The organism is Streptomyces marinisediminis, from assembly GCF_026262575.1.
Classification (GTDB): domain Bacteria; phylum Actinomycetota; class Actinomycetes; order Streptomycetales; family Streptomycetaceae; genus Streptomyces; species Streptomyces marinisediminis.
This window is the reverse complement of record NZ_JAPKFL010000002.1, coordinates 1-56,574: the sequence shown is the minus strand read 5'-3', so window position 1 is coordinate 56,574 and position 56,574 is coordinate 1. Positions and strand designations below refer to the sequence as shown.

Sequence of the window (56,574 nt, the reverse complement as noted above, 5' to 3'; positions counted from 1 at the left end):
GCCGCGCGCCCGTGCGGCCGGCCCGCCGCGTCATCCGGTGTAGTTCCCGGCGTACTCGGCCGTGGGCTCGACCGGGGCGATGACGTCGACGAGCACCCCGCCGGGGTCGGCCACGATGAAGTGCCGCTGCCCGAAGTCCTCGGTGCGCAGCTCCAGTTCCGGCTTCAGGCCGCCGCGCACGACGAGCCGCTCCCACTCGGCGTCGACGTCGGTCACCTCGAAGTTCAGCAGCAGGCCGCGCACCGGCTCCCGGTAGGCGGCGGGCAGCGTCGGGTGGGTGCGGTCCAGCAGCGCCAGCTCGTGGGGGCGTGCCGGGTCCGCCCGGCGCAGGCTGACGTACCAGTCGGCCTCGAACGTCACCTCGAACCCCAGCAGCCGGGTGTAGAAGTCGCGCGACTGCGCCACGCGGTCGGTGCACAGCACCGGGTACATGCTGGTCAGCTTCGTCATCGTCATCGTGGGAACCCCTTTCACATACCGTCGGTATGTGAAGTTACGCTAGGGGCATACCGCTGGTAGGTCAATCGGAGGGACGGGCGCGGCATGGCGGGCAGGACGCGGGCGGAGCAGCGGGCGGAGAGCCGGCGCGCGCTGCTGGCCGAGAGCAGGCGGCTGTTCGCCGACGCGGGCTACGGACAGGTCGCGCTCGCGGAGATCGTGCAGCGCGCCGGGCTGACCAAGGGCGCGCTCTACCACCACTTCACCGGCAAGGCCGACCTCTTCCGCGCCGTGCTCGAAGAGGTGCAGCTCGACGTCGCCCGCGAGGTCGCCCGGGCGGCGGACGCCCACGACGATCCGTGGGACCAGCTCGTCGCGGGGTGCACGGCGTTCCTGCGCGCGAGCACGGCGCCGGGCGTGCAGCGCGTCATGCTGGTCGACGGGCCGGCCGTCCTGGGCTGGGCCCAGTGGCGCGCGCTGGACGAGGCCGCGTCCGTGCGCCACCTGAGCGAAGCGCTGACCGCGCTCGTCGACGCGGGCGAGCTGCCCGCGCAGCCCGTCGCCCCGCTCACCCACCTCCTCTCCGGGGCCATGAACGAGGCCGCCCTGTGGCTGGCGGCCACGGACGACCCGGACGCGCTCCCGGCGACCGTCCGCGCCCTGACCCGCATGCTGGAGGCCCTCCGCACGCGGTGAGCGGGCCGCGCCGCGTCGCCCTCGTGCCGCGCGTCGCGCCCGTGCGGTGTCGCCCTCGTGCCGTGCGTCGCGCCCGCGTCGCGCGTCGTTCCCCGCGCCGCTCCGCGCTCCGTCTCGTCGACGGAGCGTCAGCCCTGCGGCCCGGCGTCCGTGGTCCCCGAGGCGGCGGTCCGTCGCGCGGGCCCGGCCGGCGGCGCTCGTGTGGGCCGCCCGACGCCCGGGCGGGGTGGTCCTCTTGACCCGCCCTCACCTTCGACGGGCCCGCGGCGACGGGCCGGGCGCCGCGTTCCAGCATCGGCAACAAGAGTTGTGCGTACGGCATTCGGCGGACCACTCTGCGGGCCGAAGGCGACCACCGCGACCCCGGCGCTGGCCGCCGAGCCGTCCGCGCCGAACGTCCACGCCGAAACCGTCCGTGCCGAGCGCGGGGGGCGACGGGGGCCGTCCGCCGGTGCGTGACGCGTCCCCTCCCGTCCCACTGTTCAGGAGCCCGAAGATGCGTTCACCCGTCCAGCGCGCGGCGCCGGTGGAGCCGCCGGCCGCCCCGGTGCCCGGCCACGCCCCCACGCGCCCGCTCGTGCGTCACTCCCAGGTCGGTGGGGGCGTCCGATGACCGCCCCCACCGCGCAGGAGACGGTTCCGGTCCGCAGGGGGCTGCCACGGGCCGTCTACCTGCTCGCGTTCAACCTGTTCGCCATGGGCAGCGCGGAGTTCCTGCTCGCCGGGGTCCTGCCGGCCATCGCCGACGACCTGCAGATCTCCCTGTCCGCCGCCGGTGCGCTGATCTCGGCCTTCGCCATCGGCGTGGTCGTCGGCGGGCCGCCCCTGGCCGTGCTGACGCTGCGCTGGCCCCGGCGGACGACCCTGGTGGTGACGCAGGCCGTCTTCGCCGCCTCGGTGGTGCTCGGCCTGGTCACCGACGACTACGGCGTGCTCCTGGCCACCCGGTTCCTCTGCGGCCTGGCCTACGCGGGCTACTGGGCGGTCGCCGCCGTGACCGCGATCAGCCTGGTGCCGCCGGACCGGACCGCCCGCGCCTCGGGCGTGGTCGTCAGCGGGCTCAGCCTCGCGATGATCGGTGGCGGTCCGGCCAGCGCGCTGCTCAGCCACTTCACCGGCTGGCGCGGCGGCTTCTGGGCCGTCGCGGTCCTCACCGTCCTCGGCGCGGTGCTCACCCTGGCCGCCGTCCCCGAGACCAGGTCGGACCAGGAGCCCAGCGTGCGGCGCGAACTGAGCACGATGCGCCGGCCCGGGCTGTGGGTGGTCTACGCGGCCACCCTGCTGAGCACCGCCGCGTACATGCTCACGTACAACTACCTGGCGGCGTTCCTGACGGACGTGACGCGGCTGCCGGAGGTGTGGGTGCCCGCGGTCCTCACCCTGTTCGGCGTCGGCGCGTTCGCCGGCCTCTCCGTCGGCGGCCGGATATCCGACAAGCGGCCCCTGTCCGCGTTCGTGGCCGGGGCGCTCGGCATCGCGGCCTCCTCCGTGCTGCTCGCCGCGCTCGCCGGGCACGCGCTGTTCGTCATCCCCCTCGTGCTGGTACTCGGCGTCATGGCGTTCCTGCTCAACCCGGCCATCTACGGGCGGGTGTTCACCATCGCCGCGCAGGCGCCCACGCTCGCCGGGGCCACCACCGTCTCGGCGTTCCAGCTCGGCATCAGCATCGTGCCCGCGCTCGCCGGTGTCGCCCTGCACGCCGACGCCGGTCTGCGCTCGCTGCCGTGGATCGGTGCCGGACTGGCCCTGCTCGCGATCCCGGCCATGCTCGTGGACCGCCGGCTCGGCCGCCGGGGGTGACCTCCTGCGCACGGGTGCGCTCACCAGGGTGCTCGGGGCTCTGTTGCCGTTTCCGGGACAACGTTTGACCATGAACTCCGGCCCCTGCGAATATTCTGCACGACCGAACTTGTGCCGTTTTGGGTGTTTTCGTTCGCGTTGAGGTGTGATGTGCCGTGCGGAACCCTCCGTGCGGCCGGAACGGCGTTCGGTCGCGCTGGGTGGTGGTGTGCGGCCTGGTGGTCGCGGTGGTGAGCGGGTCTGGAACAGCGGCGAGCGGCCGCTGGTGGATGCCGGCTGACGTGGCCGGCGTCCCCCGGTGCCGGCGTGACGGTGTCCCAGGCGGACGGATACGCAGGTTGCCGTGACGGGAGGGCGTATGGACAACGAGCTCGGCTACGCACTGGGGTGTTGGGCCCTGTCGCGGGTCGACGGCCCGGGCGTCGTGCCCCGGACGACGTTCTCGCTGCTGGACCGGGAGTGGGACCTCCTTCCGGGGGTGTGGCCCCCGTACCACGATCAGGGCACGGCCCTGTTCTCCTCCTGGCTGCCCTACGCGGAGGGCTGCCGCTTCCTGGAGATGGGCTGCGGCGCGGGCGTCACCTCGGTGATCGCGGCGCAGCGCGGCTGCGGGCCGGTGGTGGCCGTGGACGTCGTTCCCTCGGCCGTGGAGAACGCCCGGCGCAACGCCGCCCGTCACGGGGTCGCGGACCGGGTGACCGCCCTGGCCGGCGACCTCTTCGCTCCCCTGGAGGCGGCCGACACGTTCGACCTCGTCTTCTGGAACGCCCCCTTCATCGAGGCGCCCGAAGACCGGTCGTGCGAGCGGGAGCTGGAGCGGGCGATCTTCGATCCCGGCTATGCGCTGCAGCGCCGGTTCTTCCGGGAGGTCCAGCGCCACCTGGCGCCGGGCGGGCGCGTCTACCTCGGCACCAGCGAGGCGATGGGCAACCCGCGCAAGACGCTCGCCTCGGCGCTGGCGGCGGGGTTCGAAGGCCGCAGGTACCGCACGGAGTCGGTCGTCTTACCCGCGGGGGAGGACATCGGCGCCGCGCCGCGGGCCGGAGCCTCCCCCACCGCCGCTCCCGCGTCCACCGCCACGGCCGCCCCCGCCGGGGACGGCGTGGTGGAGATGGACTTCACGCTGTACGAGTTCCGGCGGTGCTGAGGATGCGGCCCCGTCCGGAACGTCAGCCCCCCGCCTCCCTCGCGTGACCGTGCGATCGGTCTTTCCGTTTCAGTAGTGATCTGAGGAGTTGTTCGATGACGACCGAAGCCGTCCCCAAGGCAGGTGTGCGCGAGTGGATCGGGCTGGCCACGCTCACCGCGCCGGCCCTCCTGATCGGGCTGGACTTCACCGTCTTGCACCTGGTGCTGCCGCACCTCGCCACGGAGCTGCGGCCGAGCAGCGTCGAGACGCTGTGGATCGTGGACATCTACGGGTTCGTGATCGCCGGCATGCTGGTCCCGATGGGCGCACTCGGTGACCGGATCGGCCGCCGGAAACTGCTGCTCGTCGGCAGCGTCCTGTTCGCCCTGGCCTCCGCGCTGACGGCCTACTCCACCAGTCCGGAGATGGTGATCGCGACCCGGGCGCTGCTGGGGCTCACGGGCGCCACCCTGTTGCCCTCCACACTCTCCCTCGTCACGAACATGTTCCTCGACGAGAACCAGCGGCGGCTTGCGATCGCCGTGTGGAGCACCGCCTTCAGCGTCGGCAACGCCGCCGGGCCAGTGGTCGGCGGGGCGATGCTGGAGCACTTCTGGTGGGGTTCGGTGTTCCTGCTCGCGCTGCCGGTGATGGCGCTGCTGCTGGTGCTGGGTCCGATCGTGGTGCCGGAGTACCGGGACACCGAGGCCACCGGCAAGATCGACATGACCAGCGTCGGGCTGCTCATGGCCTCGCTGATCACGATCGTCTACGGCATCAAGGAGATCGCCAGCGGCGGCTCCGTCCTGGTGGCCGTGGCCATGGTGGTGGTGGGCCTGGCCGTCGGCTTCCTCTTCCTGCGCCGTCAGCGGTGGCTGCCGGACCCGCTGCTGGACCTGGCGCTCTTCGCCCGCCGCCGGTTCAGCGTCTCCCTCGGCGCCCTGGTGATGCCGCTGTTCACCCTGGCGGCCTTCCAGTTCTTCCTGATGCAGTACCTGCAGCTCGTGCTCGGCCTGTCCCCGCTGCGGGCCGGGCTGTGGACGCTGCCGGGCATGCTCGCCGGCGTCGTCGGCGCGCTGCTGGGTCCGGCCTTCACCAAGGTCTTCACCCCGCCCCAGGTCATCACCGCCGGCCTCAGCCTGGCGGCGGGCAGCCTCGCGGTCGCGGTGTGGGCGGTGCAGAGCCTGGTGCCGACCGTGCTCACCTTCGTCGTGATGAACCTGGCGATCAACATCGTGTGGGCGCTCAGCTACGACCAGATCCTCGGCGCCGCACCCCCGGAACGGGCGGGCACCGCGTCCGGTGTCGCCGAGACCGGCAACGAGCTGGGCATCGCCCTGGGTGTGGCGCTGGCGGGCAGCCTCGGCGCCGCCGTCTACAGCGCCGCGGTCGCCGACTCCCTGCCGTCGGAGGTGTCCGAGCAGGACGCCCAGACGGCCGACACCCTCGCCGGCGCCGTCTCGCTGGCGGAGCAACTGCCCGCGGACCTGGCCGCCAAGGTGCTCGACGTCTCCCGGGACGCCTTCACCTACGGCATGCAGCTCACCTCCGGCGTGCTGGCGCTGATGCTGGCCGGGATGGCCCTCCTCGTCGGCCTGATGCTGCGCGAGCGGCCCGGGGACGAGGACGTGGCCGAGAAGAGCGACGCCGCGGCGGACGAGCCCGCTCACTGAGCGCGTCCGCGCGGGGGCCGGGCGGCGGTGACGCGGCCGCCCGGCCCTCCGGCGTGCCCGGAGGCACCCCGCGGCGCGCCCGGGTCCGGCGCCCGGTGCGCGCCCGCCGAGGTGCCCGCGCACCGGACGCCGCGCACCGGGTCGCACGGCGGCCGGTGCGCGGCGCGGCCCGGGCGCGGCCGGGGAGGAGGCGGGCCGGGGCCCCAGGCACGCGCTGCCGCACGGCGCCGCGCCCCGGGTGCGGACGGACGGGCCGCCCGGGGCCCGAAGGCGTGCGGCGGAACCCGGGGGCGCGTGTCGGCCGGGCCCCGCGCGGCCGCCCGCGGGACGCCGGGGCGGCACCGGCGGCGCGCCGCGCGGGGCCGTGCGGGCGGCGCTCGCGCCGGGACCGGGACGCGGCTTCGACGCGGACCGGTGCGCGAGATATCTTGATGTCGAGCAATGTTGCAGATGCGGAGCGGAGAGCACCCGGTGACAGACTCGACCATCATCTACACGCACACCGACGAGGCCCCGGCCCTGGCGACGTACTCGCTGCTGCCGGTGGTCCAGGCGTACGCCGCGACGGCCGGGGTCCGGGTGGAGACCCGCGACATCTCGCTCGCGGGCCGGATCATCGCGAGTTTCCCCGAGCGCCTGAAGGAAGAGCAGCGCATCGAGGACGCGCTCGCCGCCCTCGGCGAGCTGGCGCAGACCCCGCGGGCGAACATCATCAAGCTGCCGAACATCTCGGCGTCCATCCCGCAGCTCAAGGCCGCCATCGCGGAGCTGCAGGAGCAGGGCTACGCGCTGCCCGACTACCCGGACGACCCGAAGACCGACGAGGAGCGCGACGTCCGCGCCCGCTACGACAAGGTCAAGGGCAGCGCCGTCAACCCGGTGCTGCGCGAGGGCAACAGCGACCGCCGCGCGCCGGCGTCGGTGAAGAACTACGCCAAGGCCCACCCGCACCGCATGGGCGCCTGGTCGGCCGACTCCCGGACCAACGTCGCGCACATGAGCGGCGACGACTTCCGCTCCACGGAGAAGTCCGCGGTCATCGGCGAGGCCGGGTCCCTGCGCATCGAGCTGCACGGCGACGACGGCACGACGACGGTGCTGCGCGAGTCGGTGCCCGTCCAGGCGGGCGAGATCGTCGACGCCGCCGTGATGCGCGTCGCCGTCCTGCGGGAGTTCCTGAAGGAGCAGGTCGCGCGCGCCAAGGCCGAGGGCGTGCTGTTCTCGGTGCACCTGAAGGCCACGATGATGAAGGTCTCCGACCCGATCATCTTCGGCCACGTGGTGCGCGCCTTCTTCCCCAAGACGTTCGCCGCGTACGGCCAGGCGCTGGCCGCCGCCGGGCTCACCCCCAACGACGGCCTCGGCGGCATCCTCAAGGGCCTGGACGCCCTGCCCGAAGGCCAGAAGATCAAGGAGTCCTTCGAGGCCGAGCTGGCCGAGGGCCCGGAGCTGGCGATGGTGGACTCCGACCGGGGCATCACCAACCTGCACGTGCCCAGCGACGTGATCGTGGACGCCTCCATGCCCGCGATGATCCGCACCTCCGGCCACATGTGGGGTCCGGACGGCGAGGAGCACGACGCGCTCGCGGTGATCCCCGACAGCAGCTACGCGGGGATCTACCAGGTCGTCATCGACGACTGCCGCGCCAACGGCGCCTACGACCCCGCCACCATGGGCTCGGTGCCCAACGTCGGCCTCATGGCGCAGAAGGCCGAGGAGTACGGCAGCCACGACAAGACCTTCGAGATCCCGGCCACCGGCACCGTCCGCGTCACCGACGAGACGGGCGCCTGCGTGCTGGAGCACGCGGTCGGCGAGGGCGACATCTGGCGCATGTGCCAGACCAAGGACGTCCCCGTCCAGGACTGGGTCAAGCTCGCCGTCACCCGCGCCCGCGCCACGGGGGACCCGGCCGTCTTCTGGCTGGACGAGGACCGCGCGCACGACGCCAACCTGATCGAGAAGGTCCGGCGGTACCTGCCGCAGCACGACACCGAGGGGCTGCGCATCGAGATCATGAAGCCGGTCGACGCGATCGCCTTCTCCCTGGAGCGCATCCGCCGCGGCGAGAACACCATCTCCGTCACCGGCAACGTGCTGCGCGACTACCTCACCGACCTGTTCCCGATCCTGGAGCTGGGCACCAGCGCCAAGATGCTCTCGGTGGTGCCGCTCATCAACGGCGGCGGCCTGTTCGAGACGGGTGCGGGCGGCTCGGCGCCCAAGCACGTGCAGCAGCTCGTCAAGGAGAACTACCTGCGCTGGGACAGCCTGGGTGAGTTCCTGGCCCTGGCCGTCAGCTTCGAGCACCTGGCCCAGAGCACGGACAACGCCCGCGCGCAGATCCTCGCCGACACCCTCGACCGCGCGACGGCGACGTTCCTCCACGAGAACAAGTCGCCCAGCCGCAGGCTCGGCGGCATCGACAACCGCGGCAGCCACTTCTACCTCGCCCTGTACTGGGCGCAGGAGCTGGCCCGCCAGCAGGAGGACGCCCAGCTCGCCGAGGCGTTCGCCTCGCTCGCCCGGACGCTGGCCGAGCAGGAGCAGACCATCGTCGACGAGCTCGTCGCGGTGCAGGGCGCCCCGGCCGACATCGGCGGCTACTACCAGCCGGACGACGCCAAGGCCTCGGCGGTCATGCGCCCGTCCGCCACGCTGAACCAGGCCCTGGCCACGCTCGGCTGACCCCGGGTGCCGGTCCGGGGCGAGACCCGGACCGGCCACCGCGCCGGCGCGTCCCGCCGCCCCGGCAGGCCCACCGGCCTGCCGGGGCGGAGGCGCGCTCGGCCCGGCGCCCGCGACCGCCTCCGGGAGCGTGGGGAGCGTGAGGCGGGCGCGTCTCACTAACCGGGCACGGGGCGGGGCGCCACCCGGCACGCCGTAGTCTGGTGCCGTGACCGTGAACGCTGAGAGCAGCACCCCCGCCGCCACCTGGCGAGCCCTTCCCGCGGCGCAGCAGCCTGACTACCCGGACCAGAAGGCTCTGCGCGACGTGATCGCCGAGCTGGAGTCGTATCCCCCGCTGGTCTTCGCCGGCGAGTGCGACCAGCTCAGGGAGCGGATGGGTGCCGTCGCGCGCGGCGAGGCGTTCCTGCTCCAAGGGGGCGACTGCGCCGAGGCGTTCGACGCGGTCTCCGCCGAGCACATCCGCAACAAGCTCAAGACGCTGCTGCAGATGGGCGCGGTGCTGACCTACGCGGGTTCGGTGCCGGTGGTCAAGGTCGGCCGCATCGCCGGCCAGTACAGCAAGCCGCGCTCCAAGCCGACGGAGACGCGCGACGGCGTGACGCTGCCCACCTACCGGGGCGACTCGGTCAACGGGTTCGAGTTCACCGCCGAGGCGCGCACCCCGGACCCGCAGCGGCTCAAGCGCATGTACCAGGCGTCGGCCTCCACGCTGAACCTGGTGCGCGCCTTCACCACCGGCGGTTACGCGGATCTGCGGCAGGTGCACGCCTGGAACCAGGACTTCGTGAAGAACTCGCCCTCGGGGCAGCGCTACGAGTCGGTGGCCCGCGAGATCGACCGCGCGATGAACTTCATGCACGCCTGCGGGGTGGACCCGGAGGAGTTCCGCACCGTGGAGTTCTTCTCCTCGCACGAGGCGCTGCTGCTCGACTACGAGAGCGCCCTCACCCGCGTCGACTCCCGGACGGGGAAGCTGTACGACGTCTCCGCGCACATGGTCTGGATCGGTGAGCGCACCCGCCAGCTCGACGGCGCGCACATCGAGTTCGCCTCGCGCATCCACAACCCCATCGGCGTCAAGCTCGGGCCGACGACGACGCCCGAGGAGGCGCTCACCCTCGTCGAGCGGCTGGACCCGGAGCGCGAGCCGGGCCGGCTGACGTTCATCACCCGCATGGGCGCGGACCGCATCCGCGACAAGCTGCCGACGCTGGTGGAGAAGGTGGCCGCCTCCGGCGCCCAGGTGGCGTGGGTCTCGGACCCGATGCACGGCAACACCTTCGAGGCCGCCTCCGGCCACAAGACCCGCCGCTTCGACGACGTCCTGGACGAGGTCAAGGGCTTCTTCGAGGTGCACAAGGCCCTGGGCACCCACCCCGGCGGCATCCACATGGAGCTGACCGGCGACGACGTCACCGAGTGCGTGGGCGGCGGCGACGAGATCTTCGTCGACGACCTGCACCAGCGCTACGAGACGGCCTGCGACCCCCGGCTTAACCGCAGCCAGTCGCTGGACCTGGCGTTCCTCGTCGCGGAGATGTACCGGCACCAGTGACCGGTCGGTCCCGCGCCCCGGGGCACGGGGCGCGGGATTACTGGGCACGGCACGGTGGGGCGTGGGTCACAGCGATCCGCGCCCCCCGGACTTTCGCGGGCTCCGCAGGGACGGTAAGGTTAGGTTTACCTTATTGATCTAGGCCGCTGTGCGGAGGTGAACGCGTGTACGTCTGCTCGTGCTTCGGAGTCACGGAGCAGCAAGTGCGCGACCACGCGGACGCCGGGGCGTGCACGCCCCGGCAGATCGCCTCCGCCTGCAAGGCGGGCACCGACTGCGGGTCCTGCGTCCGCCGCATCCAGGGCATCCTGGGCCGCGGCGCGTGCCCGCGCCGGGAGCGCGTGGAGCGGGGCGTCCCGGCGCTCGCCGCGGACACCCCGCCGGCCGCCGCGCTGGCGTCCGCCGCCGCGCCGCGGCCCGTCACCGAGGCGGCCTGACCGCCGCCGTGCCGCGCGGCGGGCTCAGCCCTCGTGCGGGGAGGACTGTTCGATCTGCTGGGCGATGTAGAGCGCCTCGCCGATCTTCTCGATCAGCTCGAGCTGGGTGTCCAGGTAGTCGATGTGGTGCTCCTCGTCCGCGAGGATGTCCTCGAAGATGTTGGCCGAGGTGACGTCGCCCTTGGCGCGCATCACGTCGATGCCGCGGCGCAGCCGGTCGATGGCCTCCACCTCGATCTGGCGGTCGGCCTGGAACATCTCGGTGACCGACTGGCCCACGCGGACGTGGAAGAGCCGCTGGTAGTTGGGCAGCGCCTCCAGGAACAGGATGCGGTCGGTCAGCCGCTCCGCGTGCTTCATCTCGTCGAACGACTCCGCCCGCGTGTAGGCGGCCAGCTTCGTCCAGCCCTTGTGCTCCTGCATCTTGGCGTGCAGGAAGTACTGGTTGATCGCCGTCAGCTCGGCGGTGAGCTGCTCGTTGAGGAACTCGATGACCTCGGGGTCGCCCTGCATGGCAGCGGGCTCCTTCCAGCGCGATGATCGGCAGGTGGTGCGCCGCATCCTCGCACCGCGCGGGGGTTGCGTCCAGTAAGTGAAGGCTTACCGAATTGCCCCGTTCCGGGGGTGTGTCGGGGGTGTGGTCAGGGGGACGGGGCGGGTCTGTCACCATGGAGACATGGGTCAGCCCGAGAGCCGCGCAGCGGAGAACGCAGAGCTCCCACCGGGCCAGCGGCTCCAGCGCGGCTGGCCGGTCACCCACTACGGCCCGGTGCCGAAGTTCCGCTCCGAGCGCTGGGAGTTCCGCGTCTTCGGCGCCACCGCCGACGGGGACAAGCGCTGCTGGACGCACGAGGAGTTCTCCGCGCTGCCGTACGAGACCGTCACGGCCGACCTGCACTGCGTCACGAAGTTCAGCATGCTCGGCGTCGAGTGGGGCGGGGTCCGGGCGAGCACGCTCACGGACCTGGCGCCGCCCGCGCCGGAGGTCACCCACGTGATGGTGTGGGCCGAGTACGGCTACAGCGCCAACCTGCGCCTGGCCGACTTCACCGCCGAGCAGACCCTCTTCGCCACCCACCGCGCCGGTGAGCTGCTCACCGCCGAGCACGGCTTCCCCGTCCGGCTGGTCGTGCCGCACCTGTACGCCTGGAAGGGGCCGAAGTGGGTGCGCGGGGTGGAGTACATGACCGCCGACCGGCGCGGCTTCTGGGAGGAGCGCGGCTACCACAACCTCGGCGACCCCTGGCACGAGCAGCGCTACTCCTATCAGGAGGAGCCCGGCGACGGCCCGGAGCTGTGACCCCGGCGGTGGCCCCGGCCCCGGCGGCGCGGGAGCCCGGTGGCGGGCGCTGAGCCTGGCGTGACCGGGCCGCGTCAGTTCGGTGGCGGGCCGGGGGCCGTGCCGGAGCCCGGTGCTCCCGAACGCGTCGCCACCTGAAAAGGCGCCGCCGCCCCGACCCGGGGCCGAAGGCGACCGGCGCGGTCCGCGCCGGCGGGCTGACCGAGCCACACTCCCCGGGCAGCGGGGCCACCGACGCCCGCTCCCGTGCACCGACGCCGTCGGTGGCCGGGCAGGCGGGCCGGTGGCCCCGGGACCGGGTCCCGGGGCGGCGCCACGTCGGTCCCGGCCCGGGGCGGTCCGTCGGCGGAGGGGTCAGGCGGTGTCCCGGAGCCCTTGCAGGCGCGCGACGTCGGCCGCGTGGCCCCCGGTGCCGCCGGGTGTCTCGATCACCAGGGGCACGCCCTCGGTCGCCGGGTGGGCGAACAGCTCCCGGAAGGGCTCGGCGCCGATGTGGCCCGCGCCGATGTTCTCGTGCCGGTCCTTGTGCGCCCCGGCGACGTCCTTGGAGTCGTTGGCGTGGACGAGCCGCAGCCGGCCGGGGCCGACGACCTCGACCAACTCGTCCAGCAGCGCCTTCATGCCGCCCGGTGCGGCCAGGTCGTGCCCGGCGGCGAACGCGTGGCAGGTGTCCAGGCACACGCCCAGCCGCGGGTGCCGGCCGAGGACGTCGACGTAGGGGCCGAGGTCGGCGGCGAGCGAGCACAGCGACGCCCCCTGGCCGGCCGTGGGCTCCAGCAGCAGCCAGGGGTCGTCCTCGTCGGTGAGCTCGGCCAGCAGCGGCCGGAGCCGGTCGCCGACCTGCTCCAAGGCCACCGCGCGGTCCCGGCCGCCGGTCGCGGAGCCGGTGTGTACGACGACGCCGTGCGCGCCGATGGCCCGGCCCCGGCGCAGCGAGTGCCGCAGCGACTCCACCGAGCGCTCCGCGGTCGCCGGGGTGTGCGAGCCGAAGTTGATGAGGTAGGGGGCGTGTACGTAGGCGGGGAGGCCCTCGGCCGCGCAGGCGGCGCGGAACTCCGCGTCCTGGCGCGGGTTGCCCGGGGGCGTCGCCCAGCCGCGCGGGTTGGCGACGAAGACCTGTACGGCCTCGGCGCCGAGCTCGCGGGCGTAGGCCAGCCCCGCGGTGGCCAGGCCCCCGGCCACGGGGACGTGGGCGCCGACGGGGTTGCGCGCGCGGCGCCCGGGGGAACCGGGCGCCGCGCGGTGCTGCTGCTGTCGCTGGGGAGTGCTCACCCGACCCAGGATCTCAGGACGGGTGCGCCGCTTCGCCCAGGGAGTGCTCAGTACGCGCTCCACACGTTGTCGATCGAGCCGTAGCGGTCGGCGGCGTAGTTGCAGGCCGCGACGATGTTGGCGACCGGGTCCCACTGGCTCTTCTCGGTGCCCTCGACGTGGTAGGCGTCGAACGTCGGCTTGATCACCTGGAGCAGCCCGATGGAGGGCACGCCGTTGCGGGCGTTGACGTCCCAGTCGTTGATCGCGTTCGGGTCACCGCTGGACTCCCGCATGATGTTCCACTTGATGCGGTCGTACGTGCCGGGGATGTCGTGCTCGTCCATGATGGCCATGGCCTCACGAATCCAGCCGTCCAGGTTGTTCGGGTACTGCTGGGGTGCCTCGGCGGCCTTGGGTGCCTGCTCGGGCGCCTGCTGGGGGGCGGCCTCGCGCTTGCTGCGGTCGGCGGCCCGCGCCTCGCGCTCGCGCTCGGCCTTGGCCTCGGCGGCCTGCTTGGCGTCGGCGGCCCGCTCGGCGGCCTGCTCCTGCTGCTCCTGGACGTCGCCGAGCTGGCCGTGCAGGCCCTCGGAGAGCACCGCGCTGTTGGCGGGGCCGTCGGCGACGACCCGGTTCTCGTCGGCGGAGCTGGTGGTCGGCACCAGGGTCAGGGCGACCGCGGCGGCGGCCGCGCCGGATATGACGGCGGCGGAGTGGCGCTGGTCGCGGGTGAGGTTGCGCGCGAAGGCGGGAACGTCACGCAGGTGTCGGGGGGTCTCGCGCAGGTGGCCGGGCACCTGGCGGAGCTGGCCGGGAACGGCCTTGAGGTTGGTCTGCAGCTCCCGGAGGTAGCCGGGGAGCTCGTTGCGGAGGTGCTCCGGGGCCATGCGGAGCTCGGTCGAAATCTTGGATTCCGGCTTGATGCTGGGCATGCGGGTCGAACCTCTTCCAGATCGCTGATGGTCGCAGGCCTGAGCGGCGCGGAGCCGTTCACGTCCACGGCGCCATGCGACGTGAAGAATTGTTAGCGATCGGAAATCGCCCTGGCAACGGTGTGACCTACTACGGAGCTTCGTGGAGGCTTCCCCCGTCCGCCGGGGGTCTGGGCCGCCGGAATGGGGGACATGTCCACTAATCCCGGTCGTACGTGACGTGGCTCCTATGCCTGGGATCACAGCCCGAGGGGCCGCGCGCCACGTAGGGACATTGCATTCGCACGCCCTGTGAACGCCGATCGCCGGGTCTGGCGGGGCCGCACCCGGCCCGGCGGGCGCCGCCATCCGGGGCCGGTCGGGGCTGCCCGGGGCCGGAGGGGCCGCCCGGAGCCGCGCCGCACGCCGGGGCGGGGCCGTGCGCGCCCCGCGTGCCGTGCGCCGGGCGGCCTTCCACCCGCGCGGTGGTGCGGGGGAGAAAGGGAGAAGGGGAGAGCGGGAGGGGCCCCGGTGGGGCCGCCCGGGCCCGTGGGGCCCGGGTCAGCGGACCCAGACGGTGACCTCGGAGCCCTTGGGCGCGCGACCGCCGCCGTCCACGGACTGGTTGAAGACCTCGCCCGTGATGAAGATGCGCCGCACGGTCACCTCGAAGCCCGCCGCCCGGAGCGCCTCGACGGCCGACTCCTCGTCCTGCCCGACGACGTCGGGCACGGTCACCATCTCCGGGCCCTTGGAGAGCGTCAGGGTCACCGTGTCCCCGCGCGCCACCGTCTCGCCCGCGGCGGGCGACTGGGACACGACCGTCCCGGGCTCCTGGTCGGAGTGGACGCGCTCGTCGGCGACGCGCACCTCGACCCCGGCCTCCTCCAGCACCGTGCGGGCGTCCCCCCGGTCCGCGCCGGTGACGTCGGGCACGTCGACGGGCCGCCCCTTGGAGACGGTCAGCTCCACCCCGGTGCCGGGGCGGCGCTCGGTGCCGGCCGGCGGGTCGGTGCCGATCACGGCGCCGCGCTCGACGGTGTCGTCGAACGCGCGGGTGACCGCCGTCGGCTCCAGCCCCGCGCCGGTCAGCCGCTCGCGGGCCTCGGCCAGCGGCACGCCCGCCACGTCCGGGACGGCCACCACCTCCGGCCCCCGCGACACCGTGATCGTCACCGTGCCGTTGCCCCGCACCCGGGCGCCGGGCTCCGGGTCGCTGCTGATCACCAGGCCCTCTTCCACGGTGGAGCTGTGCGCGCGCTCCACCCGCACCCGCAGGCCCGCCTCGGCGAGCGTCTGCTCCGCCTGCGCCTGCGGCACCCGCAGCACGGCCGGCGTGCGGGTGAACTGGCCGGAGTTGATGTACCAGACGCCCGCCCCCACGCCGAGGAGCAGTATGAGCACCAGGCCGACGAGGACGGCGGGCGAGCGGCGGCCCCGGCCGCTCCGGCCCCGCCCGCGCCCGTCCCGCCCGTCGCCGGGTGGCGGCGCGGCGTCCGGGGCGGGCACCGGGGGGAGCACGGTGGTGCGGTCCAGGTCGTCCGCGGTGCGCACCGGGTGCGCGGGGTCGCGCGGCAGCACGGCCGTCGCGGCGTGGTCGGGGTCCTCGGGCAGCGCCCGGGGCGGGGTGTGGTCCAGCTCCGCCTCGCTCAGCGCCGCCCGGGCGCTCCGCAGCTCGGCGAGCATCACCGCCGCGTCCGCGGGCCGCGCGGCGCGCTCGCGCGCCGCGCCCCGCGCCACCAGCGCGTCCAGGGCCGGGGACAGGCCCGGTGCGGCGGCCGACGGCGGCGGTACGTCCTCCCGCAGATGCTGGTAGAGGACCTGTGCCGGGGTGGTGCCCGCGTGCGGCTTGGCGCCGGTGAGCATCTCGTAGAGCATCACGCCGCAGGCGTAGACGTCGGCCGCGGTCTCGGTCACGCCGTGCTCGATGTGCTCGGGCGCGAGGTAGGAGACGGTGCCCATGACGGAGGTCGTGGACAGCGACGTCTGCGCGTCCACCGCCCGGACCAGGCCGAAGTCGGCGACCTTCACCCGGCCGTCGTCGCCGATGAGCACGTTCTCCGGCTTCACGTCCCGGTGCACCAGGCCCGCCCGGTGCGCGGCGCCGAGTCCGGCCAGCACGGGTTCGAGGATGTCCAGCGCCGCGCGGGGCTGGAGCGCCCCGCGGCGCGTGAGCACGTCGCGCAGCGTGCACCCGGCGACGTGCTCCATGGCCAGGTAGACGTACGCGCTGTCCTTGCCCTGGTCGTAGACGCTCACCACGTTCGGGTGGTCCAGCCGCGCCACGGCCTTCGCCTCGCGGATGAAGCGCTCCACGAACGAGGCGTCGTGCGCGAGGGAGGGGTGCATCACCTTCAGGGCGAGCACGCGGTCCAGCCGGGTGTCCACGGCCCGGTAGACCGTCGCCATGCCGCCGACCGCGATCCGCGCCTCCACGCGGTACCGGCCGTCCAGCACGTGCCCGATCACCGGGTCCTGAAGGGTCGTGTCCACGGGGCGAGTCTACGAGCCACCGCACCCCGGCCTGCCCGAATGCCGCCGAACCGCAGCACAACGGTGACCGCCGCTCGCACACCGGAGCGGACCGCTCACCCTCCGTGCGAACGCCGCGCGGCGCGCCCGGCCCGCCGTCGGCCCCCGGGGCGGGCGCGCGCCGCCCTCAGTAGGCGAGCCCCAGCTCCCGGCGGGCGACGACCATGCGCCAGTGGCCGAGGAGTTCCGCGCCGTCCGCGGTGTGCCGCTCGAAGGCCGCCGCGTCCGGGGCCTGGGCCGCCTGCCGCCAGTCGGACACGCCCGCCCGCAGCTCGGTGGCGAGGTCGGCGACCGGCCCGGCATGCGGTTCGGGCCAGTCCGCGCGCTCCAGGGCTTCGGCGGCGCCGGTGACCACGCCGGCCACCTCCTCGGCCCAGGCCCGCCGGGCCGGGAGGCCGGCGTCGGCGGTGTCGGCGGGGTCGACGGGGTCGGCGGGGTCGCCGAGCGATCGGACGATCGCAGACGCCGGTCAGAACGCCGGGCGCTCCGGGTCCAGTTCGGCCACGCCCTGCTGCGGGGAGGAGGCCAGGGCGAAGTGGCGGCGGGGGATGCGCCCGGCGCGGTGGGCCAGGCGCCCGGCGTCCGTCGCGTGCCGCATGGCGTGCGCCATGAGCACGGGGTCCTGGGCGCGCGTCACCGCCGAGGCCAGCATGACGGCCGCGCAGCCCAGCTCCATGGCCAGCGCCACGTCCGAGGCCGTGCCCGCCCCCGCGTCCAGGATCACCGGGACGCCCGCCCGCTCGGTGATGAGCTGGAAGTTGTGCGGGTTGCGGATGCCGAGTCCGGAGCCGATGGGCGAGCCCAGCGGCATGATCGCCGCACAGCCGACGTCCTCCAGCCTGCGGGCCAGGACGGGGTCGTCGTTGGTGTAGGGGAGGACGGTGAAACCGTCGTCGACCAGGGTCTCGGCCGCGTCCAGGGTCTCCACCGGGTCGGGCAGCAGGGTGCGCTCGTCGGCGATCACCTCCAGCTTCACCAGCTCCGTGCCCAGCGCCTCGCGGGCCAGCCGCGCGGTGAGGACGGCCTCCCCGGCGGTGAAGCACCCGGCGGTGTTGGGCAGGACGCGGATGCCGAGCCGCTCCAGCACCGAGAGCACCGAGCCGTGCGTGCCCGGATCGACGCGGCGCATCGCGACGGTGGTCAGCTCCGTGCCGGACGCGGTCAGGGCGCGCTCCAGCACGTCCAGGCTGGGGGCGCCGCCGGTGCCCATGATCAGGCGGGAGGAGAGGGTGAGGTCGCCGACGCGCAGCGGGTCGGCGGCGCCGGCCGGCTCGGGGTGCCCGGCGTCGGCGCCGTGTGCGGGGAGCGTCGCGGTGTCCGTCATGGGTCAGCCTCCTTGGACTGCGGTGAGGACCTCCACCCGGTCGCCTTCACCGAGCGGGGTCAGGGCCCAGCGGCCGCGCGGCACCACCGTCTCGTTGACGGCGGCGGCGACGCCCGAGGGCGCGGAGGTCAGGGTGGCGACGAGGCCGTCGAGGGTGAGGCCGTCGGGGGCCTCGCGGCGCTCGCCGTTGACGCGGATGTTCATGCGGACAGCTCCTCTTGGTCGGCGGGGCGCGCCGGGCCCGCGGGATGCGCCGGGGCGGGCCGGGCCGCGACGGTGAAGCGCAGCGGGGTGAACGGGCGGGCCGCCTCCGGGAGCGGGCCGCCCGCCAGGGCGTCGGCCAGCGCGTCCCCGGTCACCGGGGTGAGCAGCACCCCGTTGCGGTGGTGGCCGGTGGCCAGGTACAGCCCCGGCAGCGCGCTCGCGCCCAGCAGCGGGGCGTTGTCCGGCGACCCCGGGCGCAGCCCGGCCCGCGTCTCCACCAGCGGCAGCTCGGTCAGCCCCGGGACCAGCTCGTGCGCGTCGCGCAGCAGCTCGTACACCCCGCCGGCCGTCACCGTGGTGTCCCAGCCGCGCTCCTCGCTCGTCGCGCCGATCACCAGCTCGCCGTCGGCGCGCGGCACCAGGTAGACGGCCGCGCCGCGCACCACCGCCCGCACGGTGCGCGAGAGGAAGGGGCCGTGCGCGCGCGGCATGCGCAGCCGCAGCACCTGCCCCTTGACCGGTCGCACCGGCGGGACGGCGGCTTCGGGCACGCCCGCCAGCCGCCCGCTCTCGCTGCCTCCGGCCAGCACGACGGCGTCGGCCGCCAGCTCCGAGCCGTCCGCCAGCCGCACGCCCCGGGCGCGCTCCCGGCCGCCGGTCAGCAGCAACCGCTCCGCGCGGCCGCGGTGGAAGGCGACGCCCGCCCGCTCGCACGCGGTGAGCAGGGCGGCGGTCAGGCGGCGCGGGTCGACCTGGTGGTCGCCGTCCACGCGCAGGCCCCCGCGCACCCCGGGCGCCAGCATCGGCTCCAGGCGGCGGCACTCGCGGCCGGTCAACCACTGCGCGTCCAGGCCGCAGCGCCGCTGGAGCGCGTGCAGCTCACGCAGGTGGGCGCGGTCGTCGGCGTCCAGCGCGACGGCGAGCGTGCCGCAGGCCCGGTAGCCGACGTCCTGCCCCGTGGCGTCCCGGAGCTCCGCGGCGAAGCCGGCGTAGCCCCGGGCCGAGGCGAGGTTCAGGGCGAGCAGCCCCTCCTCGCCGTAGTGCAGCTCCGTCACCGCCGCCAGCATCCCGGCGGCCACCTGGGCGGCGCCCCCGCCCGGCGCCGGGTCCACGACCGTCACCCGCATCCCGCGCTGCGCCGCGCGCCACGCCGTCACCAGGCCGATCACACCACCGCCGACCGTCACCACACGCATGTCAGTCCAGCCCCTCCCTTCGCCGGCATGACCCGGATCAGGTTCCTACGGTCGGAGGCCGCCCAGCCTCCCTCTCAGCCCGGTGGCGCCGGGCTCCCGCGTCCGCGTACGTCCGTCGCGTACGTCCTCGATGTGTGACGACCACCCTACTGCCGGGGCCTGCGCAGGCCGAAGCGGGCGTCCTACAGTGACCGTGTGACCTCACGCAGCGAGCAGAGCAGCCAGCGCGTCGTCATCGCCGGAGCCGGCATGGCCGGGGTGCAGACGGCGGTGCAGCTACGCGAACAGGGCTGGCCCGGCGCCGTCACGGTGCTCGGCGCCGAGACCCACCCGCCCTACGACCTCCCACCGCTGTCCAAGGCGGTGCTCAGCGGAAAGGCCGAGGGCTCCGCGTTCGACGTGGACTTCGCCGCGCTCGCCATCGACCTGCGGCTCGGCCACGGCGTCACCGCGCTGCGCCCGGACGCCCGCGAGGTGGACACCGCCGCCGGGCCGGTGTCCTACGACCGGCTCGTGCTGGCCACCGGCGCCGTGCCCGTCGCCCTCCCCGGCAGCGCCGAGGTGCCCGGGGTGCACCTGCTGCGCACCCTGGACGACGCCGAGCGCCTGCGCCCGGTGCTCCGCGAGCGGCGCCGCGTGGTCATCGTCGGCGCGGGGTGGATCGGCGCGGAGTTCGCCACCGCCGCGCGCGAGGCCGGCTGCCCGGTGACCGTCGTGGAGGCGGCCGGCGAACCCCTGGCCGGGGCGCTGCCCCCGGAGGCCACCCGGCCGATGCGCGCCTGGTACGCCGAGTGCGGGGCCGAGCTGCGCACCGGCGTCGCCGTCGCGCGGCTGCGCCCGGACCCGGCGGCCAAGGTCGAGCTGGCCGACGGCACCGTGCTCCCCGCCGACGCCGTCGTGGTGGGCATCGGCGCCCGCCCCGCCACCGGCTGGCTGGCCGGCTCCGGGGTCGCCCTCGCCCCGGACGGCTCCGTCCTCGCCGACGAGCGCCTGCGCACCTCGGTGCCCGACGTCTACGCCGTCGGGGACTGCGCCTCCTTCCCCTCCGCGCGCTACGGCCGCCGGCTGCTGGTCCACCACTGGGACAACGCCCTGCACGGGCCCCGGGTGGTCGCCGCGGACCTCGTCGGCGACGCGGGCAAGGCGGTGCAGGCCGGGCCCGAGGTCTACGACCCGGTGCCCTACTTCTGGTCCGAGCAGTTCGGGCGCTTCGTGCAGTACGTCGGCTGGCACGGGGAGGGTGACGAGGTGCTGTGGCGCGGCGACCCCACCAGCGCCTCCTGGTCCGTGTGCTGGCTGCGCGACGGCGCGCTCGGCGCGCTGCTGGCCGTGGGGCGGCCGCGCGACGTGGCCCAGGGCCGCAAGCTGATCGAACAGCGCGCCCCGCTGGACCGGGCGCTGGCCGCGGACCCGGCCGTCCCGCTGAAGAAGGCCGCGCTGACGACGGCGTGAGTCCCCCGGCCTCCGGCTCCCCGGCCTCCGGCTCCCGGCCGCCCGGCCCGCCGACGCGGACGGCGCCCCCGCCGGGGCGCCCCGGGCGCGGTGCCCGCGGCGGGCCCGGGTGGCGCCGGTTGGGCCAGGCGGCGCGGGGGGCCGTGCCGGATGTCGGCGGACAGTGGCAGGCTGGGGGTGTGACCGAGATTGATGCGAAGATCGACGCTCTCGTCCCCGCCTGGCTCACCCTCCCCGACGTCGCGGAGCGGCTCGACGTGGAGGTGACGCGGGTACGGCAGTTCGTCAGGGAAGGACAGCTCCTCGCGGTGCGCCGCGGGGAGAACCGGGTGCTGATGGTCCCGGCGGACTTCGTGGGCGAGGGCCGGATCGTCAAGGGGCTGACCGGAACGCTCACGCTGCTGCGGGATGACGGCTTCAGCGACGAGGAGATGCTGGAGTGGCTGTTCACCCCGGACGACACCCTGCCGGGCACCCCCGCCCAGGCGCTGCGCGAGAATCGCGGCACGGAGGTGAAGCGCCGGGCCCAGGCGCTCGCCGTGTGATCCGGCCCGCTCTCCAGGGCCCCTGACCACCGCGCGCGGCCGTGCGGCACCGCACGCCGCACGGCCGCGCGACACGTCCCACGCTCCCCCGGGGGGAAAGCTCATGCCGCCGACCAGCGCCCACGCCACGCCGGCCACCGTCACGCCCGCCCAGCGGCTGGCCGACGCCCGGCTCTACCTGTGCACCGACGCCCGCACCGCCCAGGGCGACCTCCCCGAGTTCCTGGACGAGGTGCTGGCCGGCGGGGTCGACATCGTCCAGCTCCGGGACAAGGGCATGGAGGCCGGGGCGGAGCTGGAGCACCTCGCGGTGTTCGCCGACGCCTGCCGGCGCCACGGCGCGCTCCTGGCCGTCAACGACCGCGCCGACGTCGCGCACGCCGCGGGCGCCGACGTGCTGCACCTGGGCCAGGGCGACCTGCCGGTGTCCGCCGCGCGCGCCATCCTGGGCGACACGCCCGAGCACGTGCTGATCGGCCGCTCCACGCACGCCGAGGCGGAGGTCGACGCCGCGCTGACGGCCCCCGGGGTCGACTACTTCTGCACCGGGCCGTGCTGGCCGACCCCCACCAAGCCGGGGCGCCCCGCGCCGGGCCTGCCGCTGGTGCGGTACGCCGCGCAGCGCAGCGCCGCGCTGGGCGGCGAGCGCCCCTGGTTCGCGATCGGCGGCATCGACGCGGACACCCTGGACGACGTGCTGGACGCCGGGGCGCGCCGCGTCGTCGTCGTCCGCGCGCTCACCGAGGCGGCCGATCCCCGGGCCGCGGCGGCCGCCCTCGCCGAGCGGCTGCGTTCCCGCTGAGCTGCGCGGACACCGTCCCCGCCGACCCGCGGGAGTGTCCACGATCCGGTCCATCACGTGGACGGGGGCGGTGCGGAGGCCGAGCGGCCGGTTAGCCTGCCGGTATGGCCCTCGGCATCTCCTCCACCCGGACGGACCGCGCCCTGACCGTGCGCGAGTTGCTCGCCTCCGGCGAACGTTCCTACTCCTTCGAGTTCAACGCGCCCAAGACCCCCAAGGGCGAGCGCACGCTGTGGAAGGCGATCCGCCGCATCGAGGCCGTCGCGCCGAGCTTCGTCGCCGTGACCTACGGCGCCGGCGGCTCCTCGCGCGAGGGCACCGTGCGCGCCACCGAGCGCATCGCCACCGACACGACGCTGACCCCCGTCGCCCACCTGACCGCCGTCAACCACTCCGTCGCCGAGCTGCGCAACATCATCGGCCAGTACGCGGGCGCGGGCATCCGCAACATGCTCGCGCTGCGCGGTGACCCGCCGGGCGACCCGATGGGGGAGTGGGTCAAGCACCCCCAGGGCGTCTCCTACGCCTACGAGCTGGTCGAGATGATCAGGGAGGCGGGGGACTTCTGCGTGGGCGTGGCCGCCTACCCCGAGATGCACCCGCGCTCCACCGACTGGGACACCGACATCCGGCACTTCGTCAACAAGTGCCGGGCCGGGGCGGACTACGCCATCACCCAGATGTTCTTCTACCCCGAGGACTACCTGCGCCTGCGCGACCGGGTCGCCGCGGCCGGCTGCGACACCCCCATCATCCCCGAGATCATGCCGGTCACGAACGTGCGGCAGATCGAACGGTTCGCACAGCTCAGCAACGCCGCGTTCCCGCCCGAACTGGCCGAGCGCATCCTGGCGGTCAAAGACGACCCGGCCGCTGTACGCTCAATCGGCATCGAGTACGCCACGGAGCTGGGCGCGACGTTGATGGCCGAGGACATCCCCGGACTGCACTTCATCACGCTCAACCACTCCACGGCGAGCCTGGAAATCTACGAGAATCTGGGGCTGCACAGGCGGCCGTAATCCGGTGAGAGGGGCGTACATGGGCTGGACGGTCCTCTACATCGCGTTCGGCGTGGTGGCGCTGTGGCTGCTGGGGGAGGTGCTCCTGCAGTACAAGGCGCGGCTGCGCTGGCGGCTGACGGCCTTCTTCGGCTTCCTCACCGTCGTCGTGGGCGTGCTGCTGCCCTCGGTGCCGGTCATCGCGCTCGGCACGGTGGCCTTCGCCGTCGGGCAGACCTTCGTCACCCTCTCCTTCCGCAAGGGCTTCGACCACGGCTGGGCGCTGGAGACCTCCCGCCGCCGGGTGCGCGGCGGGGGCGGGACGGGCCGTGCGGACGGCGGGGCGGACGACGCGGCCCCCGGGCCCGCCGCGGCCGCTCCGGCGCTGGAGGTCTCCGCCCTGGAGGAGACCGCCGCCTACGCCGTGGAGCCGCTCCCGGACGACACCGGACCGTACGGCGTCCACGCGCGCGACGCGGACGGGGCGCACGGGCCCGGGCACCGTCCGGAGCAGGCGGACGCCTACGCGCCCCACGCCGCCCACGGGGCGGGGGACGCCACCGGTGACGGGCTCTACCAGGACCCCTACCTCGGCGGCACCGGCACCCCCGACGAGCGCGAGCAGCACCAGTACGCGGAGGGCCCGGCCGGTGCCCCCGGCTACGGGGACGACGCCTACGGCGCCACCTACCCCGGTGACTCCGGCGCGTCCTACGACCTCCTGGACCCGCCCGGGGGCCCGGGCCCGTACACCGCCTACACGGGGTACGACGGCTACGCCGGCTACTCCGGCTACCAGGACCCCGGTCCGGGGGCCCAGGGCGACGGCGGCGGCCAGGGCGGGGACCTGTACGGCCCGGGGCCCGGCCCCGGGCAGGGGAGCGGAACGGCCCCCTACGGTTACGGCTACTCCGGCGGGCACGACGCGTACGGCGCGTACGACGCCTACGGCTACCCGGCCCCGGGGCCGGACGGCTACGGTCCCGGCCAGGGCCAGGGCCAGGGCCAGGAACAGGACCAGCCGCCCGCCGACGGCGTGTGGGTGCCGCAGCAGCGCGAGTCCGACCCGGCGCAGGAGCCGCCGTACTCCTACCAGGACGGTTACCGCTACCCCGCCCCCGACCAGCGGAACCACTGAGCCCCCGTCGGCCCGCTACCGCGAGCCGCGCCAGCCGGGCCCCTCGGTGAGCAGGCCGGCCACCAGCGCGCCCGACATGCCCGCGTGCGCCAGTCCGCCGCCCGGGTGCGCCCAGCCGCCCAGCGCGTAACCGCCCGCGGCCGGGCCCGGATTGGGCACGGGGCGCGGCGCGCCGGGCGCGGCCCCCGCGAGCGCCGGTGCGGGCACGACGCCACCCGGGGCCCCGGTCTCGCGGGCGGCGTCCACGGGCGTGTGCGCGCGCTGCCACAGCAGCCGCTCCCGCAGGTCGGGCACCGCCCGGGCGGCCGCCTCCAGCATGCGGCGGGCGAAGGCGTCGGTGACCGCGGGGTCGGTCCAGTCCGGCGAGGGGTGCGGGGGCACCACGGCGGTCACGGTGACGGCCTCGTGCTCGGCGTCCGGAACCCCGGCCGGGTCGTCCGGACGGAGCACGGTGACCGTGGGCGCGTGCGCCGGGCCGACCCCGTCGAACAGCGCGGCCAGCTCGGCGTCCCGGTCCGGTGCGTGCACCACCGTGCGGTGCGCGGCGTCCGCCGGGCGGGCACCGCGCAGCGCCAGCAGCAGGGTGAGCCGGGCGCGTCCGGGCCCGGGCGCCTCGTGCGGGCAGCCGCCGTCCACCACGGCGTCGGCCGCCACCCGCGTCCCGTCCGCCAGCTCCACGCCGCGCACCCGGCCGTCGTCGACGAGCGTCCGCGCGACATCGGCCCCGAAGACGAACCGCACCCCGCGCTCGGCGCAGCGCCGGTGGACCGCGTCGGCCAGCGCGCGCAGGCCGCCCGCGACGTACCAGGCCCCGAACGTCTGCTCCAGGTAGGCCAGCACCGCGGCCGAGGCGGGCGCGGTGCGCGGGTCGAGACCGTGGCCGAGCGCGTAGCTCTCCAGCAGCGCGGCGAGCCGGGGGTCGCGCAGCTCGTCGGCGGCCGTCTCCGCGAGGGTCGGCGTGCGGCGGCGCAGCAGGCCGCGGCGGCGCACCGCCGGGTAGGGGTCGGCCGGGTGCGCGCCGCCGGTGCCCGGCTCCTCCAGCAGCGGGCGCCGGGTGGCGTCCCAGACCGTGCGGGCCCGCACCAGCACCTCCGCCCAGCGGCGCCCGGCGCCCTCGCCCAGCGCCGCGTCCAGGGCCCGCAGCGTGCCGGCGCGCGAGGAGGCCGGCAGCGTCACCCCGGTGCCGTCGGCGAAGACGTGCCGGGCGCCCGGGTCCACTTGCCGCAGGTCCACGCAGGACTCCAGCGGCCGCTTGCCCGTCTTCACGAACAGGTCGCGCCAGACGGCGGGCAGGTGCAGCAGCCCGGGGCCGGTGTCGAACCCGAACCCCGCGTGCGTGACGCGCCGCACGCCGCCGCCGTAGGTCTCCCGCCGCTCGTACACGGTGACCCGGTGGCCGCTCGTCGCCAGCCGCGCCGCACCCGCCATCGCACCGAGCCCGGCGCCGATCACCACGATCTCTGCCATGACCAGCGACTGTAGTCCGCCGCGCTGCCACCGGGGACGGCGGCCACCGCGCCGCTCCACCGGCGCGGGCGGCACCGGGCGCGCCGCGTCCCCCCGCCGGGTGAGTAGCCCTACTCAGGGCCCGGATTGAGTACCCGCGCGGATGGGCGGTCTGCCGCCCGGGCGGCAGAGTGGTGCGCACCGGGGCGGCACCGCACCGCACCGCCGGCACGGGGCGGCGGAACGGGCGGTGCCCACCGGCACGGGGGGACTCCCGGACCGGGGGAACGAGGGGGGAACCGGGGGGAGCACGGGGGAGGAGCGGGCGGCCTCAGTCTTCGCGCGACGGAGGCCGCCCGCGGCCTGTGCCCGCCACCCGGCCCTGCAACAGCAGGGAGAGCGCGCCGTGCACCTCGTCCAGCGAGCGCTCGGGCTGGAACGCCTGCCAGTCCAGCGCGGCGACGAGCACCATGCCGAACAGCGCCGCGGCCGTGAGCCGGACGTCGATCTCCTCGCTCAGCTCCCCCTCCTCCACGCCGAGCCGGAGCTGCTCCTCCACGACGGCCACGGCCCGCTGCCGCACCACCAGCAGCGTGGCCTGCCAGGCGCGGTTCCTGCGCCACAGCTCGGCGACGTAGAGCTGGCTGAAGGCCGGGTAGCGGTCGATGAAGACGAGTCCGGCGCGCACCATGGCGTCCAGCGCGTCCACCCGGCCGCCACCCGCCGCGCGGACGCGGGCCGCCGCGTCGGACAGGGAGGCGGTCAGCAGTTCCACGCCGTGCCGCAGCAGCTCCTCGAAGAGCTCGTTCTTGCTGGCGAAGTTGTAGTAGACGGTGCCCTTGGCCACTCCGGCCGCCTCGGCGATCTCCTCCACCGAGGTAGCCGAGAAGCCCTGCTCGGCGATGAGGGTGACCGCCGCCTCGTACAGTTTCTGCCGCGTCGCGCTCTGCCGCGTCCCGCCGCGCCGCGCGCGGGCGCCGTGCGTGCCGTGTCCCTCGGGGGCCGTGCTGTTCATGGGCACGATTGTCCCTTCCGCCGGGCCCTCACAGCGTCAGCTCCGGGTGGAGGCGCTTGAGTGTCCACACCGAGGCGCGCCGCGCGGTCCACGCCGTGAGGGCCAGCGCGCCGGCGGTGTAGGCCAGCAGGACGGCGCAGCCCTGCCACACCGGGCCGAGGCCGCCCCCGGTGATCAGGTGACGCAGCCCCTCGACGACGTAGGTCATGGGCAGGAACGGATGGATGGCGTTGAAGAACCCCGGACTGGTCTGCACGGGGTAGGTGCCGCCAGCCGAGGTGAGCTGGAGCATCAGCGCGCACAGCACCAGGATGCGCCCGGCGGGCCCGAACCGGGCGCCCAGCCACTGGACGAACGCGGTGAAGCAGGCGGTGGTCAGCAGCAGGAAGCCGACGGTGCCCAGTGGCCGGAGCGGCTGGAGCCCCATGCCCGGCGCCCAGTGCAGGACGGCCAGCAGGGCGCCCGCCTGGAGGGCGCCGAGTGCGGCGACCGGCAGCCAGCCGGCGAGCGCCGTGCGCCACGCCGGGGCGCCCGCGGCCAGTGCCCGGCGGTTGAGCGGGGGCATCAGCATGTAGGCGACCATGGCCCCCACCCACAGGGCGAGCGGGATGAAGTAGGGGGCGAAGCCGGTGCCGTAGTTGGGCGCGGCGTGCGCCTTGGCCGAGTCCAGGCCGACCGGGTCGGCCATGACCTCGCTGCGGTCGGCCCGCTCCGCCGCGGAGTAGTCGGGAATCCGGCCGACGCCGTCGCGCAGGCCGTCGGCCAGCTCCCCGGAGCCGTCGCTCAGCCGCACCATGCCGCCGTCCAGCAGTTCGGCGCCCGAGCTGAGGTCGGTCAGGCCGCCGTTGAGCGCGGTGGCGCCGTCGGCCGCGGTGCCGATGCCCTCGTGCAGCGCTTTGACGCCCTCGTACACCTGCTGGGCGCCGTCGTTGAGGCGGTCGACCTGTTCGACGGCGCCCGCGAGGTCGTCCCCGAGGCCGGGGGCGCGCTCGCGCACCTCGCGGGCGGCGTCCTCCAGGGCGGCGAGGTCGCTCGCGAGGTCGTCGAGGCGGTCGTAGGAGTCGACGTGGCCCTTGACGTCGGCGGCCACGTCGGCGGCGTCGCGGCTGTACTCGGCGTAGCGGCCGAGGTCCGCGCACAGCTCCTCGGGGCTCTCCGGTGCGCCGTCGGGCGTGGTGGGCGCGGTGGGCGTGGTGGCGTCGGGGGAGGCGCCGTCCCGGCCGGGCCCGTCCGCCGCGGGCGGCCCCGGGAGCTCGGGGAGCCGGGGGAGCGGGCCGTCGGCCGGGCAGAGCGCGGCGTGCAGGCCCTCCGCCCCGTCGGCCGCCGCGCCCGTCAGCTTCGCGGCGCGCGCGGCGTCCTCCGGGAGCGAGTCGACGTGCTCCCGGGCGGTCGCCGCGGCGTCCGCGACGCGTCCGGCGACGGTGGCGATGTCCTCCCCGTCGGCCGCGGTGATCGGGCCGACCGCGTCCGCGAGCTCGTCGACCTTGTCCGCCAGCGTCTGGGTGCCCTCGGCCACCTGGCTCGCGCCGTCCTCCAGCTCGCCCGCGCCGTCCCGGAGCCGGTCCACGCCGTCCAGCAGGTCCGCGCTGCCGTCCTCGGCGCGCCGGGCGCCGTCCGCGAGGTCCTCCGCGCCGTCGTGCGCCTCGCCGATGCCGTCCCGCAGGTCGGCGGCGCCCTGCGCGGCCTGTGCGGTGGAGCCGTGGATGGCGGAGAAGGCCACGAAGATGTTGTCGAAGAAACCCCGCGAGGTCTTGCTCGACGCCGCCGCGCGCACCTCGGAGAAGACGGTGCGGGCGATCTGCCCGACGATGTAGTTGCTGGCGTCGTTGGTGCGCACCCGCAGCGCCCCCCGCCCCGGGTCCTCGCCGGGGCCGGAGGTGACCTGCGCGCTGAAGTCCTCGGGGATGGTGAGGGAGAGGAAGTACCGCCCGCTCTCGACCCCGGCCTCGGCGTCCTGAGCGCTCGTCTCGTGCCAGGCGAAGCTGTCGCTCTCGTGCAGCGCGCGGGTCAGCTCGTCCCCGGCGGTGACCCGCTGGGGCTCGCCGCCCGCCGGAGGCGTCACGGTCGCGCCCGCGTCCTCGTTGACGAGCGCCACGGGGACGCGGTCGAGCCGGGAGTAGGGGTCCCAGAAGGACCACAGGTACAGCGCCCCGTAGAGCAGCGGCAGCAGGACGATGGTGACGAGCCCGGCCCGTGGGAGCCGGCCCCGGGTGAAACGCCGCAGCTCAAGCGCGGCCAGTCGCGGCGAGCGCATCGCCGGCACCCCCTTCCGCGGCGTCGGCGCCGTGCGCGGCACCGGCGTGCCGGTCGGTTCCACCGGCGCCCGGGCCGCGGGCTTCGGCGCCCCGGTCGCCTTCCGCGTCCGGGTCGACGCCTTCCGTGTCCGGGGTGGCGGCCTCCGCGGCGGCCCCGGGCGGCGCCTCGCGCGGTCGGGTGCGGGCGGTGGTGCCGACGAGCACGGCGTCCTCGGGCGGTTCGCCGCCCACCGCGAGCACGGTCGTGCCGTCCTCGGTCAGCCCGCGCAGCAGCGACCACACCCGCTCCCGCCCGGCGTCGGAGAGCTTCAGCCCGACGTCGTCGACCGCCAGCAGCCGGGGGCGGCCCAGCAGGGCGAGTGCGACGCCCAGGCGCACCGCCTCCAGGCGCTCCAGGTCGTGCACCCGGGTGCGCGGCCCTTGGGGCAGCGCGTCCGGGTCGAGCCCGGCGCGCTCCAGCGCCTCCTCGACCCGGGCGCGGCGCCGGGCCGCCCGCTCCGGCCGCCAGCCCCGCCGGTAGCGGCGCAGCAGTGCCCGTTCGCGGAGCTGCTCGGCGACGGTCCAGGCGGGTTCGAGGTCGGTGACGCCGCTGACGGGGCCCAGCGCGGACAGGCGGCGGACGGCGGCCATGTGCCGCGGGAGCCGGTGGCCGCCCACCTCGGCCCGGCCGGAGGTGGGCCGCATGCGGCCGGTGAGGGTGAGCAGCAGGCAGGTCCGTCCCGAGCCGGAGGGCGCGGTGACGGCGACGAGCGAGCCCGGCCCGGCGGCCACGTCCACCCCCTCGAACACGGTGCCCTTCGCGCCGCGCAGCCCCAGGCCCTCGGCGGTGATCGCCGCGCCGTCCATCGCGTCCCCTCTGTTTGAACTGACCGGTCAGTGCAAAAGCGTAACAGCGGGCCGGCGGCGACTGTCAGTGGGGTGGTCCACGATGTGTCGTACGACCGATGAGTGCCCATCAGGGCCGGAAAGCGAAGGAGGCACCAGTGACGAAGCTGAGCGGGCCCCCGAGCGACATCCACCCCGTACTGCGCCGCGCGTCCGCCCCGCCGGCCGCGCTGGACCTGCTGTCCCAGGCCCAGCACGGCCTGGACGACGCGGCGGCGCACGAACTGCCCAACGAGCGGTACGCCACCGCCCACCTGGCCGCGCTGCGCACCGCCGCCGCGGTGCTCGCCGTCCGGGGGCGGCCGGAGAGCAGCGAGCGGGCCAGGCGCCGCATCCGCAGTGCCTGGGACGTGCTGCCCGAGGTGGCGCCGGAGCTGACCGAGTGGTGCGCGCTGTTCGCCTCCGGCGCCGCGCGCCGGGCCCGCGCCGAGGCCGGCATACGCGGCGCGGTGACCGCCCGCGAGGCCGACGACCTGCTCCGGGACACCGCGATGTTCCTGCGGGTCGTCCAGCGGATGCTGGCCGCCCAGCCCGCGCTGCCCCGGGCGCGGGCGGCGGACCCGCGGGCGGCCGCCAGGCCATAGGGTGGGGCCTGCCAGGTCAGCACGCCCGCCGCCGAGGAGCACCGTCATGTCCCGCCCCCGCGCAGCTCTCCGTACCGCCGTGGTCTGGGAGGTGTTGCGCGACGCGCTCGACCGCCGCTCCACGGCCCTGGGCCGGCCGGTGCTGGACGTGCTGGACGCGGGCGGCGGCTCCGGCCACTTCGCCGTGCCCCTGGCCCGCCTGGGCCACCGCGTCACGGTGGTCGACCCGAGCCCGAACGCCCTGTTCGCCCTGGAGCGCCGCGCCGCCGAGGAGGACGTCGCCGACCTGGTGCGCGGGGTGCAGGGCGACGCGCACGGCCTCTTCGACGTGGTCGACCCCGGTGGCCACGACGCGGTGCTGTGCCACGGCGTGCTGGAGTACATGGACGACGCGGCCGAGGGGCTGCGCAACGCGGTGGCCGCGCTGCGCGCCGAGGGCGGCGTGCTCAGCGTGCTCGCGGCCGGTCTCGGCGGTGCCGTGCTCGCCCGCGCGCTGGCGGGGCACTTCGGGGACGCCCACCACGCCCTGACCGACCCGCAGGGGCGCTACGGCGAGTCCGACCCGGTGCCCCGCCGGTTCACCGCCGAGCAGCTCTCCGCCCTGGTGGCGGAGACCGGCCTGCGGGTGTCGGCCGTGCACGGTGTGCGCGTCTTCAGCGACCTGGTGCCCGGCGCCCTGCTGGACGGCGAGTCCGGCGCCCTGGAGGCGCTGGCGCGGCTGGAGGCGGCCGCCGCGGAGCTGCCCGCGTTCCACGCGGTGGCCACGCAGCTCCACGTGCTGGCCGAAGTGCGCTGACCGGCCGGCTCCGCCGAGCGCGTGGCCGTCCGCCGGAGCCCGCCGCCGCCCGGGCGTGCCGGGGGCCGGATCGCGCTCTTCCCGGCGGTTTCCGTGCATCGTCCGCCCCGCCGGGGGTACCAGGACCCGTGTCGGGCCGGGCTCCGCCGAGCGGGGCCGTGCGGTGGCCCACACCGCCGCGCTGACCGCCCGAACAGCGCAACGTCGCCGTATGATCGGAGGACACCATCCGGGCATGGTGGAACGGAAGCAGGGGAATGAACAGGCCACTGCGATGCACCGCCATTCCTGACCTGATGGGAGGAAATGGCGGTTAGGGGCGGGTTTCACGGGGGCGATTCCCTGCCTATCCTTGAAGGGTCGCACCCGGTCGCCCCCGCGACCGACGAGTAGGAGGACTCCGTGCCGCTCTCTGAGCACGAGCAGCGCATGCTCGAGCAGATGGAGCGAGCGCTGTACGCCGAAGATCCCAAGTTCGCGACAGCGCTCGAGGGTAGTGGCCGCGCGCCGACCCGCCGGCGGGTCTACCAGGCGGTCGCCGGGTTTCTGGTGGGTATCGCGCTCCTCATGGGGGGCATGGTCGCGCAGGCCATCTGGGTCAGCGTGATCGGCTTCCTGGTGATGCTCGGTTGCGCCGTGCTGGCCGTCACCGGCTGGCGCAAGGGTCCGCAGACCGGTACGCGCGGGGAGGGACGCGGGCACGGCCGCGGCCCGCAGGAGGGCGGCCGGCCGCAACGGCAGCGCCGCTCCGTGATGAACCGTATCGAAGACCGCTGGCAGCGCCGCCGCGACGAGCAGCAGTAGCCCGGCGGACGGCGCAGCGGCACCGCCTCCACCGTCATCGCGTGGGAAGGGGCCACCCGGGAAACCGGGTGGCCCCTTCCCACGCGACGACGTGCGTTGGTGACCGGTCCGGTCACCGGACCGGTCGGCCACCCGGCCGGTCCGGCCACCCGCCCGACCCGCGGCCGGTCGGCTCCGGGCCTCGCCGGCCCCGGGCGGCCACGTCCTCGACGGTGCCGCGCACCCGGCGCGGCGACGCCCGGGGCGCCGCCCGCCTCCGCGCCGCGTCGGCCCCGCCCCGCCGGGCCGTGCCGACCGCCTGCGCGGGTAACGGACGGCCGGCCGGAGCCGGTCGCCGTGCCCCGCCCCGCGACCGGTGGTGCCGCACCCACCCGGCCGCGCCGGGCGCGGGGCCGCGTCAGCCCCCGGGGGTACCGCGCCCGGCGGGGCGGGGCAGCCGGGCGAGCGCCGCCCGCCGCCGCTCGGCCAGCGCCGCCCAGCCGTCCGCGGCGGCCCACAGCACCCGGACGGCGGAGCGGGGGAGGAACAGCGCGCGCAGCCGGGTGCGGCGGCGCGCCGCCGCGTGGAACCCGGCCCGCACCCGGCGGACGTCCTCCGCCAGCCGGTCGGCGGCCGCGGGCTCCGGCGAGTAGAGCGCGCGCTCGACGACGGTGGTCACCCGGTGCGCGGCCTCGGCCGCCTCGCCGGTCAGCGCCCCGCCCGCCACGAGGGCGGCCACCGCCTGCCGGGGGGTGGCCGACTCCTCGGCAGGCACGCCGTAGTCCCAGGCGGTGTCCCGCAGCTCCCGCCAGGCGGCCAGCGTCCGCGCGCGCTCGTCGAGCGCGGCGGCCCGGGGCCCGACGCGCCGGGCGCGCACCGCCAGCCGCCAGCCCAGGGGCGCCAGCAGCAGGGCCGAGACCGCGAGGGCGAGCCCCGCGCCGAGGGCCAGGGACCACCAGGGCGTGCCGCCGTCGCCGGTGGCCGAGCCCGCCTCTTCCTCCTGGCCGCACTCGCCCAGGCGCCGCAGCTCCGCCGGGCAGTCCTCCGGCGCCGGGGCGGGGAGCACCGGCCCGGCGCTCTCCTCGGGCGTGGGCTCGTCGGGCGCGTCGCTCCCGGCGGGGTCGGGCAGGTCGGGCCGGGTGTAGTCGGGGGCGCTGCCGCGCGAGGGGGTGGGCTCGAACCGGGTCCACCCGACGCCCTCGAAGTACAGCTCCGGCCAGGCGTGGGCGTCGCGCAGGCCCACCTCGCGGGCCTCGCCGGAGACGGCGGCGCCGGGGGTGAAGCCGACCGCCACGCGCGCCGGGATGCCCAGCGTGCGCGACATGGCCGCCATGGAGAACGCGAAGTGGACGCAGAAGCCCTCGCGCTGCTCCAGGAAGCGGGCGATGGCCTCCGTCCCGCTGCCCGCCTCCACCTCCGTGTCGTAGGTGAAGCCGCCCTCGGAGGTGAACCAGTCCTGCAGCGCGAGCGCGCGCTCGTAGTTGTTCCGGGCGGCGGCGGTCACCGACAGCGCGGTGTCGCGCACGACCTCCGGCAGCGAGCCGGGCACGGCGGTGTACTCCCGCAGCAGGCCCTCCGGCGGCCGCGGGGCGTTCGCGAGCTGCTCGGCGGTCGGTTCGAGGAGCAGGCTGCTCACCTCGTACTGGGCGCCGCCGGTGTCCTGGCCGCGGTCGCCGACGAGGGCGCGCCCCTCGGGTTCGAAGCGCCAGCGCCCCTCGATGTCGACGCGCTGCGCCGGGTAGGGCATGGGCAGCCAGTTCTGCTCGTACCAGTCGGCGGCCGTGATCCGCGTGGTGACCTCCTCGCGCCGCACGTCCGGCGCGAGCCCGGCCGGGGTGGGCAGCGGGTCGGGCACTTCGGTGATGCGCCGCTCCGACGGCTGCCACGCCTCGCCGTCGAACTGGTCGAGCGCCACGATGCGCAGGTACAGGTCGCGGGTGCTCTCGGCGTCCGTGTCGTAGACCAGGACGGTGCGGTTCTCCGGCTGGTTGAGGCTGTCCTGGAGCGCCACCAGCGGGTTGACGGCCGAGACGGTGTTGCCGCCCGGTCCGCGTCCGCCCGAGCCCGGGCCGCCCACGTCGAACACCCCGCCGCCCAGGGCGGGCAGCGCGGCCGGCCCCAGCAGCGCCAGCCCGAGCGCGGCCGCGCCGATGCGCCGCCCGGTGCGCACGGGGGACTGGGCCCGTCCGCCGGGCCGCGCCACGGATCCGGCACCGCCGCCCCGGGCGCCCGGGGCGACCCCGGTGAACACCTGCCCCCACTGGGCCAGCCGGTCCCGGCTCTCGGCCAGGAGCAGCAGCAGGTATCCGGCGGCCGCGCACAGGAACCACAGCCAGTGCCCGCTGCCCTGCCCGCTGAGCCCGGCCGCCACCGAGTACAGGGCCAGCAGCGGCAGCCCGGCCGGCGCCGCGGCGCGGTAGGTGACGGCGAGCAGGTCCACCAGCAGGCCGATCAGCAGCACGCCGCCGACCAGCATGAACCGTATGCCCTCCGTGACCGGCGCCGGAGCGGCGAACCGGCTCACGTCGTCCCCGCCCTGCACCAGCAGCGCGCTGAAGTGGGCGAACGTCCCCGGCCCCGGCAGCACCCCGCCGAGCGCGGCCTCGCGAGCGAAGACCACGGTGAGCAGCAGCAGCGACACCAGCGCCTGGACGGCGACGGTCAGCGGCCGCGGCAGCGGCACCCGCCGGGCGGCGGCCCCGGCGGCGCCCTGGGTACCCAGCAGCAGCGCCGCCTGCGGCAGCCAGCCGTGGGAGCTGACCAGCGGCAGCAGGGCGGTGGCCGCGGCCAGCGTCGCCAGCCAGGCGCACAGCGTCAGACGCGTCATCCCGCTCATCGCGCACCCCCACCGGCGGGACCGCCCGCGGAACCGGCCCCGGCACCGCCCGGGGCGTCGGCCGGGTGTGCCTGGTCCGCCCGCTGCCACAGCTCGGCCAGCGCGTCCCGGGGCGTGAACGGCAGCACCGTCCAGCCCGCCTCGCGCAGTGCGCGCACGTGTTCCTCCTCGGCGTCCGCGGCGTTCTCGGCGCCCGGGGGCCGCAGCCCGCGTCCGGTCAGGGCCACGGCCGCTCCGGTCCGCTGCCGGATGCGGGCGGCCAGCGCGGTCTGGCCCTCGTCCAGCGCCCCGAAGAAGGCGACGACCAGCCCCTCACGGCCGTCCCGCAGCACGTCGTGGGCGCGGGCCAGGCCGGGTTCGGCGGAGTGCTCCACGACGGCCAGGGAGTCCAGCAGCAGGCCGGCGGTGTCGGAGGAGTCGCCGTCCAGGGAGCCGCCGTCCGGGCCGGGCACGAGCGCGCCGGTGTCGGTCAGCAGCCGCACCTGGTAGCCGCGCGCCAGCAGGTGGACGGCGACGGACGCGGCCCCGGTGACCGCCCACTCGAACGGCGCGCCGGGGCCCGAGCCGGTCCAGGCGTCGTGCCGGGTGTCCAGCAGCACCGTGCACCGCGCCTGCCGGGGCTGCTCCTCGCGCCGGACCATCAGCTCCCCGCGCCGCGCGGTGGAGCGCCAGTGCACGCGGCGCACGTCGTCACCGTGCCGGTAGGCGCGCGGGATCACGTCGTCGTCCCCGGTGACCGCCAGCGCGCGGACCCGGCCGTCGCCGTAGCCGACCGCCTCGCCGGCCAGCCGGACCGGGGGCAGCGGCTGCACGGCCGGGATGACGGTGAGGACGTCCCGGGCTTGGAAGGAGCGGGTCAGCTCCACCATGCCGAACGGGTCGGCGACCCGCAGTTGCAGCGGCCCCAGCGGGTAGCGTCCGCGCAGGTCGGAGCGGACCCGGTAGGACACCTCGCGCCGCCCGCCCGGCTCCACCCGGTCCAGCACGAACCGCGGCCGGGGCCCGAGCACGTAGGGCACCCGGTCCTGGAGCATCAGCAGCCCGGTGGGCAGCCGGGAGACGTTGTCGACGCGCAACTGCACCCGTGCCTCCGCGCGCACCGCGACGCGGGCGGGCGCCAGCCGCCGCGAGCCGGTGACCTGGTGCCGGGTGCGGTGCAGCACCACCACGCACACCAGCGGCAGCACGGCCAGCAGCGCCCCGACGCGCAGCAGGTCCTGCTGGCCCAGCACGTAGGCGCAGACGGCGGCGGCGAGCCCGGCGGCGAGGAAGGAGCGCCCCCGGGTGGTGAGCCCGCGGAAGGAGGCGCGCAGCGAAGCGCGCGCCTGGAAGTCCTCGCGGGCCCGGGCCATCAGTACCTCCCGGGTCGGGGGCGTGCCTGCGGTCCGCTGCCCGCGGCGGCCGCGTCGGGCACCGGCGTGCGCTGGAGGATCTCGACCACCACCTGTTCGGCCGTGCGGCGGCTGAGCTGGGCCTGCGCGGTGGGCAGCAGCCGGTGGGCGAGCACGGGCACGGCGAGCCGCTGCACGTCGTCGGGCAGCACGAACTCGCGCCCGGCGAGCATCGCGGCGGCGCGGGCGGCGCGCAGGAGTTGCAGGGTGGCCCGCGGCGAGGCGCCCAGCCGCAGCTCGGGGTGGGCGCGGGTGGCCGACACCAGCTCGACGGCGTACCGGCGCACCGCCTCGGAGACGTGGAGGGCGCGCACCGCCTCGATCAGCTTGGCGATGTCATGGGCGTGCGCGACGGGCCGCAGGTCCGCCAGCGGGGAGACGCCGCCGTGCACGTCCAGCATCCGCAGCTCGGCCTCGGGCCCGGGGTAGCCGATGGACACCCGTGCCATGAAGCGGTCGCGCTGCGCCTCGGGCAGCGGGTAGGTCCCCTCCATCTCGACCGGGTTCTGGGTGGCGACCACCATGAACGGGTCGGGCAGCGGGTAGGTCGTCCCGTCGATCGTGACCTGCCGTTCCTCCATGGACTCCAGCAGGGCCGACTGCGTCTTCGGCGAGGCACGGTTGATCTCGTCGCCGATGACGATCTGCGCGAAGATCGCGCCCGGCTTGAACTCGAACTCCCGCCGCTCCTGGTCGTAGACGCTGACGCCGGTGATGTCGGAGGGCAGCAGGTCGGGGGTGAACTGGATGCGGCGCACCGAGCAGTCCACGGAACGGGCCAGGGCCTTGGCCAGCATCGTCTTGCCCACGCCGGGGACGTCCTCGATCAGCAGGTGGCCTTCGGCGAGCAGCACGGTGAGCGACAGCCGCACGGCCTCCGGCTTCCCCTCCAGCACGCTCTCCACCGAGCGGCGCACCCGGTCCGCTGTGGTGGTCAGATCGCTGAGGCTCGCTCGCGCGTCATAGGTCGTCACCCGGCCCTCCTAGGCCCGTTCCCACGGCCGGGCCTCACGGGTCACAAGGCCGGCCCACCGAACTCGCGGCCGCCTCGCCGCCGTGTACCCGATCGGTCCGGCGGCGGAGCGGCCGTCCGCGGCTCATTGTTCATGGCCACCGGGCCCCACGTCACTCTCCCGGGGTGATCCCGGCGTCGATCTCGCGCAGCCGACCGGTCGTCACGTCGAAGACGAACCCGCGGACGTCATCAGTGTGCGGCAGGAACGGCGAAGTGCGGACCCGCCGGAGGGACTGCCGCATCTCCTGGTCGCTGTCGGCGAAGGACTCCACCGCCCACGCCGGGCGCTGCCCGACCTCGCGCTCGAGCTCGCGCCGGAAGTCCTCGGTCAGCGTCAGCAGCCCGCACCCGGTGTGCTGGACGAGCACGACGGAGGTGGTGCCCAGCGCGCGCTGGCTGATCGTCAGCGAGCGGATCACGTCGTCGGTCACGACGCCGCCCGCGTTGCGCAGGGTGTGGCAGTCGCCCAGCCGCAGGCCGAGCGCGGCGGGCAGGTCGATGCGGGCGTCCATGCAGGTCACCACGGCCACCTTCCGCGCCGGCGCGGGAGCCAGCCCCGGGTCCGTGAACCCGGTGGCGTACTCGGCGTTGGCGGCGACGAGCTGATCGGTGACCGTAGGGGGGTTCGAAGTAGCCGACATGAGGACGACGGTAGCCCGCCCACGCCGCTCCGGCGCGCCGGTGAGTCGGGCGTTCGGGCAGGAAACGGATGGGCCGGAACGCGCCTGTGAGGTAACCCACAGGGGTCGCCCGGTGCCGTGCGGTGGCGCACGCCGGACGCGGGTGCGCGCCACCGGGCCCCGGGCGCCCCCCGCACCGGCGACGCCCCCAGGACGCGCCCTCGGGGGTTGATTGACCGAGCCGACCTCTGGACTAGAGTGACGCCGGTAGGGGAGCCGCGGCGGGCACACCCCGGCCCCCGAACCGGCCCGGTACCCCCACCGGCTCCGCCGCGCGGTCCGGACACCGCCTAGCGGCCCCAAGCCCGAGGCCCGGCCCGGGCCCGGCCGGATCTGTGAGAGGGCGCATGACGAGCAGCAGCGACGAGCGGCACGTTCCCGTCATGCTCCAGCGCTGCCTGGAGCTGCTGCGCCCGGCCCTGACCCGCCCCGGCGCGGTCGTCGTGGACTGCACGCTCGGTCTGGGCGGGCACAGCGAGGCCCTGCTGGACGCCTTCCCCGACGCGCACCTCGTCGGGCTCGACCGCGACCGGGCCGCGCTGCGGCTGGCCGGTCAGCGGCTGGCCCGGTTCGGCGAGCGGGCCACGCTGGTGCACGCCGTCTACGACGAACTGCCCGAGGTGCTCGACGACCTGGGCATCCCGCGCGTCCAGGGGGTGCTGTTCGACCTGGGCGTGTCCTCCATGCAGCTCGACGAGGCCGAGCGCGGCTTCGCCTACGCCCAGGACGCCCCGCTGGACATGCGCATGGACCAGACGCGCGGCGTCTCCGCGGCCGAGGTGCTCAACACCTACCCCCCGGGCGAGCTCGTGCGCATCCTGCGGACGTACGGCGAGGAGAAGCAGGCCCGGCGCATCGTCGAGGCCGTGGTGCGCGAGCGCGAGCACACCCCCTTCGACCGCAGCGCACGGCTGGTGGAGCTCATCCGCGACGCGCTGCCGCAGGCCGCCAAGCGCACCGGCGGCAACCCGGCCAAGCGCACCTTCCAGGCGCTGCGCATCGAGGTCAACGGCGAGCTGTCGGTGCTCCAGCGGGCGGTGCCCGCCGCGGTGGACGCCCTCGCCGTGGACGGCCGGATCGCCGTGCTGTCCTACCACTCGCTGGAGGACCGCCTGGTCAAGCAGGTGCTGGCGGCCGGGGCGAGCAGCACGGCGCCGCCCGGACTGCCCGTCGTCCCCGAGCGCTACCAGCCCCGGCTGGAGCTGCTCACCCGCGGCGCCGAACTGCCCACCGAGGAAGAGGTCGCCCGCAACCGGCGTGCCGCACCGGCCCGGCTGCGCGGTGCCCGCCGCGTCCGGGAGGTGGTGCCCGCGTGAGCGCACGGAACACGCGCACCCCGCAGCGCCGCCGGCCGGCCCCGGCCCGTCCGGCGGGCCTGGGCGGGTCCACCGCCGCCCGCGCCCCGTTCGTGCTCCTCGTCGTCGTCCTGCTCGGCTCCGGCCTGCTGGCGCTGCTGCTGCTCAACGCCGCCGTCAACGAGGGCTCCTTCGAGCTGAGCAGGCTCAAGCAGCAGACCAAGGAGCTCAAGGACGAGGAACAGGCGCTCCAGCAGGACGTGGACAGCCACTCCGCGCCCGGCGCGCTGGACCGGCGGGCCCGCGAACTCGGTCTGGTGCCCGGCGGCGCGCCCGTGTTCCTCGGCCCCGATGGCACCGTCCGGGGCGTCCCCTCGCCCGCTCCAGAGGAACCCGGGAGGTGACCGGAGTGCGTGCCGTCCACGACGCGTCCGCCCCGCGCACGGCGGTGGCGGCGTGGTGAGCCCGCGGGACCCGGGCGGGCGGCAGTCCGGCGGGTCGGGCAAGCCGCCCCGCCGCGTCCCGCGCCCGGCCCGCTCCGCGCGCGGCAGCGGCCCGCGCCCCGCCGACCGCGCCGTGCCGCGCGAACGGGCCCCCCGCCGCGAACCGCCCCGCCGCGAACCGCCCCGCCGTGAACGGTCGGCCGACGAGCGGTCGTCGCGCGAGCGCCCCGTCCGCGAGCGGGCCCGGCGTACCGGGGAGCGCGCCCCCGGGCGCCGGCCGCCGCGTCCGGCCGCCGGTCCGCGCCCGCGCGCCCCGCGCACCGTGCGGCTGGCCGCCGCCCGCCCGCGCCTGCGCCTGCTGTCCGTCGCCATCACCCTGGTGCTGCTCGCGTTCACCGTGCGGCTGCTCCAGGTGCAGGCCGTCGAGGCCGGCGGCTTCGCCCAGGCGGCCAACGTCAACCGCTACGTCACCGTCCCGCTGGCCGCCGAGCGCGGCACGGTCACCGACCGGGCGGGGCGCGAGCTGGCCACCACGGTCGACGCCTACGACATCACCGCCGACCCCTTCCTCTTCCGGCCGGAGCAGGCCGACGCGGCCGACGCCCCCCGGCGGGCGGCCGCCCTGCTCGGCCCGATACTGGGCGAGGACCCGGCCGAGCTGGAGCGCCGCCTGACCGACCCGCCCGCCCCGCGCTACGTGCGCCTCGCCCGGCAGCAGTCGCCCCAGGTCTGGCGCCAGATCAGGGACCTGAAGCGGACGCTGGCCGAGAAGGCGGACGACGGCGAGGGCACCAACGTGCTGGCGGGCGTCTACGCCGAGCCGCGGTCCAAGCGCGTCTACCCCGGCGACACCCTCGCCTCCGGCGTGCTCGGCTTCGTCACCGCAGACGGCAAGGGCGGCGGCGGCCTGGAGGCCCAGCTCGAACAGACGCTGGCCGGGACGGACGGCAAGGCCACCTACGCCCAGTCCGCGGGCCGCCGCGTGCCCACCGCCGGCGGGCAGGAGCAGCCCGCCACGCCCGGCACCGACGTGGAGCTGACCCTCGACCGGGACATCCAGTGGGCCGCCCAGCGCGCCATCACCGAGCAGGTCGAGGCCTCCCGGGCCGACGACGGGTACGTCATCGTGCAGCACGTCCGCACCGGCGAGATCCTGGCCATGGCCAACGCGCCGGGCTACGACCCCAACGACCTGTCCACCCTCACCGAGGACAACCTCGGCAACCCCGCGCTCCAGGACGTCTACGAACCCGGGTCCACCGCCAAGCTGATGACGATGGCCGCCGTGCTGGAAGAGGACGCCGCCCGCCCCGACACCCACGTCGTCGTGCCCAACCGGCTGCCGCGCGCCGGCCGCCAGTTCGCCGACGACCACGACCACGACACCTACTACCTGACCCTGACCGGCGTGCTCGCCAAGTCCAGCAACATCGGCACCATCCTGGCCGCCGAACGGCTGGGGGAGACGCAGGCCGAGGCGAACACGGTGCTGCACGACTACCTCACCGCGTTCGGCGTCGGGCGTCCGACGGGCCTGGACTTCCCCGGCGAGACCGCCGGGCTGCTCGCGCCGCCGCAGGACTGGAACGCCGCGCAGCAGCACACCATCCCCTTCGGCCAGGGCCTGTCGGTCAACGCGCTGCAGGCGGCCTCGGTGTACTCCACGATCGCCAACGGCGGCGTGCGGGTCGCCCCCAGCCTGGTGCGCGGCACCGTCGGGCCCGACGGCCGCTACCGCGCGGCGCCCGAGCCCGAGAGCCGGCGGGTGGTCAGCGCGCGGACCGCCGAGCAGCTCGGGCTCATGCTGGAGGAGGTCGTCACCGACGAGTGGGGCACCGGAGCCCCCGCCGCCGTCCCCGGCTACCGGGTGGGCGGCAAGACGGGCACCTCCAACCGGGTCGACCCCAAGACCGGCCGCTACAACGGCTACACCGCCTCCTTCGCCGGGTTCGCCCCCGCCGACCGGCCGGAGGTCACCGTCTACTGCGCGGTGCAGAACCCGACCAAGGGCGGCTACCACGGCAGCGAGGTGTGCGGGCCGGTCTTCCAGGAGGTCATGCGGTTCACGCTCAAGACCCTCCAGGTGCCGCCCACCGGCGACCCCTCGCCCGGCCTGCCCACCACCTTCACGCCGGACGCCGAGGAGAAGGCGAAGGAAGGGGAAGAGGCAGCCGACGGCCCCGACGAGTGACCGGCCCCCCACGACCGAGCCCCCGCACGCGCCGGCCCCCGCGGCCGGACCGCCGCACCCCCACCGCACCGGACGTCCGGCCCGAGCACCGGGCCGAGGCGGCCGTACCCCGGACGAGCGAACGAAAGATCCCCCACGTGACCACCATCACCGGCGACCCCGGGAACCGGTCGGCCTCCGCCGACCCGGCTGCCCGGCCCGGCCCCTCGCTTCGCGGCACCGCCGCCGAGCCCGGTAATCTCACCGCCGTGCCACAAGCTGATCAGACCCCGACCTCCCCGCCCCGCCCCACCGGCGTGCGCCCCGTCGAGCTGGCGGAGCTGGCCCGGTCGCTGGGCGTCACGCCGGCGGGGCCCGCGTCCGCGCCGGCCGCCGAGCCCGCGGGCAACCCGGCCGTCACCGGCATCACGCACGACTCCCGGGCCGTCCAGCCGGGTGACGTCTACGCGGCCCTGCCGGGCGCCCGCTTCCACGGCGCCGACTTCGCCGCCCAGGCCGCCTCCCGGGGCGCCGTCGCCGCGCTGGTGGACCCGGCCGGTGCCGCGCGCTGCCAGGAGGCCGGCCTCGCGGTGCTGACCGTCGCCGATCCGCGGCGCCACATGGGCCGGCTCGCCGCCACGATCTACGGCGACCCGGGCCAGGACCTGCTCCAGATCGGCATCACCGGCACCTCCGGCAAGACCACCACCGCCTACCTGGTGGACGGCGGGCTGCGCGCGGCCGCGAAGGAGGGGCAGCTCACCGGGCTCATCGGCACGGTCGAGTCGCGCATCGGCGACGAGCGGCTCAAGGCCCAGCGCACCACGCCGGAGGCCACCGAGCTGCAGGCCCTGTTCGGGGTGATGCGCGAACGCCGCGTCACCTCGGTCACCATGGAGGTCTCCAGCCACGCGCTGGTGATGGGCCGGGTCGACGGCTGCGTCTTCGACGTCGCCGTCTTCACCAACCTCAGCCCGGAGCACCTGGACTTCCACACCGACATGGAGGACTACTTCCAGGCCAAGGCGCAGCTCTTCACCCCCGCCCGCTCCCGCGCCGGCGTGGTCAACCTCGACGACGAGTACGGGCAGCGCCTGGTCCGCGAGGCCGGGGTGCCCATCACCACCTACTCCGCCGAGGGCCACCCGGACGCGCACTGGCGGGCCCGCGACGTCGAGGTCGGCCCGCTGGGTTCCGTCTTCACCGTGGACGGGCCCGGCGGCCAGAGCGTGCGGGCCGCGGCTCCGCTGCCCGGCCCGTTCAACGTCTCCAACGCGCTCGGCGCCATCGCCGCCCTGGTCACCGCGGGCGTGGACGCGCAGACCGCCGCCGACGGCGTCGCCGCGATCCCCGGCGTGCCCGGCCGCCTGGAGCGGGTGGACGCGGGCCAGCCCTACCTGGCCGTCGTGGACTACGCCCACAAGCCCGACGCCGTCGAATCCGTGCTGCGCGCGCTGCGCCGGGTCACCGACGGCAAGGTGCACGCCGTGCTCGGCTGCGGCGGCGACCGCGACCCCTACAAGCGCGGCCCGATGGGCGCGGCGCTGGCCCGGCTGGCCGACACCGCCGTGCTGACCTCCGACAACCCGCGCTCGGAGGACCCCCTGGCCATCCTGGCCGCGATGCTCGCCGGGGCCGCCGAGGTGCCCACCTACGAGCGCGGCACCGTGCTGCTGGAGGAGGACCGCGCGGCGGCCATCGCCGCCGCCGTGGCCCGCGCCGAACCCGGGGACGCGGTGATCGTCGCCGGCAAGGGCCACGAGGTGGGCCAGGACGTCGCCGGCGTCGTCCGCTCCTTCGACGACCGGGTCGAGCTGCGGGCGGCGATCGAGGAGCGGCTGGCCCGCCAGGCCCGGGCCGCCCGGGAGCAGGGCCTGCCCGGCGAGGAGCAGCCCGCCCGATGACTCCGCTGACCCTCTCCGAGATCACCGCCATCGTCTCCGGCCGGGCCCACGACATACCGGACCCGCAGGCGGAGGTGACCGGTCCGGTGGTGATCGACTCCCGGCAGGCCGCCCCCGGCGCGCTGTTCGCCGCCTTCGCCGGTGAGAACGTCGACGGCCACGACTTCGCCGAGCGGGCCGTGGCCGCCGGGGCCGTCGCGGTGCTGGCCACCCGCCCGCTGGGAGTGCCCGCCATCGTCGTCGACGACGTCACCCGGGCGCTGGGCGCGCTGGCCCGGCACACGGTCGCGGCGCTGGGCACCGCCGTGGTCGCCCTCACCGGCTCCTCGGGCAAGACGAGCACCAAGGACCTGGTGGCGCAGCTCCTGGAGGAGCTGGCGCCCACGGTGTGGACGCCCGGCTCGCTCAACAACGAGATCGGGCTGCCGCTGACCGCGCTGCGCGCCGACGCCGGCACGCGTCACCTGGTGCTGGAGATGGGCGCCCGGGGCATCGGCCACATCCGCTACCTCACGGAGCTGACCCCGCCGCGCATCGGCCTCGTCCTCAACGTCGGCACCGCGCACATCGGGGAGTTCGGCGGACGCGAGCAGATCGCCCAGGCAAAGGGCGAACTCGTCGAGTCCCTGCCGGCGGCCGCCGACGGCGGCGTCGCCGTGCTCAACGGCGACGACCCGCTGGTGCGCGCCATGGCCGCGCGCACCCGGGCCCGCGTCGTGCTGTTCGGCGAGTGCGCGGACGCCGACGTGCGGGCCGAGGACGTCCGGCTGGGCGCGCTGGGGCGGCCGTCCTTCACGCTTCACACACCCTCCGGGTGCGGCGACGTGACCCTGCGCCTGTACGGTGAGCACCACGTGTCGAACGCGCTCGCCGCGGCAGCCGTCGCCCACGAACTGGGCATGCCCGCCGACGCCATCGCACAGGCGCTGAACAACGCGCGCACGCTCTCGAAGTGGCGGATGGACGTCACCGAGCGCGCCGACGGCGTCACCGTCGTCAATGACGCGTACAACGCGAACCCCGACTCCATGCGGGCCGCTCTGCGCGCACTGGCCGCGATGGCGGGCGGAGGGGCGGACGGAGAGCCGCGGCGGACGTGGGCGGTGCTCGGTGCGATGGCCGAACTGGGGGAGTCGGCGCTCGCCGAGCACGACGCGGTCGGACGGCTGGCCGTCCGGCTCAACGTCAGCAGGCTCGTGGCGGTCGGCGGCCGGGAGGCCGCGTGGCTGGACATGGGTGCCAAGAACGAGGGTTCGTGGGGTGAGGAGTCGGTGCACGTGTCCGACGCACGGGCGGCGATCGACCTGTTGCGCAGCGAGCTGCGCCCGGGGGACGTCGTGCTGGTGAAGGCTTCCCGGTCGGTGGGTCTGGAGCAGGTCGCGCAGGCGCTGCTGACCGGCGGCACCGAGGGCGAGGGCGCCGCGTCATGAGGCAGATCCTCTTCTCCGGGGTCATCGGTCTGTTCCTGACCCTGATCGGCACCCCGCTGCTGATCAAACTCCTCGCCCGCAAGGGCTACGGCCAGTACATCCGTGACGACGGGCCGCGCGACCACCACAGCAAGCGCGGCACGCCGACGATGGGCGGCATCGCCTTCATCCTGGCCACGCTCATCGCCTACGCGCTCACCAAGCTCCTCACCGGCAGCGAACCCACCATCTCCGGCGTCCTGGTGCTGTTCCTGATGGCGGGCATGGGCCTGGTCGGCTTCCTGGACGACTACATCAAGATCGTCAAGCAGCGGAGCCTGGGCCTGCGCGCGAAGGCCAAGATGCTCGGGCAGCTCGTCGTCGGCATCACCTTCGCCGTCCTGGCGCTCAACTTCGAGGACCTGCGCGGCAACGCGCCGGCCTCGGACCGGCTGTCCTTCACCGAGGACTTCGGCTGGCAGATCGGCCCGGTGCTGTTCGTCGTCTGGGCCCTGTTCATGACCCTGGCCATGTCCAACGGCGTCAACCTCACCGACGGTCTGGACGGCCTGGCCACCGGCGCCTCCGTGATGGTCTTCGGCGCCTACACCTTCATCGGCGTCTGGCAGTACCAGGACTCCTGCGCCATCACCGGCAGCCCCTCCTGCTTCGAGGTCCGCGACCCCCTGGACCTGGCCGTCGTCGCGGCCGGCCTGATGGGCGCCTGCTTCGGCTTCCTGTGGTGGAACACCTCACCGGCCAAGATCTTCATGGGCGACACCGGCTCGCTCGCCCTCGGCGGCGCCCTGGCGGGCCTGGCCATCACCTCCCGCACCGAGCTGCTGCTGGCCATCCTGGGCGGCCTGTTCGTCCTCATCACCATGTCCGTGGTGATCCAGGTCGGCTCCTTCCGCCTGACGGGCAAGCGGGTGTTCAAGATGGCGCCGCTCCAGCACCACTTCGAGCTCAAGGGCTGGAGCGAGGTGCTGGTCGTCGTCCGGTTCTGGATCGTGCAGGGCATGTGCGCCATCGTCGGCGTCGGCATCTTCTACGCGGCCTGGGCGGCGCAGAAGTGAGCGCCCCGCCCCCGCCGGACGTGCGCGAACGCGCCGTCACCGTGGCCGGGCTCGGCGTCAGCGGGGTGAGCGCGGCCCGCGTGCTCGCCCGGCTCGGCGCCCGGGTCACCGTCGTGGACGGTGGCGCGGGCCCGGCCCAGCAGGCGCGGGCCGACGCCCTGGCCGCCGACGGCGTCGCCGTCCGGCTCGGCGACGGCGACACCCTGCCCCCGGGGACCGACCTCGTGGTCACCTCGCCCGGGTGGCGTCCGGACGGTCCGCTGTTCGCCGCGGCCGCCGCGGCCGGGGCCCCGGTGTGGGGCGACGTCGAGCTGGCCTGGCGGCTGCGCGGCGCCCCCGGCGGCCGCGCCGCGCCCTGGCTCGCCGTCACCGGGACCAACGGCAAGACCACCACCGTGCGGATGCTCGCCTCCATCCTGGCCGCCGCCGGCCTGCGCACCGCCGCCGTCGGCAACATCGGCACGCCGATCGTCGACGTCGTCCTCCCGGCCGAGGGCGATGCGCACGAGCCCTACGACGTGCTGGCCGTCGAGCTGTCCAGCTACCAGCTCCACTGGGCCCCCTCGCCGCGCGCCCACTCCGCCGCCGTGCTCAACCTCGCCCCCGACCACCTGGACTGGCACGGTTCCATGGCCGCCTACGCCGCGGACAAGGGGCGCGTCTACGCCGGGAACGAGGTCGCCTGCGTCTACAACGCCGCCGACCCGGCCACCGCCGAACTGGTGCGGGAGGCCGACGTCGTCGAGGGCTGCCGCGCCGTCGGGTTCACGCTCGGCGCCCCGGGGCCGTCCGAACTCGGCGTGGTCGACGACCTGCTGGTGGACCGCGCGTTCGTGGCCGACCGGCAGCGGCGGGCCCAGGAGCTCGCGCGCGTCGGCGACATCGCGCCCGCCGCCGGACCCGCCGCGCCGCACACCATCGCCAACGCGCTGGCCGCCGCCGCGCTGGCCCGCGCCTACGGCGTCCCGCCCGCCGCCGTCCGGGACGGGCTGCGCGCCTTCACCCCGGACCCGCACCGCATCGCCCGGGTGGCCGAGGTCGACGGCGTCACCTACGTCGACGACTCCAAGGCGACCAACCCGCACGCCGCCCGGGCCTCGCTGACCGCCTACGAACCGGTGGTGTGGATCGCCGGCGGGCTGGCCAAGGGCGCCACGTTCGACGAGCTGGTCGCGGCGGCGGCCGGGCGGCTGCGCGGCGTCGTCCTGATCGGCGCCGAACGCGACCTCATCCACGCGGCGCTGCGGCGCCACGCACCGCACGTCCCGGTGGTCGACGTGGACCGCACCGACGACGCGGCCATGGCGGCGGCGGTGCGCGCGGCGGCCGGCCTGGCCCGCCCGGGGGACACGGTGCTGCTCGCGCCGGCCTGCGCGTCGATGGACATGTTCGCGAACTACGGCCGGCGCGGCGACGCGTTCGCCCGCGCCGTCCGCGCGGGTCTTCCGGGCTGACCGTCCCGCCAGGGGTAACGTGCGCCCCGGAAGGGCCACGGCGCGGAAGGGGAACGCCGAGATGAGGGTCGACAGGCGGTCCGCCAAGGCGGAGCCCCCCGGGGGCGGCCGCCCCGAAGGCGCCCGCGCCGGCGGCGCGCGGGCCGGGGGCGGCCGCCCCGCGGGCGTGCGCTCCGGGCGCCCGGGCTCCGGCGGCGCCACCGGCCGGGGTCGCCCGGGCGCGGGCCGACCCGACCGGGCCGGGCCGCCGAGGATGCCCGCGCGCGTCAAGCCCGCCGACCGGCGCGCGCCCACGCTCCCGGAGCGCGTGGCCAGACTGTACGAGCGAGTCCGCCGCGCGTGGGACCGGCCGCTGACGGCCTACTACCTGATCCTCGGCGGCAGCCTGCTGATCACGCTGCTCGGCCTGGTCATGGTCTTCTCCTCCTCCCAGATCCAGGCCCTGCGCTACGACCTGCCCGCCACCTACTACTTCAACAAGCAGCTCCTGGCCGCCGCGCTGGGCACCGTGGCCCTGCTCGCGGGGTCCCGCCTGCCGGTCAGGCTGCTGCGGGCGCTGTCCTACCCGGTGCTCGTCGTCGTGGTGGCGCTGCTCGTGCTCGTCCAGGTGCCCGGCATCGGCGTCGAGGTCAACGGCAGCACCAACTGGATCAGTCTGGGCGGCCCGTTCATGCTCCAGCCCGGCGAGCTCGCCAAGCTGGCCCTGGTGCTGTGGGGCGCCGACCTGCTCGCCCGCAAGGGGGAGCGGGACCTGCTGACGCAGTGGAAGCACATGCTGGTGCCGCTCATCCCCGGCGGCCTGCTGATCTGCGCGCTCATCATGCTGGGCCGGGACATGGGCACCGCGGTGATCATCGCGGCGATCCTGTTCGGCCTGCTGTGGCTGGCCGGCGCCCCCGCGCGCATGTTCGCCACCGCCCTGGCGGCCGCGGCGGCCGCCGTCGTCGTCTTCATCGCCATCGCCCCGCACCGGATGAACCGGCTCGCCTGCCTGGGCGCCACCGACCCCGGCCCCGAGGACCGGTGCTGGCAGGCGCTGCACGGCATCTACGCGCTCGCCTCCGGCGGCCTGTTCGGCTCCGGGCTCGGCGCCAGCGTGGAGAAATGGGGAGAACTGCCCGAGCCGCACACGGACTTCATCTTCGCCATCACCGGTGAGGAACTGGGTCTGGCCGGGACGCTGTCCGTCCTCATGCTCTTCGCGGCTCTAGGCTATGCGGGTATCCGCGTGGCCGGACGCACGGAGGACCCCTTCGTGAGATACGCCGCGGGCGGGGTGACCGTCTGGCTCATGAGCCAGACGGCCATCAACATCGGTGCGGTACTCGGGCTGCTGCCCATCGCCGGTGTGCCCCTTCCGCTGTTCTCCTACGGGGGCTCCGCGCTGCTGCCGACGATGTGCGCCGTGGGTCTGCTGATCGCGTTCGCCCGCAGCGACCCCGCCGCACGTGCGGCACTGGCCATGCGGCAGCCTGGTGTCCGCTGGTCGCCGGCTGCGGTGAGACGGAAGACGATGCGACGGCCCGTCAGGAAGCGGCCGTCCGGAGAGCGGTGAAATTCGGTGCATGTCGTACTCGCCGGCGGAGGGACCGCCGGTCACATCGAGCCCGCGCTCGCCCTCGCGGACGCCCTGCGCAGGCAGGACCCGACCGTGGGCATCACGGCCCTGGGCACGGAACGCGGACTGGAGACCCGGCTCGTACCCGAACGCGGCTACGAGCTGGCCCTCATTCCGGCCGTTCCGCTGCCCCGCAAACCGACGCCCGAGCTGATCACCGTGCCCGGGCGGCTGCGCGGCACCATCAAGGCCGCCGAGCAGGTGCTGGAGCGCACCAAGGCGGACTGCCTCGTCGGGTTCGGCGGCTACGTCGCGCTGCCGGGCTACCTCGCGGCCAAGCGGCTCGGCGTGCCCATCGTCGTCCACGAGGCCAACGCCCGGCCGGGCCTGGCCAACAAGATCGGCTCCCGCTACACCCGGCACGTCGCCGTCTCCACCCCCGACAGCAAGCTGCGGCACGCCCGGTACCTGGGCATCCCGCTGCGCCGCTCGATCGCCACGCTGGACCGGCAGGCGGTGCGGGCCGAGGCCCGCGCGGCCTTCGGGCTCGACCAGAACCTGCCCACGCTGCTGGTCTCCGGCGGCTCGCAGGGCGCGCGGCGGCTGAACGAGGTCGTGCAGACGATCGCGCCGACGCTCCAGCGCTCCGGCGTGCAGGTGCTGCACGCGGTCGGCCCCAAGAACGACCTGCCGCAACCGGACAACATGCCGGGTATGCCCCCCTATCTCCCGGTACCGTATCTGGACCGGATGGACCTCGCGTACGCCGCGGCCGACATGATGCTGTGCCGCGCGGGCGCGATGACGGTCGCCGAGCTGTCGGCCGTCGGGCTGCCGGCCGCCTACGTGCCGCTGCCCATCGGCAACGGCGAGCAGCGGCTCAACGCCCAGCCGGTGGTCAAGGCCGGGGGCGGACTCCTGGTGGACGACGCCGAGCTGACGCCGGAGTGGGTCCAGGCCACCGTGCTGCCGGTCCTCACCGACCCGCACCGGCTGTACGACATGGCCCGGGCGGCGGCGGAGTTCGGCCGTCCGGACGCCGACGAGCTGCTGGTCGGCATGGTGCACGAAGCGATCGCGTCCCGCCCGGCGGCCTAGCCGGGGCCGACGGGCGCAGAAGGCAGGGAGCAGTGGGCGGCGCAGCCGGACCGACGACCACCGCGGACACCCGTCGGGAGCCGCGGCGGCCGGACACCGGCGGCCCGCCCGCCGCGGCCCCCGGCCGGCTCGCCCGGCTGCGCCCCCGCGTGCCGGGCCTCGTGCGCCGGCTGCGCCCGCCCCGCCGGGGCCGCCGGGGCGCCCTGATCCTGGCCTCGCTCGGCGTGGCCGGGATCGTCGGCTTCGGGCTGTGGGCGCTGTACGGGTCGACCTGGCTGCGCGTGGAACGGGTCTCCGTGGAGGGCACCCGGGAACTGACGCGGGACCAGGTGCGCAGCGCGGCCGACGTGCCCGAGGGCGACCCGCTGGCCGCGGTGGACACCGACGCCGTCGCGCACCGCGTCACCGAGGCGTTGACCCGGGTCGCCGAGGTCGAGGTCGAGCGGGACTGGCCGCACGGCATCACCCTGCGCGTCACCGAGCGCACGCCCGAGCTGGTGATGCCAAAGCCCGGCCGGGAGGGCACGTTCGTGGAGGTGGACGCCGAGGGCGTGCGCTACGCCGAGGTGCGCACCCGTCCGTCGGGCGTTCCGCTTCTGCTGCTGGACGCGGCCGACACCCCGAACGGCCAGCGGTTCGGCCGGGAGCGGCTGCGCGAGAGCGCCGTCCGCGTCGTCACCGGCCTGCCCGACGCCGTCCGCGCCGACACCCGCACGCTGCGGGTGCGCTCCTACGACGCCGTCACCCTGGAGCTGTCCGGTGGGCGCACGGTGGTGTGGGGGAGCGAGGAGTCGGGCAGGCGGAAGGCGGAGGTGCTGACCGCTCTGATGCGCGCGGAGCGGGACGCCACGCACTTCGACGTCAGTGTCCCCAGCGCGCCGGCCGCCTCGGGAGGTTGAGTGGCCGTCAGGCGTCCGGCCGTGTGCGACGGTGGGCGAACACCCCGCCGGCGAATACCGGTTGACGCGTATTCGCGCAGGTCGCACCCTGGTTGGTTACCACGCACCGTGATCACATAGGGTGAAAAGAAAAACGGGAGGTTCGGCGTGTTCGTTGAACGCGCAGTACGTGTCGACCTAGTGTCCGTTCCTGAAGACTCCAAGGAACGACAGGCACTGGTAACCCTAAACCTTAGGGTTAGGGTTAGGGGTCGGCGCCCGAGCCACCCCACTTCGGCATAGGTCGGCGCACCGCACACCGCGGCGCGGCGACACGTAACTCGAGGCGAGAGGCCTTCGACGTGGCAGCACCGCAGAACTACCTCGCAGTCATCAAGGTCGTCGGTATCGGCGGCGGTGGCGTGAACGCCATCAACCGGATGATCGAGGTCGGTCTCAAGGGCGTCGAGTTCATCGCGATCAACACCGATGCGCAGGCGCTGCTGATGAGCGACGCCGACGTCAAGCTCGACGTCGGCCGGGAACTCACCCGCGGGCTCGGTGCCGGCGCCAACCCGGACGTCGGCCGCAAGGCCGCCGAGGACCACCGCGAGGAGATCGAGGAGGTCCTCAAGGGGGCCGACATGGTCTTCGTCACCGCGGGCGAGGGCGGCGGCACCGGCACCGGCGGCGCGCCCGTCGTCGCGAACATCGCCCGGTCGCTGGGCGCCCTGACGATCGGCGTGGTCACCCGGCCGTTCACCTTCGAGGGCCGCCGCCGCGCCAACCAGGCCGAGGACGGCATCGCCGGGCTGCGCGACGAGGTCGACACCCTCATCGTCATCCCCAACGACCGGCTGCTGTCCATCTCGGACCGCCAGGTCAGCGTGCTGGACGCCTTCAAGTCCGCCGACCAGGTGCTGCTGTCCGGCGTCCAGGGCATCACCGACCTCATCACCACGCCCGGCCTGATCAACCTCGACTTCGCCGACGTCAAGTCCGTCATGTCCGAGGCCGGCTCCGCCCTCATGGGCATCGGCTCGGCCCGCGGCGACGACCGCGCGGTCGCCGCCGCCGAGATGGCGATCTCCTCACCGTTGCTGGAGGCGTCCATCGACGGCGCGCGCGGTGTGCTGCTGTCCATCTCCGGCGGTTCCGACCTCGGTCTGTTCGAGATCAACGAGGCGGCGCAGCTCGTCAGCGAGGCCGCCCACCCCGAGGCCAACATCATCTTCGGCGCCGTCATCGACGACGCCCTGGGCGACGAGGTGCGGGTCACCGTCATCGCCGCCGGGTTCGACGGCGGCCAGCCCCCGGCCAAGAACCGGGAGAAGGTGCTCGGCTCCTACCCGGGCAAGGACGAGACGACCACCCCGCCGCCCCGCCCGGCCGCGGCACCGGAGCCCGAGCGGCCCTCGTTCGGCGGCCTGGGCAGCGTCCCGCCGCGCGAGGAGGAGCCCGAGCCCGCCGCCCCGGCGGAGTCGGCCCCGGCCGGGGAGGCGCTGCCGCCGACCCCGCCGCCGCACGTCCCCTCGGCCCGCCCCTACCAGGACGGCCAGGCCGAGGAGCTGGACGTTCCGGACTTCCTGAAGTAACCGGCCACCCGCGAACCGGCACCACGCGACGTGATACCTCAGCACGAGACCGTGAGCGGCGCCCACTTCGCCTCCACCGACCGGTGGGGCGGGGTGAGCGCCGCTCCTTATGGCACCCTCAACCTCGGCGGAGCCGTCGGCGACGACCCCGCGGCGGTGCGCGCCAACCGCGCCCGCGCCGCCCGGGCGCTGGGGCTGGACCCCGCCGGGGTGGTGTGGATGAACCAGGTGCACGGCGCCGACGTGGCCGTGGTGGACCGCCCGTGGGACGGCGACCCGGTGCCCGCCGTCGACGGCGTGGTCACCGCCCGGCGCGGACTGGCCCTCGCCGTCCTCACCGCCGACTGCACCCCGGTGCTGCTGGCCGACCCGATGGCCGGGGTGGCCGGCGCCGCCCACGCGGGGCGGCCCGGGCTGGTCGCGGGCGTGGTGCCGGCCACTGTGCGGGCCATGGTCGCCCTGGGTGCCGCGCCGTCCCGGATCACCGCCCGCACCGGCCCGTCGGTGTGCGGGGCGTGCTACGAGGTACCCGCCGACCTGCGCGCGCGGGTGGCCGCCGCCGTCCCGGCCGCCCACGCCACCACCCGGCAGGGCACCCCGGCCGTGGACGTGGCCGCGGGCGTGCGCGCCCAGCTCGCCGCGCTGGGGGTCACCGACCTCGCCGTCAGCGAGGTGTGCACCCTGGAGTCGCGGGACCACTTCTCCTACCGCCGGGCCCGCACGACCGGGCGGCTGGCGAGCTACGTCTGGCTGGAGGGCTGAACGACATGGCGGACGAGGAAACGGCGGCACCGCACGCACGACCGGGCGAGCGCGCGGCGGAGCTCGCGGCCAACCTGGCCGCGGTGGAGGAGCGGCTCGCCGCCGCCTGCGCCGCCGCCGGGCGGGCGCGCGAGGAGGTGACGCTGATCGTCGTCACCAAGACCCACCCCGCCGCGGACGTGCGGCTGCTGGCCGAGCTGGGCGTGCGGCACGTCGCGGAGAACAAGGTGCAAGAGGCGGCGCCGAAGGCACAGGCGTGTGCCGACCTGCCGCTGACCTGGCACTTCGTCGGTCAGCTCCAGACGAACAAGGCCCGCGCGGTGGCGCGGTTCTGTGATTATGTCCACTCCGTCGACCGGCCGCGGCTGGTGACGGCGCTCTCCACCGCCGCCGAACGGCACGACCGCGAGCTGCGCTGCCTGCTCCAAGTGGCGCTGGACAAGGACCTCGGCACGGGTGGGGCCGACTCCGCGGCGGCGGTCGGCGACCGGGGCGGGCTCGCCCCGGCGGACGTGCCCGCCCTCGCCGACGCGGTGGCCGACGCCCCCCGGCTCACGCTCGCCGGTCTGATGACCGTCGCCCCGTTGACGGGTCGTTACGCGGGGGACCCGCGGGCCGCGTTCGAGCGGCTGCGCGACATCTCCAGGGAGCTGCGCGGCACCGCCCCCGGTGCCACGATGGTCTCCGCGGGGATGAGCGGGGACCTGGAGGACGCCGTGCGGGCCGGTGCGACACATGTACGCGTCGGCACCGCGGTACTCGGAGTCCGTCCCCGGCTCGGGTAACGTCGCCAAGAAAGTCGGACTAGAGACGAAAATATGGTCATTTCCGGCGAAACGGGCAAACTACGTGGATTCGGGGCCACCGGTTGACGGAGCCGATCCACCACAGAGCGGAGGATGCGGAGCATGGCCGGCGCGATGCGCAAAATGGCGGTCTACCTCGGCCTCGTGGAGGACGATGGGTACGACGGCAGGGGGTACGACCCCGACGACGAGTTCGAGCCCGAGCCGGAACCGGAGCGGGACCGCCGCCGACAGGCGGGTCACGCGGCCCACGAAACCCAGCCGGAGGAGCCGGCCCGGGTCGTCCAGCCCCCGCCCCAGCGCGAGCGCGAACAGGCTCCCGCGCTGGTCGGCGACGGTGGCCGGGTGAGCAGAATCGCTCCCGTGTCCTCTATCACATCCGAACGCCCGAACCTGGAGAAGAACGCACCGGTGATCATGCCCAAGGTCGTGTCCGAGCGGGAGCCCTACCGGATCACCACGCTGCACCCGCGAACCTACAACGAGGCCCGTACCATCGGGGAACACTTCCGCGAGGGCACCCCGGTGATCATGAACCTCACGGAGATGGACGACACCGACGCGAAGCGGCTCGTGGACTTCGCGGCCGGTCTCGTCTTCGGACTGCACGGCAGCATCGAGCGCGTGACGCAGAAGGTGTTCCTGCTGTCTCCTGCTAACGTCGATGTAACGGCGGAGGACAAGGCCCGCATCGCAGAGGGCGGGTTCTTCAACCAGAGCTGAGACGCAACACCGGACAGACCCCGGCCGACAGGGCCGGGCACGCCCCAGGGGAGAGGGAAGCGCACGATGGGCATCGCACAACAGGTGGTCTTCGTCGCGTTGAACGTTTTCCTGTACGTGCTGATCTTCCGGCTGATCATGGACTACGTCTTCATGTTCGCCCGCTCGTGGCAACCCGGCAAGGCGATGGTGGTCGTCCTGGAGGCCACCTACACTGTCACCGATCCGCCGCTGAAGCTTCTGCGGCGGTTCATTCCGCCGCTGCGCTTCGGGGGCGTGGCGCTAGACCTGTCCTTCTTCGTACTGATGATCATCGTTTTCATCCTGATCCGGATCGTGGGCGGGCTGTGAACGAGTACGGTCTTGCCGATATGCCGATGACCTACGTTGAGGTGAAGAGATGCCGCTGACCCCCGAGGACGTGCGGAACAAGCAGTTCACGACCGTCCGCCTCCGAGAAGGCTATGACGAGGACGAGGTCGATGCCTTCCTTGACGAGGTCGAAGCAGAGCTGACCCGACTGCTGCGGGAGAACGAGGACCTGCGCGCCAAGCTGGCCGCCGCCACGCGCGCCGCCGCGCAGAACCAGCAGCAGCAGGGCATGCGCAAGCCCCCGCAGGAGCAGCAGCAGGACCGCTCCGGTCAGGGTCCGGTGCCCGCCGCCATATCAGGTCCGCAGCCGGTGCCGCCGGGACAGCAGATGGGTGGCCAGCAGCAGATGGGCGGACCGCCCCAACTGCCGGGCGCCCCTCAGCTTCCGGCCGGCCCCGGTGGGCCCCAGGGTGGCCAGCACGGCCAGCACGGCCAGCACGGTCCGGGTCAGCACGGCCCCGGCCAGCACGGCCCCGGTCAGCACGCTCCCGCTCAGCACGGTCCGGGCCAGCACGGCCAGGGCCAGCACGGCCCCGGGCCGATGGGGCACGGCCCGATGGGCGGCCCCGGCGGTCCCCAGATGCAGCCGGGCGGCCCGGGCAACGACAGCGCGGCCCGCGTGCTGTCGCTGGCCCAGCAGACCGCGGACCAGGCCATCGCCGAGGCGCGCTCCGAGGCGAACAAGATCGTCGGTGAGGCCCGCAGCCGCGCCGAGGGTCTGGAGCGGGACGCCCGCGCCAAGGCGGACGCCCTGGAGCGGGACGCCCAGGAGAAGCACCGCGTCGCGATGGGCTCGCTGGAGTCGGCCCGCGCCACGCTGGAGCGCAAGGTCGAGGACCTGCGCGGCTTCGAGCGGGAGTACCGCACCCGGCTGAAGTCCTACCTGGAGAGCCAGCTCCGCCAGTTGGAGAACCAGGCCGACGACTCGCTGGCCCCGCCGCGCACCCCGGCGGCCGCGTCGCTCCCCGCCTCGCCCTCGATGGCCTCCGCAGGCGCTCCCTCGGGCGGCCACCAGGCGATGGGCGGCCACGGCGGTCACGGCGGCGGTCACTCCGGTGGCCACGGCGGCGGCCACACCCAGGGCGGCGGTCAGACCTACGGCGGTCAGCAGCAGATGTCGCCCGCGATGACGCAGCCGATGGCACCGGTGCGCCCCCAGGGGCCGCAGCCGATGCAGCAGGCGCCGTCACCGATGCGGGGCTTCCTCATCGACGAGGACGACAGCTAACCGCGGGGCGCGTCGCGCCGCGGAGACGCATCGGCATAA

49 protein-coding genes and 1 riboswitch are annotated in these 56,574 nt (G+C 75.2%); of the genes, 32 read left to right on the top strand and 17 right to left on the bottom strand.

All coding sequences use genetic code 11. From position 1 onward, the window contains the following. Positions 1 to 30: 30 nt before the first annotated feature. Entirely contained in the window at positions 31 to 456 is a 426-nt protein-coding gene (locus OSB71_RS01920; protein WP_265943457.1) for a VOC family protein, read from the bottom strand. 87 nt (positions 457 to 543) lie between these two features. On the opposite strand from OSB71_RS01920, the gene OSB71_RS01915 reads away from it, so the two are divergent. The 7 genes from OSB71_RS01915 (at position 544) to OSB71_RS01885 (ending at position 10,422) form a co-directional block, all read left to right on the top strand. Next, complete coding sequence (locus OSB71_RS01915) at positions 544 to 1,134, top strand: TetR/AcrR family transcriptional regulator (protein ID WP_265943455.1); 591 nt, start codon at positions 544 to 546, stop codon at positions 1,132 to 1,134. 609 nt (positions 1,135 to 1,743) lie between these two features. Continuing rightward, positions 1,744 to 2,934: a Cmx/CmrA family chloramphenicol efflux MFS transporter gene (locus tag OSB71_RS01910; RefSeq protein ID WP_265943453.1), complete on the top strand. Its 1,191-nt coding sequence runs from the start codon at positions 1,744 to 1,746 to the stop codon at positions 2,932 to 2,934. A gap of 358 nt (positions 2,935 to 3,292) precedes the next feature. Next, positions 3,293 to 4,081 carry a methyltransferase domain-containing protein gene (locus OSB71_RS01905; protein WP_265943451.1) on the top strand — a complete coding sequence of 263 codons (789 nt, stop codon included), beginning with the start codon at positions 3,293 to 3,295 and terminating at the stop codon, positions 4,079 to 4,081. A gap of 95 nt (positions 4,082 to 4,176) precedes the next feature. Beyond that, positions 4,177 to 5,736, top strand: a complete 1,560-nt coding sequence (locus tag OSB71_RS01900) for an MFS transporter (protein ID WP_265943449.1) — start codon at positions 4,177 to 4,179, stop codon at positions 5,734 to 5,736. A gap of 471 nt (positions 5,737 to 6,207) precedes the next feature. Next, positions 6,208 to 8,427, top strand: a complete 2,220-nt coding sequence (locus OSB71_RS01895) for an NADP-dependent isocitrate dehydrogenase (protein WP_265943447.1) — start codon at positions 6,208 to 6,210, stop codon at positions 8,425 to 8,427. Between the two features lie 208 nt (positions 8,428 to 8,635). Further along, positions 8,636 to 9,985: a class II 3-deoxy-7-phosphoheptulonate synthase gene (locus tag OSB71_RS01890; RefSeq protein WP_265943445.1), complete on the top strand. Its 1,350-nt coding sequence runs from the start codon at positions 8,636 to 8,638 to the stop codon at positions 9,983 to 9,985. Positions 9,986 to 10,149: 164 nt separating this feature from the next. After that, complete coding sequence (locus tag OSB71_RS01885; protein WP_265943443.1) at positions 10,150 to 10,422, top strand: (2Fe-2S)-binding protein; 273 nt, start codon at positions 10,150 to 10,152, stop codon at positions 10,420 to 10,422. 24 nt (positions 10,423 to 10,446) lie between these two features. Here the strand turns inward: OSB71_RS01885 and bfr are convergent, their stop codons facing one another. Next, positions 10,447 to 10,935 (bottom strand): bacterioferritin, encoded by a 489-nt coding sequence (bfr, locus tag OSB71_RS01880; protein WP_265943442.1) that lies wholly within the window; start codon positions 10,933 to 10,935, stop codon positions 10,447 to 10,449. A gap of 163 nt (positions 10,936 to 11,098) precedes the next feature. On the opposite strand from bfr, the gene OSB71_RS01875 reads away from it, so the two are divergent. After that, on the top strand, positions 11,099 to 11,722 hold the full coding sequence (locus OSB71_RS01875) for a sulfite oxidase-like oxidoreductase (protein ID WP_265943440.1): 624 nt from the start codon (positions 11,099 to 11,101) through the stop codon (positions 11,720 to 11,722). A 354-nt stretch (positions 11,723 to 12,076) separates the two neighbouring features. On the opposite strand, the gene OSB71_RS01870 is transcribed toward OSB71_RS01875, so the two are convergent. The 7 genes from OSB71_RS01870 to thiO form a co-directional block, all read right to left on the bottom strand. Next, positions 12,077 to 12,994: a deoxyribonuclease IV gene (locus tag OSB71_RS01870; protein ID WP_265943438.1), complete on the bottom strand. Its 918-nt coding sequence runs from the start codon at positions 12,992 to 12,994 to the stop codon at positions 12,077 to 12,079. 47 nt (positions 12,995 to 13,041) lie between these two features. Beyond that, the gene (locus OSB71_RS01865; protein ID WP_265943436.1) at positions 13,042 to 13,905 is read right to left on the bottom strand and encodes a transglycosylase SLT domain-containing protein; all 864 of its coding nucleotides are present in this window, start codon (positions 13,903 to 13,905) and stop codon (positions 13,042 to 13,044) included. 540 nt (positions 13,906 to 14,445) lie between these two features. Next, positions 14,446 to 16,377 carry a Stk1 family PASTA domain-containing Ser/Thr kinase gene (gene pknB / locus OSB71_RS01860; protein WP_265943434.1) on the bottom strand — a complete coding sequence of 644 codons (1,932 nt, stop codon included), beginning with the start codon at positions 16,375 to 16,377 and terminating at the stop codon, positions 14,446 to 14,448. Between the two features lie 166 nt (positions 16,378 to 16,543). Further along, positions 16,544 to 16,771 carry a hypothetical protein gene (locus OSB71_RS01855; RefSeq protein ID WP_265943433.1) on the bottom strand — a complete coding sequence of 76 codons (228 nt, stop codon included), beginning with the start codon at positions 16,769 to 16,771 and terminating at the stop codon, positions 16,544 to 16,546. A 114-nt stretch (positions 16,772 to 16,885) separates the two neighbouring features. Then, positions 16,886 to 17,740, bottom strand: coding sequence for a thiazole synthase (locus tag OSB71_RS01850; RefSeq protein ID WP_265943431.1), 855 nt, complete (start codon positions 17,738 to 17,740; stop codon positions 16,886 to 16,888). Between the two features lie 3 nt (positions 17,741 to 17,743). Then, positions 17,744 to 17,944, bottom strand: a complete 201-nt coding sequence (gene thiS, locus OSB71_RS01845) for a sulfur carrier protein ThiS (protein ID WP_265943429.1) — start codon at positions 17,942 to 17,944, stop codon at positions 17,744 to 17,746. Further along, the gene (thiO, locus tag OSB71_RS01840) at positions 17,941 to 19,140 is read right to left on the bottom strand and encodes a glycine oxidase ThiO (protein ID WP_265943427.1); all 1,200 of its coding nucleotides are present in this window, start codon (positions 19,138 to 19,140) and stop codon (positions 17,941 to 17,943) included. The genes thiS and thiO overlap by 4 nt, the downstream gene beginning before the upstream one ends. After that, positions 19,136 to 19,250: riboswitch (TPP riboswitch) on the bottom strand. Its footprint overlaps the gene before it by 5 nt. Positions 19,251 to 19,389: 139 nt before the next feature. On the opposite strand from thiO, the gene OSB71_RS01835 reads away from it, so the two are divergent. The 5 genes from OSB71_RS01835 (at position 19,390) to OSB71_RS01815 (ending at position 24,078) form a co-directional block, all read left to right on the top strand. After that, positions 19,390 to 20,592, top strand: a complete 1,203-nt coding sequence (locus OSB71_RS01835; protein ID WP_265943827.1) for an NAD(P)/FAD-dependent oxidoreductase — start codon at positions 19,390 to 19,392, stop codon at positions 20,590 to 20,592. A 179-nt stretch (positions 20,593 to 20,771) separates the two neighbouring features. Beyond that, complete coding sequence (locus OSB71_RS01830) at positions 20,772 to 21,137, top strand: Rv2175c family DNA-binding protein (RefSeq protein ID WP_265943425.1); 366 nt, start codon at positions 20,772 to 20,774, stop codon at positions 21,135 to 21,137. Between the two features lie 103 nt (positions 21,138 to 21,240). Next, positions 21,241 to 21,939: a thiamine phosphate synthase gene (thiE, locus tag OSB71_RS01825; RefSeq protein ID WP_265943422.1), complete on the top strand. Its 699-nt coding sequence runs from the start codon at positions 21,241 to 21,243 to the stop codon at positions 21,937 to 21,939. Positions 21,940 to 22,043: 104 nt separating this feature from the next. Next, the gene (gene metF / locus OSB71_RS01820; protein ID WP_265943420.1) at positions 22,044 to 22,961 is read left to right on the top strand and encodes a methylenetetrahydrofolate reductase [NAD(P)H]; all 918 of its coding nucleotides are present in this window, start codon (positions 22,044 to 22,046) and stop codon (positions 22,959 to 22,961) included. Between the two features lie 19 nt (positions 22,962 to 22,980). After that, complete coding sequence (locus tag OSB71_RS01815; RefSeq protein WP_265943418.1) at positions 22,981 to 24,078, top strand: ICP22 family protein; 1,098 nt, start codon at positions 22,981 to 22,983, stop codon at positions 24,076 to 24,078. 15 nt (positions 24,079 to 24,093) lie between these two features. On the opposite strand, the gene OSB71_RS01810 is transcribed toward OSB71_RS01815, so the two are convergent. The 4 genes from OSB71_RS01810 to OSB71_RS01795 form a co-directional block, all read right to left on the bottom strand. Next, positions 24,094 to 25,545, bottom strand: coding sequence for a phytoene desaturase family protein (locus OSB71_RS01810; RefSeq protein WP_265943416.1), 1,452 nt, complete (start codon positions 25,543 to 25,545; stop codon positions 24,094 to 24,096). 310 nt (positions 25,546 to 25,855) lie between these two features. Further along, positions 25,856 to 26,539 carry a TetR/AcrR family transcriptional regulator gene (locus tag OSB71_RS01805; RefSeq protein ID WP_265943414.1) on the bottom strand — a complete coding sequence of 228 codons (684 nt, stop codon included), beginning with the start codon at positions 26,537 to 26,539 and terminating at the stop codon, positions 25,856 to 25,858. Positions 26,540 to 26,567: 28 nt separating this feature from the next. Next, on the bottom strand, positions 26,568 to 28,793 hold the full coding sequence (locus OSB71_RS01800) for a YhgE/Pip domain-containing protein (RefSeq protein ID WP_265943412.1): 2,226 nt from the start codon (positions 28,791 to 28,793) through the stop codon (positions 26,568 to 26,570). Further along, positions 28,765 to 29,640, bottom strand: coding sequence for an ATP-binding cassette domain-containing protein (locus OSB71_RS01795; protein WP_265943410.1), 876 nt, complete (start codon positions 29,638 to 29,640; stop codon positions 28,765 to 28,767). Before OSB71_RS01795 ends, OSB71_RS01800 begins: the two co-directional genes overlap by 29 nt. 137 nt (positions 29,641 to 29,777) lie before the next feature. Here OSB71_RS01795 and OSB71_RS01790 point away from each other — a divergent pair, with 137 nt between their 5' ends. The 3 genes from OSB71_RS01790 (at position 29,778) to OSB71_RS01780 (ending at position 31,863) form a co-directional block, all read left to right on the top strand. Beyond that, positions 29,778 to 30,263 carry an SAV_6107 family HEPN domain-containing protein gene (locus OSB71_RS01790; protein ID WP_265943408.1) on the top strand — a complete coding sequence of 162 codons (486 nt, stop codon included), beginning with the start codon at positions 29,778 to 29,780 and terminating at the stop codon, positions 30,261 to 30,263. Positions 30,264 to 30,309: 46 nt separating this feature from the next. Then, complete coding sequence (locus OSB71_RS01785; protein ID WP_265943406.1) at positions 30,310 to 31,059, top strand: methyltransferase; 750 nt, start codon at positions 30,310 to 30,312, stop codon at positions 31,057 to 31,059. Positions 31,060 to 31,461: 402 nt separating this feature from the next. Next, on the top strand, positions 31,462 to 31,863 hold the full coding sequence (locus OSB71_RS01780) for an SCO2097 family morphological protein (RefSeq protein WP_265943405.1): 402 nt from the start codon (positions 31,462 to 31,464) through the stop codon (positions 31,861 to 31,863). A 397-nt stretch (positions 31,864 to 32,260) separates the two neighbouring features. Here OSB71_RS01780 and OSB71_RS01775 read toward each other — a convergent pair whose 3' ends face one another. From OSB71_RS01775 to OSB71_RS01760, 4 genes are all read right to left on the bottom strand, one after another. Continuing rightward, a complete protein-coding gene (locus tag OSB71_RS01775; protein ID WP_265943403.1) occupies positions 32,261 to 34,678 on the bottom strand; it encodes a transglutaminase TgpA family protein in 2,418 nt (805 codons plus the stop codon). Further along, complete coding sequence (locus tag OSB71_RS01770) at positions 34,675 to 36,030, bottom strand: DUF58 domain-containing protein (protein ID WP_265943401.1); 1,356 nt, start codon at positions 36,028 to 36,030, stop codon at positions 34,675 to 34,677. Before OSB71_RS01770 ends, OSB71_RS01775 begins: the two co-directional genes overlap by 4 nt. Next, positions 36,030 to 37,043: an AAA family ATPase gene (locus tag OSB71_RS01765; RefSeq protein WP_265943399.1), complete on the bottom strand. Its 1,014-nt coding sequence runs from the start codon at positions 37,041 to 37,043 to the stop codon at positions 36,030 to 36,032. The genes OSB71_RS01770 and OSB71_RS01765 overlap by 1 nt, the downstream gene beginning before the upstream one ends. A gap of 151 nt (positions 37,044 to 37,194) precedes the next feature. After that, a complete protein-coding gene (locus tag OSB71_RS01760; protein ID WP_265943397.1) occupies positions 37,195 to 37,725 on the bottom strand; it encodes a beta-class carbonic anhydrase in 531 nt (176 codons plus the stop codon). A 386-nt stretch (positions 37,726 to 38,111) separates the two neighbouring features. Here OSB71_RS01760 and rsmH point away from each other — a divergent pair, with 386 nt between their 5' ends. From rsmH to OSB71_RS01680, 16 genes are all read left to right on the top strand, one after another. Continuing rightward, on the top strand, positions 38,112 to 39,080 hold the full coding sequence (rsmH, locus tag OSB71_RS01755; RefSeq protein ID WP_265943395.1) for a 16S rRNA (cytosine(1402)-N(4))-methyltransferase RsmH: 969 nt from the start codon (positions 38,112 to 38,114) through the stop codon (positions 39,078 to 39,080). Then, the gene (gene ftsL, locus OSB71_RS01750) at positions 39,077 to 39,463 is read left to right on the top strand and encodes a cell division protein FtsL (RefSeq protein ID WP_416237176.1); all 387 of its coding nucleotides are present in this window, start codon (positions 39,077 to 39,079) and stop codon (positions 39,461 to 39,463) included. The genes rsmH and ftsL overlap by 4 nt, the downstream gene beginning before the upstream one ends. A 172-nt stretch (positions 39,464 to 39,635) precedes the next feature. Continuing rightward, positions 39,636 to 41,693 (top strand): peptidoglycan D,D-transpeptidase FtsI family protein, encoded by a 2,058-nt coding sequence (locus OSB71_RS01745; RefSeq protein WP_416237183.1) that lies wholly within the window; start codon positions 39,636 to 39,638, stop codon positions 41,691 to 41,693. 137 nt (positions 41,694 to 41,830) lie between these two features. After that, positions 41,831 to 43,576 carry a UDP-N-acetylmuramoyl-L-alanyl-D-glutamate--2,6-diaminopimelate ligase gene (locus tag OSB71_RS01740; protein WP_265943391.1) on the top strand — a complete coding sequence of 582 codons (1,746 nt, stop codon included), beginning with the start codon at positions 41,831 to 41,833 and terminating at the stop codon, positions 43,574 to 43,576. Continuing rightward, positions 43,573 to 45,006, top strand: a complete 1,434-nt coding sequence (locus OSB71_RS01735; RefSeq protein ID WP_265943389.1) for a UDP-N-acetylmuramoyl-tripeptide--D-alanyl-D-alanine ligase — start codon at positions 43,573 to 43,575, stop codon at positions 45,004 to 45,006. Before OSB71_RS01740 ends, OSB71_RS01735 begins: the two co-directional genes overlap by 4 nt. Then, positions 45,003 to 46,061 (top strand): phospho-N-acetylmuramoyl-pentapeptide-transferase, encoded by a 1,059-nt coding sequence (gene mraY / locus OSB71_RS01730; RefSeq protein WP_265943387.1) that lies wholly within the window; start codon positions 45,003 to 45,005, stop codon positions 46,059 to 46,061. Before OSB71_RS01735 ends, mraY begins: the two co-directional genes overlap by 4 nt. Continuing rightward, entirely contained in the window at positions 46,058 to 47,515 is a 1,458-nt protein-coding gene (gene murD / locus OSB71_RS01725; RefSeq protein ID WP_265943385.1) for a UDP-N-acetylmuramoyl-L-alanine--D-glutamate ligase, read from the top strand. The genes mraY and murD overlap by 4 nt, the downstream gene beginning before the upstream one ends. Positions 47,516 to 47,822: 307 nt before the next feature. Then, positions 47,823 to 49,070 carry a putative lipid II flippase FtsW gene (ftsW, locus tag OSB71_RS01720; protein ID WP_416237175.1) on the top strand — a complete coding sequence of 416 codons (1,248 nt, stop codon included), beginning with the start codon at positions 47,823 to 47,825 and terminating at the stop codon, positions 49,068 to 49,070. Between the two features lie 6 nt (positions 49,071 to 49,076). Then, complete coding sequence (gene murG, locus OSB71_RS01715) at positions 49,077 to 50,171, top strand: undecaprenyldiphospho-muramoylpentapeptide beta-N-acetylglucosaminyltransferase (RefSeq protein ID WP_265943381.1); 1,095 nt, start codon at positions 49,077 to 49,079, stop codon at positions 50,169 to 50,171. Positions 50,172 to 50,203: 32 nt separating this feature from the next. Further along, positions 50,204 to 51,070 (top strand): cell division protein FtsQ/DivIB, encoded by an 867-nt coding sequence (locus OSB71_RS01710; protein ID WP_265943379.1) that lies wholly within the window; start codon positions 50,204 to 50,206, stop codon positions 51,068 to 51,070. Positions 51,071 to 51,411: 341 nt separating this feature from the next. Continuing rightward, entirely contained in the window at positions 51,412 to 52,644 is a 1,233-nt protein-coding gene (gene ftsZ, locus OSB71_RS01705; RefSeq protein ID WP_265943377.1) for a cell division protein FtsZ, read from the top strand. Positions 52,645 to 52,674: 30 nt separating this feature from the next. After that, entirely contained in the window at positions 52,675 to 53,406 is a 732-nt protein-coding gene (gene pgeF, locus OSB71_RS01700) for a peptidoglycan editing factor PgeF (protein WP_265943374.1), read from the top strand. Positions 53,407 to 53,411: 5 nt separating this feature from the next. After that, on the top strand, positions 53,412 to 54,191 hold the full coding sequence (locus OSB71_RS01695) for a YggS family pyridoxal phosphate-dependent enzyme (protein WP_265943372.1): 780 nt from the start codon (positions 53,412 to 53,414) through the stop codon (positions 54,189 to 54,191). A gap of 123 nt (positions 54,192 to 54,314) precedes the next feature. Continuing rightward, positions 54,315 to 54,935, top strand: a complete 621-nt coding sequence (locus OSB71_RS01690; RefSeq protein WP_265943824.1) for a cell division protein SepF — start codon at positions 54,315 to 54,317, stop codon at positions 54,933 to 54,935. A gap of 66 nt (positions 54,936 to 55,001) precedes the next feature. Further along, positions 55,002 to 55,286 (top strand): YggT family protein, encoded by a 285-nt coding sequence (locus OSB71_RS01685; RefSeq protein ID WP_265943370.1) that lies wholly within the window; start codon positions 55,002 to 55,004, stop codon positions 55,284 to 55,286. 49 nt (positions 55,287 to 55,335) lie between these two features. Next, on the top strand, positions 55,336 to 56,535 hold the full coding sequence (locus OSB71_RS01680; protein ID WP_265943368.1) for a DivIVA domain-containing protein: 1,200 nt from the start codon (positions 55,336 to 55,338) through the stop codon (positions 56,533 to 56,535). The last annotated feature ends 39 nt before the right edge of the window (positions 56,536 to 56,574 follow it).

Excerpts from the sequence above, each read along its gene's own strand:
- OSB71_RS01920 (WP_265943457.1), bottom strand. The coding sequence starts at position 456 with ATGACGATGACGAAGCTGACCAGCATGTACCCGGTGCTGTGCACCGAC.
- OSB71_RS01915 (WP_265943455.1), top strand. The coding sequence starts at position 544 with ATGGCGGGCAGGACGCGGGCGGAGCAGCGGGCGGAGAGCCGGCGCGCG.
- OSB71_RS01910 (WP_265943453.1), top strand. The coding sequence starts at position 1,744 with ATGACCGCCCCCACCGCGCAGGAGACGGTTCCGGTCCGCAGGGGGCTG.
- OSB71_RS01905 (WP_265943451.1), top strand. The coding sequence starts at position 3,293 with ATGGACAACGAGCTCGGCTACGCACTGGGGTGTTGGGCCCTGTCGCGG.
- OSB71_RS01900 (WP_265943449.1), top strand. The coding sequence starts at position 4,177 with ATGACGACCGAAGCCGTCCCCAAGGCAGGTGTGCGCGAGTGGATCGGG.
- bfr (WP_265943442.1), bottom strand. The coding sequence starts at position 10,935 with ATGCAGGGCGACCCCGAGGTCATCGAGTTCCTCAACGAGCAGCTCACC.
- OSB71_RS01875 (WP_265943440.1), top strand. The coding sequence starts at position 11,099 with ATGGGTCAGCCCGAGAGCCGCGCAGCGGAGAACGCAGAGCTCCCACCG.
- OSB71_RS01865 (WP_265943436.1), bottom strand. The coding sequence starts at position 13,905 with ATGCCCAGCATCAAGCCGGAATCCAAGATTTCGACCGAGCTCCGCATG.
- OSB71_RS01850 (WP_265943431.1), bottom strand. The coding sequence starts at position 17,740 with ATGACGGACACCGCGACGCTCCCCGCACACGGCGCCGACGCCGGGCAC.
- thiS (WP_265943429.1), bottom strand. The coding sequence starts at position 17,944 with ATGAACATCCGCGTCAACGGCGAGCGCCGCGAGGCCCCCGACGGCCTC.
- thiO (WP_265943427.1), bottom strand. The coding sequence starts at position 19,140 with ATGCGTGTGGTGACGGTCGGCGGTGGTGTGATCGGCCTGGTGACGGCG.
- OSB71_RS01835 (WP_265943827.1), top strand. The coding sequence starts at position 19,390 with ATGGCCGGGGTGCAGACGGCGGTGCAGCTACGCGAACAGGGCTGGCCC.
- thiE (WP_265943422.1), top strand. The coding sequence starts at position 21,241 with ATGCCGCCGACCAGCGCCCACGCCACGCCGGCCACCGTCACGCCCGCC.
- metF (WP_265943420.1), top strand. The coding sequence starts at position 22,044 with ATGGCCCTCGGCATCTCCTCCACCCGGACGGACCGCGCCCTGACCGTG.
- OSB71_RS01815 (WP_265943418.1), top strand. The coding sequence starts at position 22,981 with ATGGGCTGGACGGTCCTCTACATCGCGTTCGGCGTGGTGGCGCTGTGG.
- OSB71_RS01810 (WP_265943416.1), bottom strand. The coding sequence starts at position 25,545 with ATGGCAGAGATCGTGGTGATCGGCGCCGGGCTCGGTGCGATGGCGGGT.
- OSB71_RS01805 (WP_265943414.1), bottom strand. The coding sequence starts at position 26,539 with ATGAACAGCACGGCCCCCGAGGGACACGGCACGCACGGCGCCCGCGCG.
- OSB71_RS01800 (WP_265943412.1), bottom strand. The coding sequence starts at position 28,793 with ATGCGCTCGCCGCGACTGGCCGCGCTTGAGCTGCGGCGTTTCACCCGG.
- OSB71_RS01795 (WP_265943410.1), bottom strand. The coding sequence starts at position 29,640 with ATGGACGGCGCGGCGATCACCGCCGAGGGCCTGGGGCTGCGCGGCGCG.
- OSB71_RS01785 (WP_265943406.1), top strand. The coding sequence starts at position 30,310 with ATGTCCCGCCCCCGCGCAGCTCTCCGTACCGCCGTGGTCTGGGAGGTG.
- OSB71_RS01775 (WP_265943403.1), bottom strand. The coding sequence starts at position 34,678 with ATGAGCGGGATGACGCGTCTGACGCTGTGCGCCTGGCTGGCGACGCTG.
- OSB71_RS01770 (WP_265943401.1), bottom strand. The coding sequence starts at position 36,030 with ATGGCCCGGGCCCGCGAGGACTTCCAGGCGCGCGCTTCGCTGCGCGCC.
- OSB71_RS01760 (WP_265943397.1), bottom strand. The coding sequence starts at position 37,725 with ATGTCGGCTACTTCGAACCCCCCTACGGTCACCGATCAGCTCGTCGCC.
- rsmH (WP_265943395.1), top strand. The coding sequence starts at position 38,112 with ATGACGAGCAGCAGCGACGAGCGGCACGTTCCCGTCATGCTCCAGCGC.
- OSB71_RS01735 (WP_265943389.1), top strand. The coding sequence starts at position 43,573 with ATGACTCCGCTGACCCTCTCCGAGATCACCGCCATCGTCTCCGGCCGG.
- mraY (WP_265943387.1), top strand. The coding sequence starts at position 45,003 with ATGAGGCAGATCCTCTTCTCCGGGGTCATCGGTCTGTTCCTGACCCTG.
- OSB71_RS01695 (WP_265943372.1), top strand. The coding sequence starts at position 53,412 with ATGGCGGACGAGGAAACGGCGGCACCGCACGCACGACCGGGCGAGCGC.
- OSB71_RS01690 (WP_265943824.1), top strand. The coding sequence starts at position 54,315 with ATGGCCGGCGCGATGCGCAAAATGGCGGTCTACCTCGGCCTCGTGGAG.
- OSB71_RS01685 (WP_265943370.1), top strand. The coding sequence starts at position 55,002 with ATGGGCATCGCACAACAGGTGGTCTTCGTCGCGTTGAACGTTTTCCTG.
- OSB71_RS01680 (WP_265943368.1), top strand. The coding sequence starts at position 55,336 with ATGCCGCTGACCCCCGAGGACGTGCGGAACAAGCAGTTCACGACCGTC.